Genomic DNA, 52,167 nt, shown 5'->3' on the forward strand with positions numbered 1-52,167 from the left:
GGAAGCCGAGCCACACCTCGCGCTCGACGGCGCTCAGGGGACGCGAGAGGGGATCCCCCTGCGCCGGAACGCGCTCCAGCAACGGCGACACCTCGGGTACTTCAGCGTTTACTTCAGCACTGCCGGGCACGACGACCACCTATCTTGATTCGTTCTGCAACGAAGAATAAACCGTAGGACACCGGTCCCGACGGCCCCGAGGGGGGAGGGAGGCGTGAGCCTCCGCTCCCCCCTCACCAGCGGGTCCGGATATCCCCGGGAAACAGCGGGAATCAGTCGGTCGGGATGATCCGCTTCTCGAACTTGCTCACCAGGCCGTACTCCAGGCGCAGGGCCTCCAGGATGGTGTACGCGTGGTACTTGGTCATCACGTCGGCGGCGGCGAGCCGGTCGCCCCAGTTCTGGCCGTTGTCGGTGACCTTCTCCAGCGTCTTCTTGGTGACGTAGTTCGTCATCTCGTTGAAGTAGTTCTCCCACAGGACCCAGGCGTTGCTGAAGCCGTTGCGCTGGAGGAACTCCAGGTCCTCGGCCTCGTCCAGGGCTTCCTTGGCGAAGTCGATGATGTCGTTGGTGTAGTCGCGGGAGGCCTGGGCGTCCGCGCGGGTACCCCAGCGGTTCACGTGACCGGAGACCACGGCGTTGAAGTCGTACTCCAGGATCCAGTCGTGCGCCTCGGCCCAGCCGCGGATGTTCTCGGAGGCGTCGCAGTTCTTGAACGCGCTCCATCCGGGGCTGATGATGTCGATGGCGGCGAGCACCTTCTGCTCACGGGCGTAGACGAAGATGTTGCCCGGGGTGTGGTTGGTGCCCTTGTAGTCAAGGTCCAGCTTGACGCCGTTGACGTTGAGCGTCTCGTGGGTGGAGAACGTCTCCGTCGGCAGCGGCGCACCGTTGGTCAGGTCCGGCCAGCGCTGCAGCATCTCCCGCGTGTAGTCGTGGGCTATGTACTTCACGTCGGGCCCGAACATGCCGGCCGCGCCGACGTGGTCCGAGTGGAAGTGGCTGTAGATGAAGTGCGTCACGGGCTCGTCGGTCACGTCACGGATCGCGCGGAGCAGGTTGGTGCCCAGCAGCGGCGGCGCGTCGACGACGACGACACCGTTGCCGGTGACGACGAACATGCTGTCGTAGGCGCCGGAGGTGACGTAGTAGACGCCGTCCTTGAGCTCCTCGACGTAGTAGCCCTTGGCGAGGCGCTCCGGCAGGAAGAGCGTGCCGTAGGCGTCGGCCGGGATCGGACGGTAGTCGGAGCCGGTGACGTAGTTCATGCCCGCGGGGCCGAGGTTGTACCTGTCGGTGGGCATACCGAACTGCTGACGGTCGTTCATGGCTGTCTTTCCTCTTCTGTACGTGGAGATGGGCGAGGCGCGGCGTACTCGCGCCGTCAGTGGCCGATGCGCAGCACGGGCTTGACCGTCGCGCCGGTCTTGGTGTCGGTCACGGCCTGGTTGATGTCGTCGAACTCGTAGAACTTCACGAGCCGGTCGAACGGGAACCTTCCGGACCTGTAGAGGTCGATGAGCTGCGGAATGAACAGCTGGGGGATGGAGTCGCCCTGGGCGATGCCCCGGACGGTGCGGCCGCCGAGGAGGGCGTTCATGTTCACGGGCGCTTCCGCCCCGGCGCGCGCTCCGCCGATCAGCGCCGCGGTTCCCAGCGGGGCGAGGGCGTCGACGGCGAGGGTGAGCATGTGGGGCAGGCCGGTGATCTCCAGGACGTAGTCGGCGCCGCCACCGGTGATCTCGGCGATGCGCGCGGCGGTGTCCTCCTCCTTGCCGTTGACCGTGTGGGTGGCGCCCAGTTCAGCCGCCATGGCGAGCCGCTCGGGGACGACGTCGACCGCGATGATGGGGCTGGCTCCGACGACCTTGGCCGCCATGATCGCCGCCAGGCCGACCGTGCCGGTGCCCATGACCACCACGGACGCTCCGGCGGGGATCCGCAGCGAGTTCAGCACCGCTCCGGCGCCGGTCTGCAGACCGCAGCCGAGCGGGCTCAGGAGGTCCAGCGGCAGGTCGTCGGCGACCTTGACCACGTTGCGCTCGGTGGCCAGCGCGTGGGTGGCGAAGGAGGACTGACCGAAGAAGTGGCCGTGGATCTCGCCGTCCTTCTCCTCGGTGCGGCTGTGCAGGGCGTTGGTGCCGTCCATCCGGGAGCCGCCGAAGTTGATCGGGAAGGCCTGCTCGCAGTAGGTGTACTGGCCGCGCCGGCAGGGGCGGCAGTGACCGCACGCCTGGTACGACATGACCACGCTGTCGCCGGGGGCGACCGAGGTGACCGCGCTGCCGGTCCGCTCCACGATGCCGGCGCCCTCGTGCCCGAGGACGGCCGGGAGCGGAACGGGCAGGTTCTGGTCCCGTACGTGGATGTCCGTCTGGCACAGGCCACTGGCGACGACCTTGACGAGCACCTCGTCGGGCCGCAGCCGGGTGTCGAGATCCAGCTCCTCGAAGACGAACGGCTGACCCTTTTCGCGGACCACCGCCGCCCTGACCGGGATGGTCCCGCTGTCGGGGTCCCGGAGTACGGGGGCCGGGCCCTCTTGTGTCGTCATGAACGTTCTCCCAACCGATGTCACGCCGTACGGAGCCGGCGAGATCCGGGCCGCCGCGAGGACGGCTGATCAGTTCAGTCAGCCGCCGCGGCCGGCCGGTGGATGTTCACGAACGCCGGTGGCGCGTGGGCGCCCGCCGTCCTGTCGGCTGTCCGCCTGGCAGATAGTTCGTTGCACAACGAACAATAAACGGGACTTCCCGTGGGGTCAAACATCCGCCGACCGCAGCCCCCTCGCCACCCGTATCGGGGCAGCCCAGACATAGCGAGTGCCCTGTGCCGACCTGGTGGACCAGGTCGGCACAGGGCACTCGCTATGAAACGGGGAATCTTCGGCTCGCCGGGATATCCGGCTCAGGGGGCACTCACAGGGCGGCGCCGCGTCACTCCGGCAGGACCTCCGGAGCCGATGTGCCGTTCCTGACCTCCAGGGCCGCCGTGCCGTTCCTGACCTCCGGAGCCGCCGGGCCGTTCCCGGACCCCAGAGCCGCCGTGCTGTTCCTGACCACCAGCCGGGTGCCGAACTCGATGCGGCTGTTCGCCTGGTCCGAGGAGCGCAGCCGCAGCAGCATCCGCGCCGCCTCCTCCGCCATCCGGGTGAGCGGCTGGTGCACGGTGGTCAGCGCCGGGCTCGACCACCGGGCGGGCGGGATGTCGTCGTATCCCACGACCGAGAGGTCCTCCGGGACCTGGAGCCCGAGCACCCGGGCCGCCTCCAGCACTCCCAGCGCCTGGAGGTCACTGCCCGCGAAAATCGCGGTCGGCCGGTCGGGAGCGCGCAGCAGGTCCATGGCGTGGGCGTGGCCGGATGCCACATGGAAGTCGCCGAACCGCACCAGCGCGGAGTCGGCGTCGAGGCCGGCCATGCCCATGGCCGAACGGAAGCCGTCGAGCCGCGCCAGCGAGCACAGCATGTCCTCGGGGCCGGTGATGACGGCGATCCTGCGGTGGCCGAGGTCGATGAGATGACGGGTGGCGGCGACTCCGCCCGCCCAGTTGGCGGACCCGACGGAGGGCACATCGGGTTCCGGGTCGCCGGCGGGGTCGATGATGACGAACGGGATGGCCCGGGACCAGAGCTTCTTCTTGAGGTCGTCCGGGAGCGTGGAGAAGACCAGGACCACCCCGAGCGGGCGGCGGCGGAGGACGCCTTCGACCCAGTCGGCGCCCGGGGAGTGGCGCGTGCCGGTCACGGTGAGCACCACACTCGCGCCCGCCTCCTCGGCGACGTTCTGCACGCCCTTGATCAGCTCCATGGACCAGGTGCTGTCCAGCTCGTGGAAGACGATCTCGATGAGGGGCGATTCCGGGGGCGTGGGCGCGGAGCGCCGGTAGCCGTGCTCGTCCAGCAGCTCTTCGACCCTGCTGCGGGTCGATGCCGAGACATCGGGGCGTCCGTTGAGGACTTTCGAAACTGTCGAAAGAGACACGCCGGCTTGCGAGGCCACCTGGGCCAGGGTGACTTTCCCCGTACTCCTGTCATCACGCATGCGCTGAAGGATAGAACACCGGCCGAACGCCGGTGATCGGTAACGGTTTGATAGCGCGAGGGCCGCGCTGTTGACCCGTTCGACGCCGAACCCTACGGTCACTCGCCAGAAGACTTTCGGCAAAGGTGCCGATACTTTCGAGAGGTCGAACGATGAAGACACGCGCACGGTTTTCTCGCGCCATAGCCGGCGGTGCGGCGCTCGTCCTGGGCCTGTGCCTGGCGGGCTGCGGCAACGGCGGCTCCTCCGGCAGCGCCGAGGAGTTCCACGTACTCGTCTACGGCGACTCCGCGAACAAGGTGGAGAAGCAGATCGTCGCGACGTTCAACAAGACCTCGAAGGTCAAGGCCGTCCTGGACACCATCCCCGGCGCGGACTACCAGACGAAGCTGCAGACCGTCATCAACACCCCCCAGGCGCCGGACGTCTTCTTCAACTGGGGCGGCGGCAGCATCCAGCCGTTCGTCAAGGCCGACCTCCTGCTGCCGCTCGACGACATGATCAAGAAGGACCCGGCGCTCAAGGCGAACTTCCTGCCGTCGGTCTTCAACTCCGCCGTGGTCGACGGCAAGGCGTACGGCGTCCCCATGCGCGGCACCCAGCCGGTCATGCTGTTCAACAACGGCAAGGTGCTCGCGGACGCCGGTGTACAGCCGCCGAAGACCTGGGACGAGCTGCTGGACGCGGTGAAGAAGCTGAAGTCCAAGGGCATCACGCCGATCGCGCTCGGTGGCGGCGACAAGTGGCCGACACAGATGTGGTTCGAGTACCTGTACGACCGGGTCGCCGGGCCCGAGCTGTTCGAGAAGGCGCTGTCGGGCGACAAGAGCGCCTGGGACAGCCCGGACAGCAAGAAGGCGCTGTCGATGCTCAAAGAGCTGATCGACGCGGGCGCGTTCGGCACCAACTACGACTCCGTGAAGTTCACCGACGGCGGCTCCCCCGCCCTGCTGGCCGGCGGCAAGGCCGGATTCGAGCTGATGGGCTCCTGGGAGTACTCCACCCAGCAGAACGCCGACGCGGACTTCGCCAAGAACGACCTCGGCTACACCAACTTCCCGGCCGTCGAGGGCGGCAAGGGCGACGCCGACGACCTCGTCGGCAACACGAACAACTTCTACTCGGTGCGCAAGACCACCCGGCACGCCGACGACATCGCGAAGTTCCTCAAGCTGATGTACTCGGACGAGTTCGTGAAGGCGCAGCTGGGCCTGGGCAACCTGCCCACCACCACGAACACCGACACGTTCCTGGGCACCGCGGACAACCCGGAGTACCTGAAGTACCAGTTCGACCTGGTGGGCAAGGCCCCCTCGTTCCAGCTGTCGTGGGACCAGGCGTACGCGCCGGAGAACATGACGCCGATCTACGTGGCCGTCCAGGGCTTCTTCAACGGGCAGCTCGACGCGGCCGGCTTCATCAAGGCCATGCAGGCCCTGACCACCGCCTGAGGATGACGTCCGACATGGCTTCGCCGACCTCCCCCGCGTCCGGTGCTCCCGCGTCCGGTGCCCCCGCACCCAGCACCCCGGCATCCGGTCCTCCCGCGTCCGGTGCCCCGGCGGACACCGTCCCGGCGCACCGTCCGTCGCGGGGGCCCGGCCGGAAAGGCCGGGGCGTCGCACGCCCCGGCCTCGGCTGGGCGCTGCCCGCCACCTTGTTCTTCGGCCTGTTCGCGATCATCCCGCTGGCGCTGGTCGCCGTCCTCTCCTTCACCAGCTGGAGCGGTCTCGGCGCACCGGTGTTCGCGGGTCTCGACAACTGGACGAAACTGTTCCACGACCCGGTGATGATCAAGAGCCTCTGGCTGAGCGTGCTGCTCACCGGGCTCGGCGTCGCGGTCCAGACACCGCTGTCCATTCTGCTCGGCGTCTGGGCCGCCGGCCCGCAGCGCAACCGCGCCGTCCTGTCCGCGGTCTTCTTCGTCCCGCTGCTGCTGTCGGCGACGGCGGTGTCCGTCCTGTGGCGCACCCTGCTCGACCCCAACTTCGGGGTGCCCGCGCACGCGCGCTGGCTCTTCGGGGACGGCAATCTGCTGGGCTCCCGGACGGGCGCTCTCGGGGTCCTCGTCCTGGTGTCCACCTGGCAGTTCACCCCGCTGCACGCCCTGATCCACCAGGGGGCGACGCGGGCGATCCCGGTGGTCCTGTACCAGGCCGCCGCGATCGACGGCGCGGGGACCGTACGGCAGTTCTTCCACATCACGCTGCCGCAGCTGCGCAACTCGATCATCACGTCGGTGATCCTCATGGTGGTCGGCGGGCTCACCACCTTCGACACCGTGCTGATCCTCACCCAGGGCGGCCCGGGCACCGACACCACCATCAGCGCCTTCTACATGTACCAGAAGGCCTTCAAGAGCTTCGACTTCGGCGCGGGCGCGGCCATCGCGCTGCTGCTGGTGCTCGTGGCGACGGCCATCTCGCTGGTCGTCGTGCGGGTGTCCGGCTTCGACAAGATGGCCGGCACGAAGGAAGGCCTGTGATGCGGCGTACCCCCAACTACCTCGCCGGACTCGGCGCCGGGCTGTGGCTGTGCCTGGTCGGCCTGCCGATCTACGTGATGCTCGGCGCGACCGTCCAGTCCCGCGAGCAGTACAGCGCGGGCGGCCCGCTGTCCTTCCCCGAGGGATTCAGCCTCTCCAACTACGTCCAGGATTTCTCCAACGGGTTCGGCCGCTACTTCCTCAACACCGTGATCGTCACGACGAGCGTCGTGGTGATCGTGCTGCTTCTCGTGCCGCCACTGGCCTTCTCGATCGTGCGCAACCGGGGCCGGGCCACCTCACGGGTCTTCCGGCTCTTCCTGCTGGGGCTGGCGATCCCCGCCCAGGCGGTGATCGTGCCGATGTTCTACGTGATCAGCCAGGCCGGTCTGTACGACAACCTCATCGGCATCATCCTGCCCACGGCCGCCTTCTGCCTGCCGGTCTGCGCGCTCATCCTCACCGGCACCATGCGCGACATCACGAACGAACTCTTCGAGGCCATGGCCATCGACGGGGCCGACACCAAGCGGGTCTTCTTCCAGCTCGTCGTCCCGCTGTCCCGGAGCGGGCTCTCGACCATCGTGGTCTTCTCCGCCCTCCAGGCGTGGAACGGCTTCCTCTTCCCACTCGTGCTGACCCAGTCCGAGGACGTCAAGGTGCTCACCCTCGGTCTGTACAACTTCCAGACCCAGTTCGGCATCGACATCCCCGGCCTGCTGGCTGCCGTGGTCCTCTCCACGCTGCCCGTCCTGCTCGTATACCTGTTCGCCCGCCGCGCCCTGGTCCAGGGGCTCATGGGCGTCGGGGGAAAGTGACCGTCACCGTGAACACCGAAACACCCGCCACCCCCGAGGACCGCGCCACCACCCGGCTCCGTTCGGCGCGCGTGGAAGAGCTGATCTCCGCCATGACGCTGGAGGAGAAGCTCGGCCAGTTGTACGGCCTGTGGGCCGGGGCCTCCGCCGACGGCGCCGAAGTCGCCCCGCACCAGCACGACATGGACAAGCCGCCGACCCTCGACGAGCTCCTGCCGCACGGCCTCGGCCAGCTGACCAGGCCCTTCGGCACGGTCCCGGTCGACCCCGCGCTGGGCGCCCTCTCCCTGATGCGCACCCAGCAGCGCATCGCGGCGGGCAACCGTTTCGCCATCCCCGCCCTGGCCCACGACGAGTGCCTGGCCGGCTTCGCCGCCTGGGGCGCCACCACGTACCCCGTCCCGCTGTCCTGGGGTGCGGCCTTCGACCCGGACCTGGTACGGGAAGTGGGCGGCGCGATCGGCCGCGACATGCGGTCGGTGGGCGTCCACCAGGGGCTCGCCCCGGTGCTCGACGTCGTACGCGACGCCCGCTGGGGCCGGGTCGAGGAGACCATCGGCGAGGACCCGTACCTCGTCGGCACCACCGCCACCGCCTACATCCAGGGCATCGAGTCCGCCGGAGTCGTGGCCACCCTCAAGCACTTCGTGGGCTACTCGGCCTCGCGCGGCGGGCGCAACCTGGCCCCGGTGAGCATGGGCACCCGGGAACGCGCCGACGTCATGCTCCCGCCGTTCGAGATGGCCGTACGGGAGAGCGGCGTACGGTCCGTCATGCACGCCTACACCGACACCGACGGGGTGCCGTGCGCGGCGGACGAGGAGCTGCTGACCGGCCTGCTCCGCGACACCTGGGGCTTCGAAGGCACCGTCGTGGCGGACTACTTCGGCGTCGCCTTCCTCAAGACCCTGCACGGCGTGGCCGGCGACTGGGGCGGGGCCGCGGCCGCCGCCCTCACGGCGGGCGTCGACGTCGAACTGCCGACCGTGAAGACCTTCGGGGAGCCGCTGCGCGACGCGGTCGCCGCCGGTCAGCTGTCCGAGAAGGTGATCGACCGCGCGCTGCGCCGCGTCCTGACCCAGAAGGCGCAGCTGGGCCTGCTGGACCCGGACTGGTCCCCGCTGCCGCCGGCCCTGGCGGACATCGACCCGGCCGCTCTCGACGACCCGGCGACGCTGCGCGGCACGGTGAGCCTGGACCTGGCCGCGCACCGGGACATCTCGCGCCGCCTCGCGGAGCGGTCCGTGATCCTGCTCAGCAACGACGGGGTACTCCCCCTGGACCGGCCCGCGCGGATCGCGCTCATCGGTCCGCAGGCGCGGACACCCACGGCCGTCCTCGGCTGCTACTCCTTCCCCGTCCATGTCGGCTCCCAGCACCCGGGCACCCCTGACGGCGTCGAACTGCCCACGCTGCGCGAGGCGCTGGCGAAGGAATTCCCCGGCACCGAGATCGTCACCGCGCTCGGCGCGGGCATCGACACCCCCGACACGGACGGCTTCGCCGAGGCCGTACGGGTGGCCCGGGACGCGGACGTCGTGATCGCCGCCCTGGGCGACCGGGCGGGCCTCTTCGGGCGCGGCACCAGCGGGGAGGGCTGCGACGCCGAATCGCTTGATCTGCCCGGCGTCCAGGGGGAGTTGCTCGACGCCCTCCTCGACACCGGCACGCCGGTGGTGGTGACGCTGCTGGCGGGGCGCCCGTACGCGCTGGGCCGGGCCACCGGCGAGGCGGCGGCGATCGTGCAGGCGTTCTTCCCGGGGCAGGAGGGCACCCCGGCCGTCGCCGGCGTCCTCAGCGGCCGGATCAACCCGTCTGGCCGGCTCCCCGTGAGCGTCCCGCGCCTGCCCGGCGCGCAGCCGTCCACGTATCTGGCGGCCTCGCTGGCCCGGGTCAGCGAGGTGTCCAACATCGACCCGACGCCGGCCTTCGGCTTCGGGCACGGCCTGGCGTACACCTCGTTCGCCTGGTCGGATCTCGACGAGCGCGATCTCGTCGACGCCATCCCCACGGACGGCACGGCGCGGCTGTCCTTCACGGTCCGCAACACGGGCGGGCGCTCCGGCGCCGAGGTCGTCCAGGTGTACCTGCACGACCCGGTCGCCTCGGTCGTGCAGCCGGTCCAGCGGCTGATCGGCTACGTCCGGGTCCCGCTGGAGCCGGGCGAGCGGGCCAGGATCGAGGTGACCGTTCCCGCCGACCTCGCGTCCTTCACCGGCCGCGACGGGCGACGTGTGGTCGAGCCGGGCGAGCTGGAACTGCGGCTGTCCGCCTCCAGCACGGACACCCGGCTCACCGCCCGGGCCGTACTGACGGGCCCGGCCCGGTGCGTGGACCACACGCGCGAGCTGCACGCGGGGTTCAGCGTCACCCGGTGACGACCGGGGCGGAAGGCGGCGGTCCCGGGGCGGAAAGACGTCCGGGGACCGCCGCCACACGTGCGTCCGGAAGGGGCGCCCTTTCCGGACGGGGCGCCTAGAACGGGATCGTGCCCGTCCCCCACACCCGCAGCCGACCACTGCCGATGGCGGTCTGCGCGGCCTTGACGGTGCTTTCCCGGCCGTCGGGGAAGCGGATCGTCACCCCGTCGCTCTCCATGGCCGCGTAGAAGGCGTCCCCCGCGTCCTCGGTCGCGTGCCCGGTCTGGACGCTCCCGCCCCACTGCCGCTCCGCACCGGACAGGCTCCCGCTCAGCGTGGCCACGACGTCGATCTCGGAGCCGCCGGCGACGAGAGTCGCGGGACCCTGGTAGTTGCTCATGCGCTCAGTGTGCGCCCCGGCGGGTCCGCCACCCGTCGTGACACCGCGCGGCGGACGAGCAAGCGGCGGCAGCACCCCTTGCACGGTGCCGGAAGCTCCGAGGGGCAGGAAGGGCGCACAGCAACGCGCTGGGAGCTCAGGGGCGCATTCCGCCGGCCACGGCAGAGAGGGAGTCGGGCATGAGGAGTGGCATGGATCAGCGGTTCGTCCCCTCGGAGATCTGCCGGGCCAGTTCGTCGACGACTTGCGGCACCATCGGGCGGGCCCCTTCCTCTTCCAAGGCGAGCGCAAGTGCCTCACGGACGGTCGGGTACGGCCGTCCGGTGTGCGTCGCCCACGTACGGTCCACGCCTCGTTCCATCTTCTTCAGAAATGCCGACACTGTCGGCATTGCCTTCTCGTACTCACTCGGGTCCGCAGTCATGGTCAGAGCCGAGCAAATGGGCAGGCCACCGTCAACCGCCGTCCAGCCCTCGGCGATTGTTCCGTTCTCTCGCCGTCACACCCCCTCACCCGAGGAACCGTGTCGACGGCGGCGCACACTGATCAAGGGGCCAGAGCGGTGGCCACCCGGGACAGGCGATCTGCTGGCAGCGCAAAGTGGTTGGCGGGATTGCGAAGTCGCTCGCTGCTACGACCTGCGGCGCGAGGACGCTGCCGTGTTCGTCCATCTCCTCGCCGTCGAGGAATTCGCGCCCGAGGACCTCGCTCACAGTCCGCAGGCCCGGGCTCTCGTGACGGGACTCCTGCGACGCGTCCGCCCGACATACCGCCGTCAGGTCACCTCACTGGCCGACCGGCTGGGCATCGCCTGAGCCACCCGAACTGACAGTTCACCGGAACTCTCAGTTCGGGTAGCTCCTCCATCACCTCCGTACGGTCGCAGCACTATCAGCGACCGCCACGGAGGCAATGCGCAATGAGTAAAGCTGTTGGCCACGGGATTCTGAGCCCGTCACCTGGGAGGCTCGCTTCCGTCGCCACGGGTTGGGACCTCGTGCGGGTCGCCCGCCACCACGCCCTGCAGACCCTGCAGGCCCTCAAGCGCCTCGCACAGCCCGGCGCCGTTGCCGTTGCCGTTGACCCGACGCCGGCCCCTGCTCTGTTCTTTCTTGTCCCGCCGAGCACCGCGCGGCTGTGGGACGTCCCCGATACAACGGCACTTCAGGAAGCACCCGTCGAACTGCCGCCGGCAGACCGACTCACTCCCCCGGGGCCGTACTGGCTGATCCCGCCGAGCCACGGCCGCGTGCACACCCCTGTCGCGCACCTTCAGCTCGCACGGGAAATGGCCTGCGGGCTGCGTCAGTTCGTGGGGCGGTCGGTCCGGTGAAGTATGCATCTGTCGGCCAAGCAGCCGAAGTGTCCTGGCTGATGGACGGCCAGCGCGCTCCCACCGTTGCGGCCATGGACTGGAACCTCGGCCGCCCAGCGCTCCTCCGGACCGGCGTGGCCTTCGACGCCGTCCGTATCCGGGAGCCCCTGGTGCACGCGGCTGTCGGCAGTCCTCACCCCGAGCGGGTCTCGGATGAGCTGGCCGAGGCGCTCGACGGCCCGGTGATCCACGACCCGGCCGCGTGGTATTACGCGCTGGTCCGGGCCGGGACCGCCGGGACATGGCGGTCTCCGCTCGCCACCGTCAAGGGGCGGGACTCCTGGCTGGCTGTTCCCCGCGTGGATCGGCTCGGCCCGATCGGGGTCCACTGGGCGGTCCCGCCGGCACCTGGGCGACGCCTCTGCCAGATCGAGGCGGTCAGCATGCTGCTGCCGGCCGGTCAGGAGAAGCGCGGAGGGCTCGCGCCCGTAACCGCGTCCATCGAACGGCGCCCGGCCCCGGCGCCGCTCCGCCCGTGCAGCGAGACGCCGATACCGCCGGTGGGCGAGCTGGATTCCGAGCAGTACGCGGGCCGCGCATGCTACGCCTGCGGCACCTCGTTGTGGCGCGGCGCCGAGTACGGAGGCTGGGCGCGCGGCTTCGCCGGCGTCCACAACCTCGACACCGAGGTCTGGGCGTGCCCCAACGGAGAGCTCGCATGACCGCCAGCGCCCCCGCACTGCACACTTGGTGCGACTGGCACGCGGGGCCGTCCGAGACCGCTGTCCTGATCGACGTGATCGAGCAGGGCAGCGGCCCCGGCATCACCCGGTTCGCGTGCGCACCGTGTCGTGAGCAGCGTGGCCTTACCCCGTACGCGGATCGCCGCTGAGCGGCTGCCACTCCTCACGAACCAAGTCGGCAAGTGGCGCGCCAAGTGCGTGCGATCAGCAGCAACGTGTCCAGGCGGCCCGTGTGGTGGCCTTGCTCGATGCGGTTGACGCCTGGGTGAGGTTCGCCCAGAGACGCGCGGCGCGGATGTGGTCTCCGATCTCGCGGCGGTGGATGGGCACCCACTCGGGCGGCGATTCCGAGGACACCTGACCACCCTGCGGCCATCATGATCATTCGCCTGTATCAACATTTATGTGGCGTCTGACACTCGAAAGCCCCCCGATCAATGATGATCGAGGGGCTTCCAACAGGCTTTCACCTGCTAGTTCTCACAGTGGGCGCGGACGGTTTCGAACCGCCGACATCTGCTTTGTAAGACGAGACGGTTTGCTCTGACTCGCTCCGGCTAACTCCGGCTACTCCGGATCGCCTGCTGTTTTCCCGCTCTTCGCTCCGGCTCACTCTGGTGATTCTGGCCCGGTCTGGGACGTCCGCTCACGCACCGCTCACGCAATGCGTCTGTCGCGCCTGAGGTCTGACCAGGGCGTTCCTCATTCTCCTACCCCGCTTCGCGCACGGCAACGACCGACGCGGGGGAGCCCCAGCCGCTGTTGCGGCTGGGGCTCCGTGGCGCCCACCGAGGGCGCCGGGGCTCCGACCGACCCGCCGGGGGGACGTGTGCCGGCCGGAGCGGCAGAGAGGCCGATCAGCGAGATTAGGCCACCAGCTGAAAATACACTGTCGACAGTGCAGACAAGTGGATCATGAGGGCGCGAATTTGGGACTGTGCCCCTGCCCCCACCCAGCGAACGCGTCCTCGCCCGCCGACGGGCCATCGGTGAGCAAATCCGTGAGGCTCGTCGCGCGGCACACCTGACACAGGAGGCCGTGGCATTGCGGGCCGGCATCAGCCTCACGGTGTACGGACGGATCGAGCTGGCCCGCTCCGCCGCCGTGATCGACACACTGATCCGTATCGCCGACGCAATACAGGTCCCACTTTCGGACCTGGTACGGGACGAACGCTGAGGCAGCGTGACTCAGTTCTTCGAGAGGTGGTTCCGGATGTCGGGGTCATCGGCTGCGGTGGGGAGCTCACGGTGGCCTTCGCTCCAGTGGTTTGACCACCCGCACACCCCGCACGCGTACCGGCCGTCGAGCCCCGCGATACGGCACCCACAGGATCGGCATTCGGATTCGGTGATCTGCGGTCCACTATCCGGCTGCATGGGGGTGGACGTCTCGATCTCCGGGGGCCAGCTGCTGCCAGGCGCGCTCATGCACCGAGGCTACCGCCGACGGCGCCGGAGCGTGCCCTGCGGCCACGCCGCTTCTCCAGCCGCAGTTGCCGCACGACCAGGACCCACCAGGGCCCTGAGAGGTGCTCGCACCGCATGTCGGACAGTTCAACGTCATCACCTTCACTTCTGTGAGCGGATGAGGCACCGCCCCGGCCGGGGTCTCACACGGAGTCGTCGGCCGGGGCGGGGATCAGTGGTCTCGCTGGAGCGGGATCGCCGGGGGCGCAGCGGGGCCGAGGGCCTGCCGGCGGGACAGGTAGTCGTGGGCGTGGTCCTCGGGAGTGGCGGGCGGCCCGTGGAACAGCAGGGTCACACCGTGCTCCTCGCAGTACGCGCCGGCCTCGTCTTCGATGGGGAAGTCGTGGTCGCCGCTGACGCATTCCGTCACCCCCGTGCCTCCCGCTCAGCTCGCCGCAGTCGGGCGCCCTCGGCGCAGCCACGGAGGCAGCTCGTGCAGGTGGCGGTGTGGGCCAGCAGCGCGCCGTAGGCCGCCCGGTGCTGTGCCGTCATCTCGGGGTACTCCGGCCTCGGGGCGGCCGTGGGCGCGGTCACGGCGCGATCCCGCCCCGCTGCTCCTGGCCGATCCGGAGCAGGGCGTCGACGGCCTCGACCTCGCACAGTCGACCGATGGCCTCCGGGGGCACAGCCCAGTGGACGCCGGTCGGCTCGGTGCGGTCGACGCGGGGGACGGCGAGCCAGCAGTTGGGGCCCTTGGCGGTGGCGAGGGGCGAGTGCCAGGTCTCCGCTGTCCCGGCGGGGACGAGGGCGTAGTACCAGGCGGCCGGATCGTGGATGACGGGGCCGTCGAGGATTTCGGCGAGGGTCCCGCTGACCTTGTCGGGTTGCGCGGTGCCGACGGCGGCATGGACCAGCTGCTCGCGGACGCGGATGGCGTCGAAGGTGAGGCCGGTCCGAAGGAGCGCGTGCCGACCGACGTCCCAGTCGCGGCGGGCCACGGCGGGCGCTTCCTGAGCTGAGGTCAGCCAGCGCGCGAGCCCTGAATCCGTGCCAAGGGTCTTCATCGGTCCTCGCCTTCGCGGCCGAGTCCGAGCGCGGTCTGCAGGAGATCCGCGTCTACGAGCTGGCCTGTACCGGTGGGCGGGCGCAGCCAGTGTGGTCCCGGCGGTTCCGTGACGGAGGGGAGCGGGACGGTCAGGTAGCACGTATCGCCGAGCAGTTCGGTGGCGGGCGCGGTCCAGGTCGTGTCAACCGGTACGAGGAAGTACACGCTCCGGCCGGCCGGGTCGTAGATGGACGGGCCGGTCACGGTCCGTGCGGCGGTGAGCCCCTCGTGGTCGGCGACCCTGATCGCGGACCAGTGGCGCCCCAGGGGCAGCAGGGTGCGCTTCGCGGTAGCGAGCCATCGGCGAGCGTGGTCCTGGTCCGGGTCGGCGTCACATAACCAGCGGGTGGCCGCGTCGAGGTCCGGCATGAGTGATCCTCCTCACATGTTGAGTGAGGAGGATCATTGCGCGGATATCTGTGGGCTGCCCCCACAAAATGTGGGGATGAAATTCCGCGAAAACGCTTGACTTACAGTCAGATGCCTACCCAGCGCGCATAGGCGGCGATGGAGGGATCCTGGTGACGGTCCAGCCGTACCAGGGTGGCGGTGGTGTGCCGCGTCGTCGGGTGATATCGGGTATGTGCGGGGCTCACCCCCCTGGCGACGGACAGATCGGCGAACGCCCCGTGCCGGTCCCCGGCGGCCAGCCGCGCCGCCGCCACGTCGATGTGATGGTGGGATACCCGCTCCGCCGCGATGCCTGCGGGCAGCTCCCACTCCGTTCGGTCCTGCTCCGCCCCCCACTCCCGAAGCCGCGCCAGAGCCTGATCGATGTCCCCACAGTCGATCAACGCCGCGACCTCGTGGATGCGGACATTCGTCGGACCGAACGACAGCTCGTAGTGCGTCGTATCGCGCCGGCACCAGCCGGCTGCCGTACGGGCCTCCGCCAGCCGCTGCATCGCCCGGTCTGGATGCCCGTCGCGCGCCTCCAGAACCGCGAGCTTCAGCAGTATGGCTCCCTGAATCGCCATCTGAGCCTCGCTCAGCGAGCCCTCCGGAGCGAGTCGCTCCACCTCCTGCTCCAGCCCCTCAAGGACACGGCGAGCGGATCCGAGCGCACCCATGCGGACCATCGCCCCGGCCCGCAGGTAGGCGGCCGTGATCTGCATCAGGGGGTCCCCGGACTGGTCCGCCGCCCAATGGACGCGCTCCACGGCGGTGAGCGAGAGGTCGTGGTAGCCCATCTTGTGCGCGAGGCTGTTCGTGGCTCGGTAGCCGCGTGCCAGCCACCAGAATGCCTGCTCTCGGTCGCGGCCGGGCCGGGCGCGGAGCGCGGTGTGGGTGAGCTCGGCCAGCAGGCCGGGAAGGAGCGGCCCCAGCTGCACGTACTGGCCGTCCTGCCTCATCTGGGCGATGTGATCCATCTCGGCTGCCAGTACGGGCAGGGGCCGGGGCGCCACGGTGAGGTCGTCCGGGTTCTCGTACGTCAGCAGGATGCGGCGGAGGTCAGGGATGACGGCCTGGACCTGGTCGTCAGCCTCGGCCCCGCCGAGGTACGGCTGGCCGGTGAGGCGGTCCGGTCCTACGTGCAGGTGCTGGGCGAGGAGGGCGATTACGCCAGGGGTGGGGGTGCGGTCGCCGCTCTCGTACTTCTCCAGCGCGGATGTGCTGATGCGCGCAGCTGTAGCGAGTTGCCGCACGGTCAGCTGGCGCATTTTGCGAATGGTGCGAAGGTTTTGTCCGATATCAGTCATGACTCCCCCAGTGCGTCAGGCGGGATGCCAGAGTATGAGGTGAGCGCGCGTCGAAGAGCGCTTCTGCGTTAACTCTCCCCGCATCCTTGTCGGATAGTCGCCCCACGAAACGCGAAACGCGCCCCCTGCCAGCCCGAAGGCCGACAGGGGGCGCGGTGTTCACTGCTCAATGAGGTGCCGGTCTTCGTGGACCGGTTCGGGCACCTCGCCACCGAGCGACGCGATCGTGCCCTTCAGGACCCGCACGTATCGGGTCAGTGCTCCCACCCGCGCGGTCGTGCCAGCCTGTTCGGCTTCCAGCTGGTGGATACGCCGACCCTGCTGCACCACCACCGCGGCGATGCCCTCCACCGTAGTAAGGCGGCCGTCGTCCGGCTCGATCGCGGCGGGCACGTCCTGCGGGGTGGGCGGGGCTGGGCGTGAGATCCAGGCCACGACTACGGAGAACGCCCCGCCGATCAGCAGGCTGCCGAGCCCGTACAGGGTGCCGTCACCCATGCGCTTCCTCCTCTCGTACCGTGGCGGCGGCCGCGTGCCGCAGGGTGGCCACCTCCCGCCGGGCCTGGACGAGCCGACGGGTTGCGACGGCTACGACGGCGGCGAGCGCCGGGGCGACCAGCCAGGTCAGACCTGAGGTCAGGCCCTGTGGAAACTGGCCGAGGGCCCGGGCCGAGGTGTACGCGGCGGCCCAGGCGACCGGCATTGCGGTGGCAGTCGCCCATCCCCACCAGTCCCGCCGGGACGGCAGGACTGCCGCCGCGCAGGACGCGAGGCCGGAGCCGATCCAGGCCCAGCCCCAGGCCGCGATCGGGGCGATGGTGGTGAGGGCGGCCGCGCCGCGCACGATGCCGTACCGGGGGTCGGCGAGGAGGCCGATCCCGTAGTTGATCCAGCCGATGCCGCAGATCAGGAGCGCCACCCCGCGCAGGCCCAGGCGGCGGCCGGCGCACCGCACCAGGCCCCGCATCAGACGCCCGGCGCGGTGCTCGCGCTGTTCCGGCTCCCGAAGGCCCTCGCGACCATGCCCTTGACGAGGGAACCGGCGGCGGCGATCCCGGCTGCGCCGACGGTTTGCCAGAAGGACGCGTGGAACATGTCGGCGGGACCGGCCGCGAGGGCGACACCGCCGGAGGCAGTGAGGAACGTCCAGACGACGCGCTCGCCGAGATCCTTGGCGTAGGTGGTGGCGGTCTTGACGACGGTCTCGGTGGTCGTGCCCGGCAGAGAGATGTGCGACATGAGGAATCCGTTCTGTGAGGTCAGGCGAAGATGGTGGTGGGCGGGGTGGCGCTACTTCTTGCGGAGGCCGTTGGCGGTCTCGTAGGCGTACTGCCAGGTCTTCGGGCCGGTGAGGCCGTCGGCCGGGCCGAGCGCGCTGAGGTAGTGACGCTGGAGAGCGGTGACCTTGTCCAGGTCGAGCTGCGTCATGGTGGTGGAGGGGCCCACCTTGTACTTCGGGCCCCACCCCGCCTTGTCGAGCCAGGTCTGAAGCTGCTTCGCGTAGGCGTTCTTCGCGCCGAGCTTGAAGCGGTCGCGGCCCGGGAACGCGGGCATGCTCGGCGGCTTCGCGGGGGTCGACGGCTTCGGCTTCCCGGCGTCGAGCCGGGCCTGCACGTCCGCCCGGAACTTCGCCATATCGATTCCGGCCGGGTCGGGCTTCCAGTCCGACCATTCCCGGTGCGCGATCACCGACTTCGCCGACCATCTGTGCGCCCGGCACAGCGCCGCCGCCCACCGGACCGCCGCCTCGTACTGCGCGGCCGGCCACGGGTCCCGCCCGTCACCGCGGTTCGACATCTCCAGGCCGTAGAAGTGCACGTTGCCGTCGACGGCGGCCGCGCTGCCCTCGTGGGCGTGCGGCGCAGGCGGCCGGTCCCCGTACGACTCGGTGACGACGGCCGCGAGGACCGCCCCGTCACCGCCGCCGGCGTGGTTCGCGCGCCCGGCCGACGTGAGCGTCAGCACCCCGCCCTTCGCGAGGTAGGCGTGCGCGCACGGGCCGGGCAGATCCGCCCGGCCGGACCACACGATCTGTCCGTCGGACGGGGCGGTCCCGGCGGTGTGGTGGATCATCACGCCGTGCACAGGGCCCCACGACCCGTGCCCGGCACGGTCGTGGGTCCGCCACCCGGCCTGCTCGATCGGGGCGAGGCCCTCGGCGGTGAGGGCCGCGAGTATCTGCGTGGCAGTCAGGGGCATGGACATGATCAATCCTCCGGGGTGGCGTCGGTGAGCGCGGCGCGGACCGCCCAGTCCTTCGCCTCCAGCAACCGAACCAACGCATGCGTCAGCTCGGGCCCGGTGAGCGTCGCGGCCAGGCGGTGCGTCAGGTCGTGGAACTGCACGCTCACCGCCTGGAGGTGAGGGGGGAGATGGTCGTAGGCGAAGTGCCGCAGCACCTGCGCGGTGGCGGGATGGATGTTGGACATGGGCTGCCTCCAGGCACACGGAGAGCCCCGGCCGGCGGCACGGGGCTCGAAAGGTCGGCGACGGTGACCGGCTGTCAGCCGCCGTACACGAGGTCGGACTCGTAGCGGAGCGTGCGCCGTCGGTTCTCCAGCACCCAGCCCGCAGCGACTGCGGGCGCGAGCAGCTCTTCGAGGATCTCCTCCGTGGTGGATGTTCCCGGGCTGATCGTGAGGGTGCCCTCCACGATGCGCGTACCGGAACCCTTCGTCAGGCGCACGTCGACGGTCTGCGTGTTGCCGGCGGTGGGTGCGGGGTCGGTCCAATGCCAGGCCATGATCACTCCATGTCGTTGTGCCGCGCAGCGGCGGCGTCGGCTCGGGGCTCAGGGGGTCAGGTGGTGATGAAGGAGATGTGCATCCGCAAGTTACGGCCCGTGACGATGTCGCTGGACGCGGTCCGTAGGGTGCACAGGCCGTCGCCGCCTACGACGAACGCGCCGGACGCGGTGCCGTCGTCGAAGTTGCCGTTGATGGTGCCGTTCGTGGGCCGCCACCCCACCGGGACGGTGCAGCACGCGGTGTCCACGATGTTGCCGGTGGTGGCGGTGAGAGCCGCACCGGTGCGGGCGATGTACATGTCGAGGACGACACTGCGGCCGAGACGCGTACCCCGGAAATCAGTGACGCTGAACCCGGTCGAGGCGACCAGTCCGGTCGTCGTGGTGATGGTGTCCAGGCCGTCCGCGAGGCGCTGTGCGGTGATGGTCATACCTGCGAGCCAGGTCGTCACGGGGTCCTCCTACAGGGCGACGATGGTGGGGGTGGCGAGCTGCACGGCCGTGCCGGAGGGGTGTGCCTTGCTGATGCCGTTGATGCTGCGGGTCACCCCGAAGGTCTGGCTGAGGGCGGTCCCCGTGCAGCTGGTGACCCGCATGACCTCACCCCCGACCCGGATGTCGAAGGGGAACTCGGAGGCGTAGGTAGCCGAGTCGACCCACCGGGGGCCACTCGTGGTGTTGACATTCACCACGGCGGACGAAACTGAGAGGGCGCCGTTCAGGACGGTGCCGTCCGTGTCCGCGCGCGGGACCGGATCGGAGGAGATCACTCCCACAGTCCAGGGTCGGGCCGGCACCGTGTTCATCGTGATGTCCCAGGTGTACATGTCCAGGACCTCGGTGTAGCCGTAGACGAGGAACTCGATCTGCTCGGGAGGCAGCCACGGCGGAGGGTTGCGGATCACACCCTTGTCGCCGATGCGCAGGCGGAGTGTTGAGGAGATGAGGTGGGGAGCGGTGTGCAGCTGGAGGTGGACGGTCGGGTAACGGGCTTCGTCTACGGTCCCCAGTACCGCACGCCAGGCAGCGATCTGGAGGGGCTGGTCGTCGGTAGCGAGGGAGAGGGTGACGGACTCGTCGTACAGCCCGACCCCGCCCTGTTCGGGCGGCAGCACGGACAGAGGCCCGGTCTCGATGACGGCCCGTCCGGATGATCCGCCGTCGCGCTGGATGGTGATGTCGTTGCGCAGGTGCTGGTCGTCCTCGGTGGGTTCCAGGGGCGGCGCGACCTCTCCAGCGGCCGCGTAGTCCAGGGTGAGTACGGGGCGCTGGTTGTAGAGACTGGTCCGGTCGCGGTAGACGAGAGCGAGGGCCTCCCTGTTCTCGTGGAGGATGCCTCCGTCGGATTCCGCACATGCCTGCAGGAGATCGAGCAGGGCGGCAGGTCTCTGGGGGCCCATGAGTTCTGCAGCGCGGGTCCGGTCACCGTCGATCACGCTGAGAGCGAGGTGGGGTTCCTCCTGGGCGAGCCGTACCAGCCGGTCGATCGCTGATTCGCCGGCGAATCCTGAGTCGGCCCCGTCGTAGATCACGCTCCCCGCGTTGTCGTTCGCGTTGGCGGGGATGGCGACGACGCTGAGGTGGCCAAGCACCATGCCGGTCAGGGCGTTTCCCCAGGTGCCGTTGATGGCGCTGACACGGCCCATGGCAGCGACGACGGTCGTCGTCGAGCGCCACCAGCTGTTGTTGACGATGTCCCGCCAGGCTGCGGTAAGCCGGAGCTGCCCGGCCCCGCCGTCGCGGACGTAGATCGCCAGGCGGTTCCATTTCCCGATGAAGTCGGCGAGTGCCGCTGTTCCTGTGTAGAGGAAGAAGGCCAGCACCGAGTCGTCGCTGTCGCGGGCCTCGATCCTGATGCCCGCGGTCGACGCGTACACGACGGCGCTCCGCATCACCGAGCCGGTCACCGTGACCCGCAGGACCTCGGTCTGTACGGCGGGCAGCGCGGGCAGGAAGTAGACCAGCTCGGTCTGCCACCCGGCCGCAGTCGTGGAGGGGACCACGGCGGACAGGCTCGCCGGCGACCGGGTCTTCGGCAGGGGCGACGATCCGCCGAGGGTGTCATCTGCTGCCCAGTCCAGGCCGGACACGGTGAGCGGACGGACGCCGGGGACCGGGCTGTATGCCTGGGTGGAGCCCTGCTGGTCTTCCATCGGCCAGTACGCCACAAGACCGGGGGCGGACGGGATGCGGCGGGCCAGCGTGCTGTCGAGGGCCTTGCGGCCCTGCCCGTACCTGCGCAGGACTCCAGCGGCCTCGATCTGGGTGTAGACGTCCTCGCCTGATACGTCCCAGCGTGGCGGCCAGGCGCTGACTTCACCCTGGAAACGGGGTTCCCGGTTGGTGATCTCGGCCGGGCTGGTCACGGTCCAGGCGCGGCCGGCCGAGTCGGTGAACGTGGGTGTTCCGGGAGCGACCGGGCGGAAGTCCGGGGAGGCGGCCACGGTGCCACCGATGCCGTTCCGGACTTCCGCTGCGTGGATACGACCGGTCAGCGGCAGGGTGCCCGCGAGGTAGGGGGCGAGGGTCAAGGGTGCTGTGCTGGCAAACACGGATGTGGTTCCCGTGATGACCACGGGGTCGCCGAACTGGGTCCATGGGCCGGCCAGCGACTCGGCCGCATAGAACGTGCTCGTGCTCCCCCCCGTACCGTTGTCGACGTCCAGCGTTACGCGGAGCGCGGCCCGTGGGGGAAGGGCGGGCAAAGGCCGGGACGCGTACCAGATGACGGTGCCGTTGGTCGACCAGTCCAGTTCGAGCGTCCCCGCGTTGAGGCTGAGTGCCCACGACCGCTGGGCTGGGTCGGTCCATTTGCCCATGAGTACCTGGTAGGGCTGGAGGTACCAGTCGGCGGTGACCTCCACGCGGAGGTCCAGGTCGCCCGTGATCCCCAGGGCGGGCACTGACGGTGTGCTGGCGCTCTCGGCCTGGAGGCCGCTGGGTGCCAGGTAGGACTCCGTTCCCGGGACCCATACACGTAGCGGGGTGTTGCGGCCGATCCGTCCGTAGTACGGCGACCGTGGGTTGCGCGGGGAGAACGTGCCGTCGCGGTTGTTGAGGGTGAGGGTACAGCGGCCCGGGTCGACACGGGTTCCCTCGTCGGGGCGCCCGTAGGAGATGGTGATGGGATCACGTGTGTAGACGGAGGCACTGATGTTGGTCCACGCCCCGCCCACCTGGAGCTCCGTATGTACGTCCAGTGGGCCATCAGGAAACGCCATGGTCACCTCAGTTCGTTCCGAATGCGGTCTGGACGCTCCCCCCGCCGTCCTTGCGGACGATGGCGCGGAAGAGACGCCGGACCTCGGCGGGCCCGGCCAACTCGATACGGATGGTCTGTGTGCCCCCGCCGCCGGCAGCCATGAGAGGGGCACTCCCGGGAGCCAGTTGGCGGCCCATGCCGTCGGCGGCGGCGACGGTGGGGACCTGGACCAGGCTCGCCATGGCCCGAGTGAGCAGACCCTGTTTGGCCTCAGCCCCCTGGACGATGCCGGGCGGAATCCACTGACCCACCTCATCCGCCATGACGGTGGAGGGCGAATGGATGCCCAGTGCCTCCGCGATCGGCCCCGGGATCATGTTGCGGGCGAAGGACATGACACGGCCTCGCAGCCACCCGCCCATGCTCTTGATTCCGTTCCAGAGGCCCCGGACGACGTTCATCCCCTTGCCGTAGAGGAGCGAGCCCAGGCTGCCGAGAACTCCCGAGATGCGGCCGGGGATGCCCCGCACGTAGCCGAGGACCGCGCCGGTGACGGTGGCGATGCCGGTACGGATCGCCGTCCAGTGCTTGATGACGATCCCGACGATCGTCCAGTTGAGGAAGAACGAGAGGATCATCCGGCCGACGGCCTGGATCTTGGACCAGACCCAGCCCCACACCGCTGCGGTGGCCGCCTGGATCTTGGACCAGTTGGCGATGATGAGAACGACCAGCGCGATCACGGCGGCGATGACCCAGCCGATCGGGCCCATGGCGATCAGCCACTGGGCCGCCATGATGACGGCCCAGGCGACCGCCCGTGCGGCCATCATCAGGAACTGGGCGGCGGCGGTGAGGCCGGCCCGGACCACGGCGGCGATCCACGTGCCGATCGAGACGAGCGCGCTGCCCACCCAGGCGGCCGCAGTGGTGGCTCCCGAGATGACCGCTGCCCCAGCGATCCGGGCGTAGGCCATGAGGCCCACGCCCATCATCCGCGTCCAGTTCCCGATGACTGTCCAGGTCGACGCGGAGACGATGGCGTTCGCGGCCGAGACGACGGCGGAGACCGTGGAGTAGACCATCATCGCGCCGCGCACCACCATCACCACTCCGGCCAGCGCGGTGAACGCGTACAGGGCCGGGGTGAGTGCGGTCTGGTTCTCCATGCCGAAGTTCACGACGACGCCCGCGATGTCGGCGAGCTTGACAATGGCGCCGCGCTTGAACCGCTCCAGCGCCTTGCTCGGGGACGTCGCGAGGGTCGCGGACATCTTGTCCGTGGCCCCCTCGATGCCCTCGATGTGCGTCTTTGTCAGGTCGAGATTCGGGAGGATCGACCTGACGGTGTCCTCCCACTGAGTGCCCATCAGGGCGGTCCCCAGCTGGTTCTGCTGGACCGGGTCCTTCACCTTCTGGAGGGCGGTGAAGACCTGGTTCATCGCGTCCACACCTGCCGGTCCGCCGGCCGCGATGGCGGCCCGGGTCTGGTCGGCGTTCAGACCGAGGCCCTTGTACGCGTCGGTGACCGCGGCGGCCGTGTCGATAGACCGGAGCCCGAACTCCTTGACCGCGTCGGCCGCCGCATCGGAGTCGCGGACACCGGCCTGCATCATCGCGTTGAGGAGCCCGAGCGCGGCCGGCCCGTCCATGCCGATCTTGGCGAATTGCGGGCTGTACTCGTTGAGGGTGTCGAGGAAGTCGCCGGAAGCGTCCATGCCGTTCTGGAAGCCCCAAGTAATCAGGTCCATCGCCTCATCGGCGTCCTTGGCCAGACCGGTCTTCATGAGCTGCCCAGCGGCTTTGGTGGCACCGCCCAGGTCCACGTCGAACGCCTCGGATAGGGCCAGGACGTCCTCGGAAACACCCTGGAGGGCTGCCCGGCTCTGCCCGGTGTCGCCCATGTTCTGGTAGACGCCCCGGATCGCCTCGTTGACCTGCTCGGTCGACTCGCCCCACGCGCCCTTGTACACGTCCGCCGAGATTTTCGACATCTCGGCGGCCTGCTCCGGCCCGAGGTTGAGTTGCGCCGCCAGCTTCGCGGAGGCGGCCGACATGTCGAGGCTGGCCGCCACGCCCACGCCCAGCGCGGCCCCCATGCCCGCGGCGATGCCCGTGGCGGCCATGTCGAACTTCTCGCGGACCCGGCCCAGGGTCGCGGATGCCCGGTCCCGGGCGATCAGGTTGAAGACCAGCGACGTGTCCGACACGAGCCACCTCTGTTCAGTTGTTCAGGGCCTCATCGGTGGCCTTCTGATACGCATCGAGCCAGGTGAGGGCTGCGTCGGTCTGCTCGACGGTCATGTGCTCCCACTCCCAGGGGCGGATCCCGAGCAGGTGGGCGGCGTTGCCGAGCTGACTCAGTCGGCGATCGGCAGACTCGCTTTTCCCGACTCCTCGGTGTCATCGAACGCGGTCTCCATCTCGCGGTCGATCGTCGCCAGCGACGCGGCCAACTGGTCGCCGTGCTGGCTCTCCAGGACGCCCGCGCGCATCTGCGCCCACTCCTGGCGGGAGTACTCCAGCGTCAGCTCGTCCCACGCGAAGTCCACGTCCTCGAACCGCGTCTTGGGGTGGTCGCGGCGCAGGAACGTGAACAGCAGAGCGCGGCGGCACAGGCTGTTGCCCTGCAGAACGTCGGTGGTGAACGTGCTGAAGTTCCGCCCTGTGCGCCGCTCGATGTCCTCCCGCTCCACCGACATGAGCTTCTTGGGGTTGTAGCGCCAGCGGGTCGGCTCGGCCTGTCCCTCGGGCGTATGAACCAGGTACATGGGGTCTCCTATCGGGCCCGGGACGCGATGCGGCGGGCCATGTCTTCCATGGCGGTGTGGACGGCCTGGCGGTACTGGTCGGCGTCGTTCTCGAAGGCGTCGTCGAACCACTGCCGTTTGCCGGTCTGAGTACGCCACGGCTCGTGTCCGTAGGTGAGAGTGCGCCAGCCGCCGTTGCGGCGGTTCGTGCGCTTCGGAGCGTTGGTGAAGCCGCGGATGCCGGGCGTCTTGAACGCCTTCACGCGGGCGCCCGTCCAGCGGCCGCCGAGCTTGACCTCGGGCCGGATCTTCTTCGCGATCGCGGACCGGAGGGACGGGCCGGTGCTGAAGCCGGCGGATGACATCGCCATAATCCCCGACTTGGCGCGGACCGCCCCCGGCTTCAGCGCCTCGCGCATGGTCTTCGCGAGATCCTTCCGCAGGGCCTTGCCGTCTTCTTCCTGACGGATCGCCCATACCAGCGCGTCCAGGCCCTCGTGCGTGACCGTGAGATCGAACGGTGGACCGCCGGTGGCCATCAGGTCGTCGCGCGGGCCACGGCGCCGGACGTCGGATAGCTGACAGAGACCGATGCCTCGTCGCCCACCGACCCCTCGATGGGATTCCAGCCCTTGATCAGGACGTTCCCCGAGTACTGCGGGTTCGAGGTGGAGGCGGGTGCGTTGTCCAGCCGGGCCACGAACGGGACGACCGTCCCCAGCAGCGGCCACATGAGCGCGTCGATCTTCCCGGCGGCGGTGTCCTGCAAGAACTCCAGCCCCAGCTCGCCGCTCTTCAGGCCGCCGCGGACTTCCTTCCAGCCGAGCGAGGCGTAGGTCGTGACGTCCTTGTCCTCCACCTCCACGCTGAGGTCGGCCTTGCGGGCGTAGTCGGACAGGTCGGTGCCGGCGAGGCTGACGAACGCGGCCAGCAGAACCATTTTGGCCATGAGGATCACCTGATTCCCAGAGAGGCGGCGAGCATGAAGGACGGCGTCGTCCCGGAGATCGTCCAGGCGAGCCGGTAGTGCGTATCGGTGAGGGCCGCCCCGTCGCCGCGCAGGATCTGCCCGCCGGGCGCGGTGGCCGCGGCGAACGTGAGGCGCGTCGTCGGGGTCGCGAAGGCCGCGTCACCGGACTCGATCCGGGCCGTGATGGACGGCGTCGTCCCGGACGCTGACACGATGTGCAGGGCGGCGTAGAGGCGGCGGCCAGCCAGGATCGCACCGAGGTTCAGGGCCGTCCCGGTCCCAGTGACGGTGCGGGCCTGGCCGAGCGGGTGAGCGATCTGCCCGCGTACCAGCGGCCAGCTCGATTTGATCGTCCCGGACCATGGGGCGACCTCGCCGACGGCGTCGCCGAGCTTGTAGTCGCAGCGCAGGCCCTGGGTGAAGTACGCGAGGCCGCCGACCGTGGCCTCGGCCGGGCAGACCGTGTACGGGCCCCGGCCGCCGAGGTCGGCCCAGGACGCGTTGTCGACCAGGGCGGGGTCGCCGGCCTCCCACTGGCCCTCGCCGGAGATCTCCGCCGAGCCGAGGCCGCCGAGGACTTCCTTCCAGCCGCCGGAGCGGTAGTTGGTGGCGTCCTTGTCCTCGATCTCCGCCGAGATCTCGATCTTGTTGGAGGCGCCCGACAGATCCGCGCCGGGCGCGAACAGACGCGCGTCGAGCAGGGTGAACTTGCTCATGAGGAGTTCCCCTCTCCGATGATTTTCACGGCCAGTTGGGCGCCCAGATAGCTGGTGCCCTGGTGCTCATACCAGCGGTATCCCTGCACGCGCATGACGTGAAGGTCGTGTGCCAGACCGCCGAGCGCGTACTCGCCCGGGGCGCCTCGCGCGGACTCGATCGCCTGCTTCAGGGACGCCGGGCCGCTGCCCGCGAGCAGAGCGTCGAGGATCCGCTGGGCAGCCCGGTCGTCGGCAATGCCCACCAGGACCTGGCAGGTCAGCTCCACCTCGTCCAGCGCACGGCGCATCGCCTTGTCGAAGTCGACCGTGTAATCGGCGGTGAAGAAGCACGGCGCGGTGACGGCGCCCGGCACGTAGCCGTAGCAGGTCAGCTTGGCGACCCCCTCGGGCAGTGCGACTGTTCGCGCCGCGTCCGCGATGGCGTCCCGAACTGCGGACATCAGCATGTTCTCTCTCCTATCCGAAGCCGGGCAGGCAGAAGTGTTCGATCAGGGCCCACACGTCGGGGTCGCGGCGTGACAGCCGCACCACGCCCCACTCCGCCGACCCGGTGACGCCCTCCGGGCTGTCCTTGCGCCGGTACAGGCGGGCTGCCTGGATCAGGGCCGCCTCCCGGATTTCATCCGGCACCTGTGGCCATCCCCACCGGGCGGTCACCCGAATACGGCCGGCGCCCCACCAGGCACCGGACAGGGCCGTGATGGGTCGTCCGCGCAGCAGTGCGTTGTCCGGGCTGCTCTCGTAGTCCGTCAGGGCAGTCCAGGCGCCAGTAGATCCGGACTCCACCAGGAGCGGCTCGTCGCCGATGTCGTCCAGCAGAACCCGGTCACCGCGCTCGTCCCGGACGGTCCGGCCCGCCAGGGCGAAGGTGCGGGCCACGGGGTCGGGGTCGATCCAGAAGCGGCGGCCGGTGGCGGTGTCGATGCCACGCGATGCCGCGGCGAGGGCGTTGCCCAGCAGCTCGTCGCGGGTGGTGTCGTCCACCTCGATGTCGAGCCGGGCCTTCAGTGCGTCGAGCTGGGCGTACTCGTTGGCCACCGTCACTCCTTGGCGTCGGTGCCTTCGCCTTTGCGGAGGCGTCCCGGGGCGCGCTTGCCCAGGGGCGCTGTCGCGGTCTCCGGCTCCGGTGCGGTCGCGGTCTCCGGCTGCTCTGGGACGGCTGCGGCGATACCGGCGGCGACCAGGTGCTGCGCCTCCCCGGTGGGAAGGTCCGCAGTCTGCCCCTGGGTGGGCCAATCCTCGCCGTTTCGGGTTCCTGACATCTGGACGATCATGCGGATACGCATCGTGCTCTCCCTTCAGCTCGCGCCGCCGGCGAAGTACTTCACGGCGCCCGTCTGGTCGGCGAGGAGACCGTCCGCGCGCAGCAGCGTCCGGAAGGAGACCATGTCGTGGTCGAAGTCGAAGTCGTCAGACCGCTCGAAGCGCACCCCGCCCGCCATGCGGACGTAGTACTGCGAGATGTCACCGAAGATCACCGACTTCGCGCCCAGGCCGACGGCCGCCACGTTCGGGTCGGTGTACAGAGGCTTGCCGAGCAGCGTCTCGGGCGTGCCTACGACCAGCGACGGCTGCCACAGGTACTGGCCGTTCTGGTCCTTCAGCTTGCGGATCGCCGCGACGGAGGAATCCCGCAGCAGCCACCCCGCCGAAGAGGAGTTCCGGTACGGGGCGATCACGCTGTACAGCAGATCGATCAGGTTGTCCGCCGTCGGTGCGCCGGCCGCCCCGGTGCCGCCGGTGACTCCGGCGGTCGCCGACGTGACCAGGCCGCCGGGCTGGTTGGTGCCGGTGCCGGTGATGGCCGCCGCCCCGAACGCGTTGCCCAGCGCCCGCCCGGCCTGACGGGCGAGGAAGCCTTCCAGGTCGACGGCGGTGTCCGTCGTCAGCTCGGTGGAAACCTTCATCATCGCGCCGTACTTGTACGCGCCCAGGGCCCGCTTGCCGAACGCGGGCTCGCTGGTGGGGATCTGCCCGCCCTCGGCGACCAGGGCGCCGCTGCTGTACGAGGTAACGATCGGGATCTCGATCGGCTCGCCGGAGGCAGTGTTCAGGACGGTCGGGCCGGCGGCCATCAGCCCGGACGACTCGATCAGGAACTCCATCAGCCGGTTGTAGAACGTGGTGGGGACGGTGTTCCCGCCGGCCGTCGCGGTGCCCTTGGTCAGCGCACGGAAGTCGACGCGGCCCTCGGGCCGGATCTCGTAAGACCGCACCTCGCCGGTCAGGAACCGTCGCAGTTCCTCGTTGTCCTGGCCCGGCGCCGTGCGTGTGGCGGGCTTGCCGAGCAGCTCGGCGAACGCGGCGTCCGCGTCCCGGGTGCGCTGCTCGGCGTCGGCCAGCTCCTTGGCCCGGGCGTCGTAGCGGTCCAGGTCGGCGTTCAGGGCCTGGTACTGACCTTCTTCCTCGGCGGTCAGCTCCCGCTTCGCCGCCGCGGCGGTGTCGAGCAGCGCCTTGGCCTGCTCCCAGATGTTCGCCCGGCGCTCCTGAAGCGTCTTGATGTAGCTCACGTGCCCTCCCTGGGCATGACGACGGCGCCCAGCGGCCAGCAGACCGGGGCGTCGACTCGGATGGGGTGGAGAGGTGGGGGTCGCCCTGCCTCAGAAGGTGCGGCGCCGGTACAGCTCGGCGCGCCGCTGCCGCAGTGCCAACAGCGGGTGGGTATCGCCCTGCCCGCTCGGCGCCAGATCGATGACGGTGGGCGGGGCGCCGAGAAATCGCTTCAGGTCGCCCTCGCCGGCCGCGGTCCGCACCTCGGCGAGGTCGGCACCCGACCGTTCGGCCAGCGACCGCAGGCCGGTCGACGTGTCGAGATAGGCCGGGGAGTTGACCGGGGCCACATCGACCAACTGCCCGGACAACAGGGTACGCACGGGGAAGTCCTGGCCGGTCATACCCCAGTCGTCCTCGAACGTGTAGAACGCGAACGAGCTGCGCTGGACGTCGCCGCGCTGCACCAGCTCGTACACGTCCGCGCGAGCCTGTGGCACGTCCACGCTGTAATCCAGGCCGGTCCCGTCGACGGCCAGGCGCAGCGTGCCGGCACCGGAGGTACCCAGCAGCATGTTGTCGTCGTGGTTGTACCGGGCCATCGCCTCGGGCCAGCCGTCCCCCTCGGACTTGGCGAAGAACCCGGGGTCGATGCGCTCCACGAACCCGCCCAGGTTGCGGGAGAGCTTATTGAACTTGGCGGCGTACCCACCGATCGTCCTCTGACCGCCGTCCTCCCGGACTTCGACCAGGCCGCGCGTGAACCGCCGCTCGGCGTCACTCATCCGTACTCATCCGTGCCTCCCGGCTTGGTAGTTGAGGCTCTGACAGGGCGCGCGTGGTACGCCTGCCCTTCGCCGTTCGGCAGCGGCGGCAGGTCCTCCAGCGCGCGGATGCCGTCCCGGTTCTGCCAGCCCTGGTCCAGGGCCATCCCATGGGCCCGATACCGGTCCAGCAGCGAGGTACGCAGCATCGCGTCCACGTTGAACTTCACGAACTCGCGCCCCGGCATGAGCTGCGAGAACTTCGTCTCCAGCCGGACCAGCCACGGCCGCAGTGTGAACGTGGCGAGGTCGATGCCTTCCATCTCCACCGTCGAGTAGGTCATCGACCCGCCCGTCTCGCCACCCGCCTTGCTCGGAGGCACACCGTAGATCGTGGCGATCTGCGTGGCGTTCAGCCGCATCGTCTCGATGAACTGCGACTCCTCCGGCGAGACCTTCAGCGCGGTGAAGTCCCAGTCCGAGCCGAACACCAACGGCCTACGGGCACGCACCCGCGCGGCCAGGCGGTCGCTGATCTCTTCGGCCTCATCCGGGTTGATCGCCTTACCGATGTTCTTCATCGTGGCCGGCGGCGTGCCGCCGTTCTCGAACCAGGACCGCCCGTACTCCACGGTGTCCAGACCCTGCCCGATCGACTCGGCGAACGCCGCGATCGGAGACAGCCCCACCACCCGGCCGGGCAGCACCACCCACGGAATGTGGACGATGTCCCCAGCGGGCACGACGCGGCCCTGCCAGTAGAAGACCGGCCGGGTCGGATGCAACTCGTCCACCCACACGTCGTCCGGGTTCAACCACTCGATCATCGTGGGGAATGCGAGGTCGTCCCGCTGAGTGATCAGCCCGTAAGCATTCCCGCGCATCGCCATCGACACCACGCACTTGTGGAGCCACATGAACAAGTCGTCCACGGCGGCCGGCGCGAACAGCAGTTGCGGCACGTAGGAAACCAGTTCCCGGGTCGCCCCGTTGCGGCGGTAGAGCTGGACAGGCAGCGAGGCCACCGAGTCCGCGAGGATCCGCACACACGCGAACAGCGGGATCAGCGACAGCGCGCGCTCCGGCGACACCGAACCCGCGCGCCGCGACCCTCCGGAGCCCCACGGCAGCGCCGTGATCGCCCGCTTACCGGCCGCTCCCGCCCAGCGGAAGGGCGACCACAGGGCAGTCAGCACACGTCCCACGCCAACACCTCCCTCATAGAACCGAGTCCAGCGCGTCGTAGTCGTCCAGCACTGCCGGGCCCCGAGTCAGGAGCGCCCAGCGGGCGATCGTGACCGCGACCAGGGGCGCGGCGTCGACCAGGCTGTTCGTCCTGTCGATCGTCCAGGCGTCACCGACCCTGCGGGTCCGGGCACCGTTCACCGCGGCGGTCAGCGGCACCTGGTCCAGGTGTCTGGCCCTGCCCTGGTTCCAGGCGTCGGCCAGCTGCCCGCACGCCTCCACCAGGTCGTAGGTCCGCAGCACCACCAAATGCCCGCGGTGCGGCTGGTCCTTCTTCTCGGGCACCGTGATCCCGGCCTCCACCAACGCGTCGACCAACGACCCGGCGGGCGACCCGCCGCCAGCCACCGCGACCACCAGCGGATTCCACAAGCGCTTCAACTTCAGGAGCGCCGGGACCACCCAGTCCGTACCGGGCCGCCGGTCCACGACCTCCAGGTGCACCCGCCCGTCGGTCCGCACCGAGGCGACACCGATGGACGACGACCCCCGGTCCTGCGAGACGTCGATCGCGATCGCCACCTCTGGCCCAGCCTGCGACCCGGCATCAACCAGGCCCGGCCACCGCGCCTTCGGAATGTTCGGGTCGGACGGCGGAGTCGCCTTCCGCGTCCGGTTCAGGTACGCCCGGTCGAACTCCGCCGGATCCAGTTTCTCCAGCTCAGCCCGAATGATGGCCTCGGTCACCGTGTGCCCGAGGGCGGGCAACGTCGCACGCCACGTCGCCGGATCATCACGCGGCATATCGTCCGGAGCGAACCACTCGAAGTAGGCCACCGCCGGCCGCTGCCCCGTCTTCCACAGCCGCTCGACGTGCGCTCTGCCGGCCTTGCGCTTCTTGTTCAGCCACACCGACTTCTCCGTCCCACCGGCGGACGCCCACCACAGCTGGGCCATTGCCCGGGTCAGCATCGCCGGGCTGAACGCCTGCTCCAGCCGGTCGTCCTCGTGCGCGAATGCCTCATCGATGATGCCGAGATCAAGCGGCGGGCCGTGGCCGGCCTTCTCCGTGTTCGCCGTGATGCCCATCCGCGACCGCGTCGCCGACCAGATGATCGCCTCGTTGCCATTCGACTTCCGCACCCGGATCCGCTTCGCCAACGGCGAGCCGAGGATCGTCTCCGCGAACTCGTCCTCCCACCGCTGCCGAGCCATCCCCCGCGTCTGCGCCGCGTACACCACGTTCTGCCGCTGCCACGCCGCGATCCGGTGAACCTGCACCCCGAGGATCTGTTGGGTCTTGCCCTGCTGCCTCGGCACCGACAGCCCCACCTCGCGGTGAGCGAAGTGGCCGGTCGCCGGATCAATCTCCAGCGCCACGTCCATCACGTACCTTTGCCACGGCATCGGCGGGAACCCGAGCCGCTCCATCGCCCGCCACGCTTTCGGTCCCAGCGACGGAAACTCGGGACGGCGCGGTGTACCCCAACGCGGCGGGCACGTCAGCCCGTACAGGTCCAGGCACTGGGCCGCGAACTCCGGCGGCGGCGAGAACACCTCGGACTCAGACGTCGCCGAGGTCTCCGAACCCGTCATCGTCGTCGTCATCCGGCGCCCGCCCCTCCAGCAGCGCGGCCACCGTCGCGCGCAGTTCCTTCGCCAGCTGCGGCAGGATCCGCGGATCAGCGGGGATGTGGACCATCGAGCCGCAGTCGTCGCACGGCACCGGCCGCACCCCGTCCATCTGCCGGGCCAGCCGGTACGCGATCTCCGCCAACGTCGGCTCCACCCCAGTCAGATCACCGAGCGCCTCCACGTCCTCGGCAAGCGCGGCCAGCACCGGACCCGCGTCCTGCGGCGCGTCGTCCCGGCGCCCGGGGGTGATGACGAACAGCTCTGCCCCCGTCGCCGCGTCCCGCTTCTCCTGCGGCGGGAGCAGCGCGCCCACCGACACCTCCAGCGCGACGGCCAGGACCACCAGGTCGTCCACGTCGATCCGACGTGCGCCGGCCTCTGCCTTGGACAGCATCGACTTGGAGATGGCGCTCCCGGCCTCGGCGAGCCGGGCGGCCAGGTCGCTCTGGCTCCAGCCGCGCGCCTCCCGGAGTCGCGCCACGGCCTGGGCCGCGTGCTGTCCCGCCGGGCCGATCTCCAGCGCCCTCGTCGCCATGACCGCCTCCCTCCGGGATCGTCGCCATCATGGCGTCGTTGCTGGTCAGGGCCGGGGGGAGAAAAATAAAAGCTGGGCGCGGGGCTGGGAAGATGATCTCCCTAAAAATCCGGCGCGTCTTCGCAGGTCAGACCCGGTAAGGCTCGCCGCCGTTGAGCCGTTGCTCGCGTCGGATGATGTCGCGGATCCACTCGGGGTTGACGCGTGCCTCGGTGCGCAGCGCCACCGCGACGGCCTCGCGGTTGACTGGGTCGCGCAGGGCCCGGCCCCACCCCTGGGCAGTGAGCGCGGCGTGCTGCTCGCCGTCGGCCAGCGTCTCGTGTGTAGGCATCTGGTCGCGAGCGATCCAGCCGGTGTTGAGTCCGCAGTTACAGACGGCGAGCATCTGGCCGGTGGCCTCGGTCTCGCGCCAGCACGCGTCCCTGCTGTCGGCCGGGCTGTCGAGGGTGCGCACCTGCTGGAACATCGTGAGTTCGTGGCGGCTGATCCACGGATCGGGTTCGGTGGTCATGGCCGCCACTCCTTGCGGTAGTCGGGATGGTCGGCATACGCGGCGGCGTGCAGGCGCACTGTGAGGCACGGCCCCTTCGGTACGTCGTCGCGACGTTGATAGTGCGAGTGCTTGGGGGCACAGAGGCCGCAGACCGGGGTCTCGCTGCGCTCCTCGTCGCCGTTCTCCAGCCACCCGATCTCGCGATAGACGATGCCGTGCAGGTCTACGATCCGCCGCTTGGCGTCGACCTCCCGCAGCACTCGGGCGGGGTCGTGGCGGGCGATGTGGGCTGCCGTCGCCCTGAGTTGCCGGTTGCTGAGCGCGAAGCCTTCGGCCACCGTGATGTCGTCCACGGCGAGCACCTCGTCACCCTCGGCGTTGAGGTGCCACGGGCCAGGGCTCGCTGCGCTCGCCCCCTGCTCGTCCTCGTCCAGGCGGGCGCGCACGAAGGTCACCATGTCGTTGTTCATGCGAGGCATCGTCTCGCGCCTCATGGTCCGGCGTACCAGTCGCGTGAGGTGACGAGCTGGGTGACAGCGCTCAGCGGCTTGTCGCCTTTCTCGTTGTTGCACTTGCGGAGGCAGGTGGGGCAGCCGGTGACGCCGTGGATGGGGGCGAGGTTGTCGGGGTCGGCGATCGCGCCGCCCTTGCTGACGGGCTGGATGTGGTCAACGGCGTCGGCGGCCTGGTGGCCGCAGACGATGCAGACGTCGGATGCGGCGAGGCAGCGGGCGCGGGCTTGGCGGTACTCGTAGCTCGTCAGGTCGGTGCGGCCGGCCATTGTCGTCTCCTTCAAGCTGAGCGGCGCCCCGTTGCCTAGGACGGGGCGCCGGCACGGTCCTCACGGATACCGCATCCAGGGGTGTGAGCCGGGGTGCACCACGTTGCAGGAGAGCCGGAATTCCTACCTGGACATCTGGGGGTATGCGAAGGCCCGGCCGCAATGGTTGCTGGGCGGGCCGGTTGAGCTGTGGTCAGGAGCGGCGTCTGAAAAGGCAGATCAGCGCGACGCGTTCACCTGTAAGGGCCTTGCCCTCAGCCGCGGCCATGTTGGACAGCATCCATCCGTTGGACTCGACCGCCTGGATCTGGTCGGCGATGCCGGTCATGGGCGCGGTGGCTTTGCTGCTGGTGTTGGCCTCGATGAACTTGTAGACGAGTACGTAGTCGCCGTTGGTGTACGCCTCGCGTGCGCGCTTACCGGCTTCTTGTGCCTTGGCGTCGTTGATGAAGCCCATGGTGGTCCCCCCACGGTTGATGATGAGGGGATCACGGTGTCAGGGAACGAGCACCGGGTGAAGGCGTATGACAGTCCTGTGACATGACGAAGGCCCCGGTCGTGGGCGGGGCCTGGGGGCGTTGGCGGTCTGTGGGCACGCCGAACGCCCCCTGAGTGTTACACCTGCTGATCGGGCTGGTCAAGCGGCGTTCGCGGTGTCCTGTGGCTGGAGTTCGGTGAGGTCGACACGGGCGCGTCCGGCACGGTCGTAGCCGTGGTGGGTGAGCCGGCCTCGGCGAAGCCACTGGCGGAGGGTGCCCGGCTTGATGCCGGTGGCGGCTTGGGCTGCGTATATGTCTACGAGGATCGGCGTGGCCATGGCTCCATGATCTCTCGCAGGGCGGCCCCGCTGCGATAGTTCGCAGCGGGGCCTCGGGTCCAGCAGCGCAGCAGCCATGAAGCGCGGATGGGATGTGCTCAGGCTACGGCGAGGGTCTGACAGCCGTCATGTCTTGCACGGACCGATCAACCCTTCTTTGGTGCGCCCGCGATGGGCTTCTTCAGCGGCGGGTAGTGCCCGCCGCGCGATGCCTGATAGGTCGTCTCGTGGCCGCGCAGGCGCGGGTCGTCGGACGCGGGTTGGGGCTGTCGGAGTGCCATGATGGCGGTCCTGTCTCTCAGGGGACGGGGCCCGGGGGCGGCCGGTGCTGGCAGGCGGAGGCCGCCCCGGGGGTACTACTGGGGGCTGGTACGGCGGGCGGCGTTGATCTCGCCCGGGTAAATCCCAGCCCGCCGCGCCTCGGTGAGGTTCACGCGAAGGATCGTGACGTCGACGGGGTCGGGCGTCTGGTCGGCTTCGATCTGGTCAATGACAACATCGGTGGCCTCGGCGGCCTGGCAGATCAGGTGCTCGCGGTGGTCCATCAGCGCTCCTCACCGTCAGCGAGTCCGTCCCACGGCTGGCCGTCGTCGGCCACGTCTGCCGCGATCTCGGCGGCGTTGCGCGCGTCGTCCTCCGAGTCGAGCCGGTACTCATCACCCCGGTCCATCCCGTACAGCTCGTTGGAGCTGATGACGTCCGTGATGTCCATGTCGTCGTAGTCCATGTCTGTGCCTCTTTCGTCGTCCGGGGCCTTCGTCAGGCGTGCTTCGGGTGCCAGCGGCCGGCGTCGAGGTCGGCCAGCTCGTCGAGGCATTCGTCGGTGCCCTGCCGCATCCGCTCGGCGACGCCGTGCTGTCCGGCGGCCTGGAGGTCACGCTGGGCGGGCCTGGTCGACGGGCTGGTCCTTGCGGAAGTGGCGTGCGCTGGACATGGGCTCTCCTTGTTGTGGTCAGCGTCCGAGGACGCGGGAAATCACGGTCGCGAGGGCGAACAGGCCGATGCCGATGAGGACGGCGCGGCTGGACAGGTACCGGGCGTCCGGGTCACGCGCGGCGTCCCCGGTCACGCGGTCGATGCGGTCACCGTCGGGGACCAGGCCGCCGTGGACGGTGGCCCGGTGGTAGTCCCGGTGGGCCTCGGATTCGGCTCGTGTGGGGGTGGGCGGGCTGCTGGCTCGGCACTGTCCGCAGCAGTAGCGGTAGGGGCTCACAGGGGCCTCCCGGGGGTGGTAGGCGGGTAGGTAGGCGGGAGGTAGGAATATGGGCTGACCTGCGGTTCCTACCTCCCTACCGGGTCCCCTGAGAGGGGTCCGGAAGCGGGCGAGGGGAGGGGTCGAGGGGGGCCTCGGACGGGGCGTCGACAGGCGCGTCGAGGGCGGCCCTGGCGGGGTCCTGCTCGGGGGTGTCGGGGAGGTTACGAAGGCGCACCCCGTCGCGGACCCGCTGACGGGCGCCGAACTTGAGCTTGATCTCGCTCACGGGGATGCCCCAGTCGCGGGTGAGCGCGGCCTTGAGGTCGGGCTGCTCCCAGCCGTCCAGGGCGCCGGTGGCGATGACGTCGGCGAGGTGCGCGGCGTGGCGGTCTCCGGCGACCTTCCGGATCAGCGCGAAGACGAACTCGCGGTCGGGCTCGGCGCCATCCTCCGGCTCGCGCTCGGCGGCGTCCTGGCCCGCGTGCTCCTGGGGAGTGGTGCGGCCGGGGGGCGGGGCGATGGTCCAGGCGGCGATGCACCAGACGATCGCCCCGCCGGGCAGAAGGAAGGGGCCGACGGTGCCGAGGTCGGCGTGCGCGAGACCGTAGACCGTGACGTAGCCGCCGAGGGCGACGTAGCCGAGCCGCTGCCAGACCGGGGCGTCCGGGGCGATCAGGCGCCAGCCCTTGCTCGCGAGGATCACAGATCCGGTGCGCAGGGCGTACGCGGCCTCCCCGGTGAGGACGGACCGCAGACCGTCGGCAGCGCGGCGGGCCAGGCCGGGGGAGCAGGACACTGCCGACTCCCCCGGCGCGGTGATCATGTCGTCGGCCATCAGGCAATCCCGAGGGCGCCGGCGCCGGTGAGGATAAGGGCCTGGGGGATGCCCCAGATCCCGCCGGCCGTCGCCCAGACCCCGGCGGCAATGATCCCGGTGAACGCGGACTTCCCGGGGGTCATCTCGCGGAAGTACATGATCAGGGCAAGGAGCCCGGCGACCGCGCCGGTCCCCGCGTCGCCGAACCCGCCGCTGGTGAACAGGGAGCTGAAAGCGTCGGAGAGCTGCCCGCCGACGGTCCAGATCGATCCGGCGGTCATGTAGAAGGTGCCTGCGGCGACCCCGGTCCACTGGGCCTGGTCGCTGGTCATCTTCTTGCGGATCTTGCCCTTCTTACCGCCGGAGGGCGCTCCCCCGGCCGCCGCGGCGGCGCCCTTGGGCTCGCGAATCCCGGCGATCATCGCCCCGGTCAGGGCGATCGCGATGCCTCCGGCGCCGACGGTTCCGAGGACCCGTCCCGCATCGATGCTGATCGGCGCGGCGGTGACGATGAACTCGATGTGCTGCTGCATGACGTCCTCTGGTCAGAGCTGGGCGCCGGGCGCGTAGAGGCCCAGGGCGGTGATGGCGGTGGTAAGCGGGATGCGGGCGGCCCAGGCGAGGCCGATCCACCAGTGCCGGGTGCGGCGGTCCCAGACGTGAGCGATGAGCAGGCAGGCCCCGGTGCCGAGGACGAGGGCGGCGCCGGCTCCGGCGTCCGCGTCGCACGCGGCGATGGTCCGGCGGAATAGGCCCAGGAGCCCGAGGCCCCATCCGGCCCCGGCCGCGCTCGCGTTGTAGATGAGCAGCCGGGTCTTGGGGCTGAGCGCGGCGGGCGCCGCCAGGACCGGCAGGGTGGTGGGGATCGCCGGGTAGTAGCCGGGGTGCGGCTGGAGCCAACCGGCCGGGGCCAGCACCTCCTCCGTCTCCAGCTCCACCTTCGCCTCGTGCTCAGGCTGCTCCTGGTCGACGTTCTCCTCGGGCGGGGGCGGCGTGGAGGCCGGGCGGGTACGGGCGAGGATCTCGTCCACCCAGTCCCCGCTGCTCCCCTCAGGCGCGGGGATGTCGGGCGGGTAGGAGGGCGGCGGGGGTGCCGAGGCCGGTCCGACCCCGGAGACGCGGAGCAGGTGGGCGATGCGGCGCTCGTCGGCGCCCTGGTCGAGGCTCACGCGTAGCCGCCTTCCATGTGGTCCTGGCCGGTCTCGGTGTCCTTCTTCGCGCGGGACAGAACGGCGCGGACGTAGCCGGGCTTCACGGTGATGCGGTTGATGCGCTGGACGCGGTCGGCGATCTCGGAGGCGGTGAAATCAGGCCCAAGGACAGCAGCGGCGGTAAGAATTGCCTGCGCCTTGGTCGGGGCCGTACCGGCTGTGACCTGCGGCGCATCATGCGCATCAGCGGGCGCATCACGGGGCGCATCATCCGCATCGTCACGGTCGACGGTGGTCTTGGCGGGACGTCCGTGAAGGGCGAGAAGAACAAGGGCGACCTGTACGGCGTCGACATTCACGCCGTAGGTGCGCAGCAGCGCCGCGAGTTGAGAGGGAGAGAGCTCGGGCTGGGAGTCGTGGGAGATCCGGATCACGTCCGCCGGGTCCATGTCGGCGAAGTGCCGGCTGAGTTTGGCTGTGGCCGTGCGCTGCAGGGATGAGGGCTTCGTACTGGTCGTCTGCTGGGGGGCCATGGTGAGCATCCTGGCCAGCGCGTCGTCGGCCCCCTGGCCGAGCCGGTCACGCTGAACGTCGACCAGGTGCGAGCCGAGGTGGGCGTCACCGACACCGACCTCGGCGGCGAGCTCCCATGCCCTCAGGTCCGCCCGCTGCCGCTCGTCCTCGTCGGGGTGGTTGGCGGCGACCGCACGGGCGACGGCCAGCTGCTGCATGGTTGCGGCGTTGCGGCGTTGCGCTTCCATGTCGACGCCGGTCTGGAAAACGACGACTCGGCGGGCGAGAAGGCCGAGTCCTTCGGCGGCAGCGGACATGGCCATGGGGGTGATGCCGTAGACGACGCCCTCGGTGCCGTCGTCTGCGATGACGATGCCCGTGATGGCGGCAGCGACCGGTGCGAGCCACAGTCCGAAGCGGACCGGCTCCGGGGATGCCTGGCCGAGCATGGTGAGGCCGACCATGACCAGGGCGAGGATCAGGGTGACGCCCTCGCCGGCGGCGACGACACCAAGGGCGGTCGCGGCACGGTCGAACTCGGCGGCCACGTTCGTGTAGGTGCCCCATCCTCCGGCCGCTCCGGCGGCGATCATGGGAATGGTGGCGGCGCCGAGGACGATGCGCTGGGCGCGGCTGAGCTTCTTGCGGTTCATGGTGTTCTCCCGGTGGGGGCCGGGCGTGCGGGACAGGTCACCGTGCGCCCGGCCGGTCAAGAGGGGTCAGCCGAGGCCGGGGACGCGGCGGTTCTGCTCGCGGCGGCGGGCCTCGGCGGCCTGGTAGTCGCGGTGGTCCTGCTCGCGGGCGGCGCGCTGCTCGGGGGTCTCAGCCACGGTCGCCACCGCCCGTCTGGGCGTCGTCGGCCGGGGTGGCCAGCGGCTTCGGCTTGTCGCGGTAGGGGGTGTAGGTGACGGGCAGTTCCGCGACGAACTCGCGGATGCCCTCGGCCTGCCAATCGGCTACCTGGCCGATCCGGACGATCCCGCCCAGGTAGCCGCGGAGACACGCGGCCCGGGAGGCGCGAAGCATCAGTTCCTTGTCGCGGTCGTCCCATTTGGCGGCCATGGGGACGTCCAAGACCTCGGTGATGGCGGCGAGCAGGTCACGAACGGCCGGGGTGAGGGGCTGGCCCTCGGCGGGCGCGAGGCTGGCGCGCAGCTGGTTGCGGACCTCGGCGGCCGCACGGCCGTGGCGCGGCTCGGTGATGTCGCTCATCGAGCCACCGCCAGCGGCATGGTGGTGCACGTGGTGCTGCCGGTCCAGGGGGTGCAGCGGCACTGCCAGTACTCGCGGACCGGGCACACGTCGCCTTGGCCCTCGGGGCGGGACACGGGGGCGAGGCCGGTGCAGGTGCAGTCCTCGAACAGCAGCTCACAGACGGGGCACCGGCTGCTGACGGTACCGGTGGCACCGGTGGCCGTGCGCATCGTGGTGATCGTGCGGCGGCGCGTCTTGCCGATGATCCCGGTGGCGATCAGCCGGCGCTCGGGCCTCGGGGCGGCGGTCGCGGTGGCCCAGGCCGCCTTGCGCAGGCGGAGGGCGTACTCGCCACGGGTGATGCTGCCAGTGGGGAACGGCAGGATCCGCAGCAGCGGGCGGGCGGCGACGGCGCTTCCGGCGATGCCGAGGGTGACCGTGAGGCGGGCGGCCTCGGTCATCGTGGCGTCGGGCCGGTGGGCCGCGAGGTGGTCAGCGACGGCGCGCAGCAGCGCACTCGTACGGACGGGACTTGCGGCGCGCAGGGTGCGCGGGAAATGATCGGTCATGCCGACTCCTGGTGATGTCAGGTTGTTCGGTGTGGGAGTCAGGCGGCGCCTGGGCCCTCTGGCGTTCCAGCGCCGGAGGAGCTGCCGTCTGGCTCCCGTTTCGTTATCCGGTTGTGGACCCCTTCGGGCCGTTCCGCTTGATCGCGTTGTCCACGGCAGTCCAGGACTTGCTGATGTCCTGGGCTACCGCGTAGACGCTGCCTAGCTCAGCGACGCCCTCAAGAAGGGCGGCCGCCCTGCGTTTGGCGGAATCGGACACGAGGCTTTGCAGCTGTTCCAGCAGCTGGTCTTCCTCGCGAACCCGGGCCCGCCAGGACTTCGGTTCCATCACGAAGAAGCTATCACACAGAGGGTGTGATAGTCCATCATCTTCCAGCGTCCGCAAGTTCTTTCACGTCCGCGTCCATCAGCACCTTCAGCCCCGACCACGTGGCTGGCGGATACGTGCATCCGCACCACTCGCACGTGACGACCCGGGCGCCGGTCATCAGCCGCAGCACCGCTCCGCACACCGTGCCGTCGTCGTGCTCGGCCGGACAGTTCCCGATCCGCGTACCGCGGTCGACCGGCACGCGCGGCATGATCACTGTGCGGGCGGCGTCGGTGAGGTCCCGGATGTCCTGGGCGAAGACGGCGGCGTCCGGCCAGGACACCACCGCCCAGGGCATCTGGTCGAGCAAGTCGGCGACAGCGTCGTCCAGTCGTGCGGTCAGCGTCCCGTGCGGCTGGCGCTCAGGCCGCCCGCGATCGCGGCGCATGATCCCGCTCCAGTTCTCCACCACCCCGACGATGCCGCCGGGGCCGCGAAGGTCGAGCACGTCCTCGGACACGGGCATCGGCGCGTGGACCGGGCGGGACCCACGACCCTGTCCGCCGCGTGCCGCCGGGGCGAGGAAGAGAACCAGGCCGGCGTACAGGTCCGGCAGGCACTCCAACCGGACGCGGGTGTCTTTGGTGCAGCTGAGGCACAGGTAGCCGTCCTCCAGGGGGCGTTCGCAGAGCTGGCAGGTGGTGGTCACGGCTGCTCTCCCTGCGGTCCGGCGGCCGAGCCCGCTGCGACGCGCTGCAGCGTCGTGATGCGGGCGTACAGCTCGCCCAGGGCGTCATCGGTGATCGTGTCGGCCGTGTACCGCCCTTCCTTGGCCGCCGGGCCGGAAGCGGGACGGACCGTGTCCGGGACGGCGGCGTGCACCTCGGCGGCCCTGCGGCGCAGCTCGTTCGCTGCGGCGTCCAGTGCCCGGACCACCTCGGCCTCGGTGCCGTAGTCGGAGCTGGAGAGTGCGTCGATGCTGCTGGCCCGCTGGGTGAGCAGCACGGCGGCCTCCTCCAGCACGGCGGCCCGGCCGGCGGCCTGCTCCTCCAGGGCGGTGATGCGCGGGTCGTCGGGGACCGGGGTGTCGTGCCTGATGGTCTGAAGCGCAGCCCGGATGCGGGCGACGGCGTCACGGCGACCCGCCATAGCAAACGGGTTCAGGCCCTTGGTCTCAGAGTTGAGGGCGCGGCACTCGGCCGTGACCGCGTCGGTGCGGGTCCGGTACCGGTTGGCGCGGTCGCGGTGCTGCTCGCCCCACGCCTGCGCCTGCTCAGCCAGAGCCTTGAAGTAGCGGGCGGTCTCTCTGGCGCCCTCCATGTCTTCGTCGGCGCGGTCCATGACCTCCTTGGTGATGGCCGCGTCCTGCTCCAACTCGGCACGCAGACGGGCGTTGTCGGCCAGTGCGGTGTTCAGCCTGTTCCCGTTGCCGACTGCCCAGCCCTGGAAATAGTCCGCGTCCTTCCGGAGGCCCTCCAGTTCGGCGCGCAGTTCCCGCTGCTCCTCGTCCGCCACGGTGGGCTGCTGCGCCTCGTCGGCCCACCGGCGCAGCTCGTCGGCGTCGGCGTGCATCACCGTGTGCGCGGTCCTTCCTGGCGCCCACAGGTGGTCGGCCTGCCGCGCGAGGTGATCGGCGGCCTCCCGCAGGACGGCAGTCCGGTCGGCGGTCGCGGGCGTGGGGTTGTCAGGCATGGTCGGTCTCCCTGGTGCAGTCGGAGTGATGGCGGTACAGGTGACTGGGCTCCCACCAGCCGGGGCAGCACGCGTATTCCACGGCCGCGCGCAGCAGCGCCAGTTCGTCCAGCAGGGCCGCGTACGGATTGACGGGCGAGGCCGGCCTCGCGGCCCGCTCGGCAGCAGCGGCCTCAGCACGGCGGGCGCGGCGCCCCTCCTGGAGGAGGAGCACCGCGAGCACGACAGCCGCGACCAGGAGCAGCACGGGGACCCCGCCGCCGACGATGCGCGCGGTCACGAGCGGGACGCGGGGCAGCAGCCCACGTGGACAGTGGTGCCGGTCAGCCCATGCCCGTACTCGCCGGTCCCAGGGCAGGCGTCGTTCTCGGCCTTGTGGGTGGGGCAGTAGTCGCCGGAGCGTTCGCACCGCCAGCCCTTGCCCCGCATGTGAGCGCGCGCCACTTCCAGCCGCTCGGCGCTGGTCTGCTCCTCGGACACCATGTACTCGCCGCTGAACTCGGTGCCGCAGTCGTCGCAGAAGACAGTGATCCGGGACGGGTACAGCGGGCTGGTCGGGTCACGCAGGATCGCGGAGACGATCTCCGGGCTGAGCGGCGCCGCGTAGCCCGCGGTCGTCTCGGCGACGGTCGCGTGCCCCAGCTGCTTGGTGAGCGGGGTGTGCTGGTTCTCCATGGGTTCCTCCGTGGTGTGATGGATGGAGGTCCGGGCCTGGTAACGACAGGCCCGGACCGTCAAGCGGCAGTGGCGAGCAGGGAGCCGAGAACACTGCCCACACGGGCCTGGTCGATGAGGTCGGCGACGTCACCGGCCGTGCTGCCGCGCGGCACCGCGAGCCCTAGCCGCCGGCACAGGCCGAGCTGCTTCGGGGACGGCTGGCCCAAGCGCCACCGAGCCTGACGGCTCACGAACGCGCCCGGCGCGAGCACCTGGGCCTGCTGCTCCAACCACGCCAGCGCCTCCGGTAGAGGCCGCGCCACGTCCTCGCGAGGCGAGTGCACCCCGTGCGCCTCCGTCCAGCGGCGCATCCGGTACAGCCGGGTCCCGGGGTCACGGGCGAGGAACAGAAACATGGCGCCCGTCAGCCGGATGAACCACGTGCCCTCGGGCGTACGCAACCAGCGAATCGCAGACGTGCCGAACAGGTTGATCTCCTCAGCCGAGATCTGGGCCGCGAGCGCGCGCCGCTGCTCCGTCGCCGCGTGCTCCTCAGCGACCTCCCGGAGCGATCGGCCTTCCTCAGCCTCGCCGATCTCCCGCGCCGTCAGGTCGACCATGCTCGCGAGCCGGTGGCGGGACGCGGCGCCCATCACGTCCAGGAGCAGCGCGTCAGACTTCCCGGGCGCCGGCCGAAGCCCACGGCCGACCATCTGCACGTACAAGCCGGGCGATTTGGTCGGACGGGCGACCACGACGCAGCTGGTGTGCGGCGCGTCGAAACCTTCGGTCAAGACCATGCAGTTGGTGAGCACCTGGACTTCACCGGCCTCGTACCGCGCGAGCGTCGCGCGCCGCTGATCGCGGCCCATGTCGCCCCACACGGGCGCGGCCTCGATGCCGACCGCCCGCAGCGCGGCGGCGGCGCCCTGGGCGGTCGCCACGGTCGGCGTGAAGACGACGCCCGGCCGGTCGCTCGCGTGCTGGGTGTACGCCTTGGCGATCGCGTCCAGGGCGCCGCTGTCCTCCAGCGCCTTGCCGAGCTGCCCGTCGACCAGGTCGCCGCCCCTGGTCTTCACCTTGTTCAAGTCGAGGGTGTCGACGGTGATCGCCTTGCCCCGGACGTCGCACAGGTACCCGTCGCTGATCATGTCGAGGATGTCCATGCGGAAGACGACGTCCTGCCAGACCTCGGCCAGGCCGCCGTCCGTGCGCGTCATGGTCGCCGTGAATCCTGCCGTCGGTACGCCGTCCCATGCTCCGAAGTGCCGCAGCACCTCCATGTACGTCGGGGCCGCCGCGTGGTGGCACTCGTCCACGATGATCAGTCCGATGTCGCGGATCGCCTCGCGGCGGCGGGGCACGGCCAGGGTCTGAACGCTGGCCACGATCACTTCGGCGTCGTGGTGGTCGTCGCGAGCGGCCTTGACGATACCGACGCGAAGCATCGGGTCGACGGCGAGGAGCTTGGAAGCGGCCTGCTCGATCAGCTCCTCCCGGTGGGCGATGACGAGGGCTCGCCGACCACCGAGGTTGTCGAGCATCTGGTGGGCCAGGTGGGAGAAAACCACGGTCTTACCGGCGCCGGTCGGCAGGACGATCGCCAACCGGTTCTTCTCCGTGGTCCAGCCGTCGCGCAGGGCCTTGATCGCGTCGATCTGATACGGGCGGGGTGTGAAGGGCATGGGTCACCTCGGTTCGGTGGAGGGATGAGAGGGGGCGGTACGCACTGCGTACCGGCTGCGTACCGGCTGCGTACCGGGCTGAAAGGGCTTCTGACCTGGTCTTATGTCTCTCTCTAGAGAGAGTGGTACGCAGGTACGCAGAAACAGACAGGGGTCGATGTGTGCGCACGCTCGCGCACAGGCGCGCACACGCGCCCACGCCGGAGGGGTGCCATTTCCAGGCCAGTGCGTACCGCCCCACTGACGGCACTTGCAACGCCTCTGACCTGCGGGAATTGGCGGCGGCGGGTGGTACGCATCTCGTGCGTACCACCCCGGCGGCGGCACTCATGCCGCCTCGTCCTGGCCGCCGAACGTGATGCCCTCGGGCGTGAAAGCCAGGCACTTCGCGCGGGCTCCGTCGAACCGGCGCGGCACCAGATGCGTGGGCCGCTGGCTTTTCAGCGTCTCCAGATACCCGGCGTCGACCCAGCTCCCGACAACCGCGTCCAGCGAGTAGCCAGCATCGGCGAGGATCTTGCGGACGCGTTCGGGGAGCAGCGCGACCTTCATGACGCCCTTGTCGCTCGACAGGGTCCCGAGCCAGCCGGAGTACGGCGGTCGCTCCCCCATCACCGACCGGCTCGCGCTGTACAGCTCGTGGGCGTGTCCGGCGACGTACTCCCGCAGGACGTCCAGGGCCATGTCCGGCCGGTTGTCCGTGGGGTTGTGAGCGGTGAACAGGCCACGCCAGACGTCGTAGCCGAGCGGTTCGTACGGCAGCAGGCCGCGACGGCACGCCAGCGTCTCGGCGAGCACGAGAGCGGCGACCATGGGCGCACGCCGGTTGGTCATATCGCCACCGCCGCGGAACTCATCGACCAGCGCGCGGTGTCGGGCTTTCAGCGCCTCGCGGCCGTTGGGCTGCGCGAGGCCGCTGAGGATGTACTGGATGAACTCGGGCCCGGCCTGCCCGTGGTTGGCGAGCACGCCCTCACGGGCCGCAGCAGCTGCTTCCCCGCCCCCGTCGCCGAAGGGGGCGATCGTCGTGCCGAGGATGCGGGCCGCCGCGCCCTGGCTGGTCGTGAAGGAGAGGGCCGGCCGTTCGCCGGAGGACAGGAGGATGGTCTCCCAGGGCAGCATGTTGCCGAACGCCCCGCCGGAACGGGCCTTCCCGTGGTTCATCGGGAGCTGATACAGCACCTCGTCAATGAGGGTGTCGTCCGTGACGGCCATGGTCTCGTCAAAGACCGTGACGATCCCGCGAACGAGGTTGAGCCGCTTCTCGATCGCGTACAGCGTCGTGCGCCAGTTGGACATGGCCGAGGCGTGCTCGGAGGGGTCCGCCCACACGCTGAGCGCGACCTGAAGGGCCGTGGTCTTGCCCTTGGTCGACCGGCTGGAGATGTCCAGGGTGAAGCTGTTGATGCCCAGCGGCTTGAGCAGCGGCGCGGCGAGCGCGGCAGCGACGGCAACGCGCGGAACGGGGAACGGCTCCAGGTGCGCGACGGTGTCTTTCCAACCCTCCAGCGTGCCCTTCCGGGTGTGCGCGCGGGCCGGGCCGCGCTGCTCCTCGAACGGGACGTCCACCTTGATGCCGTCCTCGGGCGAAGAGACGAACGTGCCGTCGTCCTGCCAGCCCAGCCAGCGGGCCAGCTGCTCGCTGGGAATGCGGCCGACGTTGGCCGCCTCGAACTCGGCCAGCCACTTCTCGACTGCCCGCGCGTCGCCCTCGACCGCGGGGAGGCCGGCCGCACCCAAGGTCTCGATGAGCTTGCGTCCGCGCTTCGCGGTCTCGCGGCTGACGATGCGCGAGATGGTGCGGGGCCGCCCCAGGCTGCGGTCGATCCACGACAGCTCTACGTACTGGTCGCCCTCCGGGTCTTCGAATGTGGCGGTGACGGCTAGCGGCGCGAAGGTGACGCGTAGCCAGTTCTCGCCGCTGGTGCTGAGCACTTCCACGCCCCGGCCGGTCACCCGGTAGTCGTAGGGGGTGCGCACGGTGGCAGGCAGGCCGAAAGTCGCGGCGTAGTCGAACCCCTTGGGGTCGGTCTCGTCCTCGGCCGGCGCCGAGGACGTTTCGGCCGGTCGCTCGTCTGCGGCGGGCTGGTTCTCGGGCGCCGGGGGCGGGGTAGAGGGGCGGGCGCCGACGGCGGCCAGGTGGCGCGTGCCGTAGTCCTGGCGTGCCAGCTCCCGAGCGGCGGCCTTGTGATCCCCGCCGTGGTTGAGCAGCGCGTAGGCCCCGAACTTGCTGTAGGGCACCTCGGACTGGAATTCACAGCCCGTGGCGAAGACCCACAAGCGGTCGTGCTCGTCTCGCCCAGTGGTGGCTTTGACGCCGCCGACGCCGTCGGCCCATCCCCACTGCGTCTCGCTGCCGCGCGTGGTGAGCGGCCGGAAGACGCCGCGCAGGATGTCCGCCCACGACGCTCGGGCCTCGAAGTCGTCCCCAGGCCGGAGACTTCCATCGCGCCGGGGCGGCGCCGGGCGGGGTGCCGTCTTCGGCGCCTCGGGCATGGGCATCGCGTCAAAGGCCCGGCAGAGCGCGTAAATCGCGTCCAGCTCGTCCGCTCCAACGGTCGGCATGGTGGAGGGGCCGCCAGCGAGACGGGTGTAGGGCTCGCCGCTGGGGTGTGTGGTTCCGTGTGACGGGGCGACGACGACGAAGCCGCCTTCGCCGCGTGTCTCGATGAGGACCCGCGCGATCTTCGTGCCGGGCTTCTCGGATACGCGCTGCCGCTCCTCCGGCGTGTACTCGTCTTCCCGAGCCAGACGCCGTGCGAGCTTGGTATTCGGGTCGGCGGGCCTGCCCGTGACGACGACCTTGTAGTGGACGCCTCCAGAGGGAGAGCGTTCAGCCCAGCCCCCCGTGACGGCTTCCCAGAGGTCACCGAGCTGGCTGTTGCGGGCTAGTTCGGCGACCTGGTCCAGGACACCCTCCTTGACGGCCAGGCCCTCGAACTCGATGAGCACGACGCCGCCGGAGACAGTGCCGGTCACGGCACCGATGCCGGTACGTTGCCCGTCACCGAACCAGGCATCGTGCTCGTCCGGTGTCGACCGGGTGACCTTGTACTGGGTCCAGCTGCGGACGTCGGGGGCCTTGCTTCCGTCGGGTTTGACGGGCAGGACGCACAGGCCGGCGTCGTGCAGCTCGCGAGCTGCGGCCTGAAGGTTGGGGATCTCGTCGGTCACGTGCGGTGCTCCTGGGCGGTGCAGCGGTCGCGGTGGGCGGACCGGATCTCGGCGACGAAGCGGATGACGGCGTCGGGGCCAGTGACCGGGCCCTCGCGGGTGCCGCAGCGGTGGCAGTCGTAGCGGGCCCGCGGCGGACGCGTGTAGGTGAAGGAGCCGCGTCCGCTGGCGCGGCCCTCGCCGCAGTCGACAACCAACTGGGCGTTCAACACCTGGCGGGCGGTCATGCGGCATCGCTGGTGTCGGGGGTGGGCAGGCGCAGGAAGGCCAGCAAATCGACGTGCCTCACCGACCTGCGACGTCCGAGGCGAATGACCTCGAACGGCAGACGGCCCTCTGCCGCGAGCTGGTAGGTGGTCGATTCGGCGAGTCCCAGCGCTTTTCCGACGGTGGGCCAGAGCGGGACCAGAGCGGGCTGGTCGAGGATCTCGGCGATCGAGAGCGCGGGCTTCATGCCGTTGCCCCCTGACGGCGGCTGCGGACGGCACGCCCGTCCCGCTCCCAGAGGAGCAACAGGTCCACGCCGATGCGCTCGGCAATGGCCTTTGCCACGTCGCTGGACACGGTGGCCTGTTCTCCGGTCAGGAGATTCCCGATGGTGCTGTGGTGCACACCGGCCGCCTTGGCCAGGGCCCGGATGCTGACGGCGCGGCCGTCGCCCGTACGGCGCATCAGGAGTCGCAGCACTTCGGGGTTTGCCATCACGTACTTGTCACTCAAGGCGTGTCCACCTCGCACATCAGACTGTTCATTTCGATGGACAACACTGTCACACGAGACCGACAGTTTGTCTATCTCAATCAACAGTGGGTCGTCCGTATTCAGCCGCGCACGGTGAGCGTCCGGCCATCCGGAAGCATCCGTGTAGCCAGATGGATCCAGCTGCATGGACAATCTGTCGATGGACATAGATGGAGGGCGCCTCTGACCTCAGTGGGGGCACCTCGTGAACCACTGGTCAGATAGACATCTAGCGGCAGCGGAGTGGCAGGATGAATCTCATGGCGGAGCCGAAGACGCGGACGGACCTGTCCGATCTCGTGCGCCAGCGGCGCGAAGAGCTTGGGCTGAGCCTCCGAAAGCTGGCAGACAGGTGCATCGACCCGGAGGACGCCCAGGGTGGTCCGCTGTGGAAATACGGCGTGATTGACCGCCTGGAGAAGGTCCTCCCCGTCATTCCGCCCCTGCTGCCCGAGCTGCGCGCGCTGGCAGCCGGACTGCAACTGCCACTTGAACTGGTAAAGGAGGCGGCGGGCGCCCAGTTCTTCGGCATCGACACTGTGTGGTCGGACGACCACCGCGTGCGAAGCCTGGTTCATGACTTTCAGTCAATGAGCCCCGACGACCAGGACCGAGTCCAAGCGCTGATGAAGGCGTGGCGGAGAACACCTTTGGCCAGCGATAACGACAGCGAGTAACACCCCCGTAACCTCTGGTGCAGCCGTCAACGATTGGGCATGATGGTCATCCGCCGGGGGGCGGAATGGACAGCTCCGCCGCTGTCATCGAACAAACGTGCGCCTAGGTGTGCACGGGGGGATCGACATGCGCAAGATCAACGAGGTACAGGTCCAGTTCCACCTGGGAGCAGCGGAGCGCCGCATCCCGGCGGGGCGGGCCTGCCACCTTCAGGAAACGGACGGCGCAATCGCCGTGCTGGTCCGGCACGGCGAAGCCACGCAGAGCTTCATCACCCGTATGAACGAACTTCACCGAGTGATCCTTGGCGCCGAAGGCCACTGGGCGCAGCACTGGAACGCCGGGACGGACCGCGTCGACGCTGCGCCGAAGGGCCTGGGGATAGCAACCGTCGAGTGGGCAATCGTCCCTTCCTCGCGCATGCCCCGAGGCGTGGAGTGCCTCCCCTTGGAGGAGCCAGGCCGATTCGTCTGGGCGATCCGCGCCGGCAGCGCCACCCCACAGCTCTGCGCCGAGATGAACACCTACCTCGCCCGGATCACGGGCGACGGCCTCTGGGTCCAGCACTGGGATGCCGCGTAACAGATCCGCGCCCAGGCGGCGAGGAGACTGGCGGGGACACGTCCGCACTCGGCGGACCACTCACGGAGGCACGATGAAGGGCTCGACATACCGCCGTTGTTACTGCCGCGACGGCGACGGAAGAACGCTGGGGAAGAGCTGCCCGCAGCTCACCTCACGACGGCATGGGGTGTACGCGGTACGGCAGGAACTACCCGCGCGCGGCGATGGCACCCGGCGCTCGTTCTCCCGCTCCGGGTACGAGACCGCGAAGGCGGCTCAGGAGGAACTGGACAAGATTCGGGCGCTGTTGGCGATCCCCGACGGGGATGACACCGAGGGCCATGTGCGCGTCGGCGATCTGCTGGAAAGTGTCAGCACGGACAAGAAGGCGCCGCTGCCGGAGCTGGAGGACGTACGCCGCCGATACACGACGGGCCAGTCCCTCACGTCTCGTACAACGGTCGGCGAGTGGCTCGACGAGTGGATGGCGGGAAAGCGCGGCCGGCCGACGGCAATCAGCCGGGACGAGATCAACGTCCGCGTCCACCTCAAGCCGCGCATCGCCCACCACCGGCTGGACCGGCTCCGCGTCAGCCACCTGAGCGAGATGTTCACGGCCATCGCAGACGCCAACGGCGAGATTCTGGAGCAGAATGCCCAGCGCCGAGCCGCGATCGAGGAGCTGGCGACCATCCCGTGGAAGGGAGTGGAGAACCGCGCGCGCCGGAAGGCGATGAAGGAGTCGATCGCGCAGATGCCGCCGTTCCGCGACACGGTCGGCCCGACGACCCGGGAACGCATCCGAGCGACTTTGCGCGCGGCGCTGAACGATGCAATCGCGCAGCAGCGCTTCGGCATCACCTTCAACCCGGCAGCCCACGTCGAGCTGGACGTGGGCCGGCGGCCGAAGGGAGTCCTCTGGACCAGCGAGCACGTTGCCCGCTGGGAGGAGACGGGAGAGAAGCCATCCCCCGTGATGGTCTGGACTCCCACGCAGATCGGCCAGTTCCTCGAACACGCGGCGACGGACCGGTTGTACAGCCTCTACCACCTGGTCGCCTTCCGGGGCCTGCGCCGCGGGGAAGCGTGCGGGGTGCGCTGGACTGACATCGACCTGGACGCGGGGCTGTTGACGGTGGCGAAGGCGCTTGTACAGAACGGGTGGGACGTCTACGAGGACGACCCCAAGACGGACGCTGGTGCCCGTACCATCTCTCTGGACTCGGTGACCGTAGAGGTGTTGCGCGAGAACCGGGCCCGTCAGGACGCTGACCGCGAGGAGCTCGGCACAGGGTGGGTGAGCACCGGCCGCGCGTTCACCCAGCGGGATGGGAGCTGGCTCCGGCCGAGCCACGTCACGGACCGCTTCACGGAGCTGGCCGATGAGATCGCCCTGCCGCCGGTCCGGCTGCACGACCTACGCCACGCTGCGGCGACGCTGATGCACGCGGGCGGCGGCGACCTCCACTACATCAAGTCGACGCTCGGCCACTCAGGGATTCAGATCACTTCGGACACGTACCTGAATCTTCTGCCGCAAGTCGACAAAGAGGTGGCGGAGGCGGCGGCGAAGCTGGTCCCGCTTCAACGCTCCAACAAGATCGTTAGCACGTCCGCTCACGCATCGCTCACGCGGGAAGCCTCGGATGATGAGTCCGAGGCTTCTGATGAACCCCCAGGAGAGGATCCTGGCCCAGGTCAGGGACCTGGACGTTCTGTGGGCGCGGACGGTTTCGAACCGCCGACATCTGCTTTGTAAGA

68 protein-coding genes (1 of these 68 running past the window's edge) are annotated in these 52,167 nt (G+C 69.8%); 11 read left to right on the top strand and 57 right to left on the bottom strand.

From position 1 onward, the window contains the following. The 4 genes from ACIBAE_RS10220 to ACIBAE_RS10235 all read right to left on the bottom strand — a co-directional run. A protein-coding gene (locus ACIBAE_RS10220) for a MarR family winged helix-turn-helix transcriptional regulator (RefSeq protein WP_399283662.1) crosses the window boundary here: on the bottom strand, positions 1 to 130 show its 5' end (the start). The gene continues 407 nt to the left of window position 1, outside the view; 130 of the gene's 537 nt are visible here — the first part of the coding sequence; it begins with the start codon at positions 128 to 130; its stop codon lies beyond the left edge, outside the window. A 142-nt stretch (positions 131 to 272) separates the two neighbouring features. Further along, positions 273 to 1,328, bottom strand: coding sequence for an MBL fold metallo-hydrolase (locus ACIBAE_RS10225; protein ID WP_399283664.1), 1,056 nt, complete (start codon positions 1,326 to 1,328; stop codon positions 273 to 275). 56 nt (positions 1,329 to 1,384) lie between these two features. Continuing rightward, entirely contained in the window at positions 1,385 to 2,554 is a 1,170-nt protein-coding gene (locus ACIBAE_RS10230) for an NAD(P)-dependent alcohol dehydrogenase (protein WP_399283666.1), read from the bottom strand. A 382-nt stretch (positions 2,555 to 2,936) separates the two neighbouring features. Then, positions 2,937 to 4,043: a LacI family DNA-binding transcriptional regulator gene (locus ACIBAE_RS10235; RefSeq protein WP_399283668.1), complete on the bottom strand. Its 1,107-nt coding sequence runs from the start codon at positions 4,041 to 4,043 to the stop codon at positions 2,937 to 2,939. 152 nt (positions 4,044 to 4,195) lie between these two features. Here ACIBAE_RS10235 and ACIBAE_RS10240 point away from each other — a divergent pair, with 152 nt between their 5' ends. Genes ACIBAE_RS10240 through ACIBAE_RS10255 form a run of 4 tightly spaced genes read left to right on the top strand, consistent with a single transcriptional unit; the run spans position 4,196 to position 9,724 of the window. Next, on the top strand, positions 4,196 to 5,494 hold the full coding sequence (locus ACIBAE_RS10240) for an ABC transporter substrate-binding protein (RefSeq protein WP_399283670.1): 1,299 nt from the start codon (positions 4,196 to 4,198) through the stop codon (positions 5,492 to 5,494). Positions 5,495 to 5,508: 14 nt separating this feature from the next. Beyond that, complete coding sequence (locus ACIBAE_RS10245; RefSeq protein ID WP_399283672.1) at positions 5,509 to 6,528, top strand: ABC transporter permease subunit; 1,020 nt, start codon at positions 5,509 to 5,511, stop codon at positions 6,526 to 6,528. Continuing rightward, positions 6,528 to 7,346 (top strand): carbohydrate ABC transporter permease, encoded by an 819-nt coding sequence (locus ACIBAE_RS10250; protein ID WP_399283674.1) that lies wholly within the window; start codon positions 6,528 to 6,530, stop codon positions 7,344 to 7,346. The genes ACIBAE_RS10245 and ACIBAE_RS10250 overlap by 1 nt, the downstream gene beginning before the upstream one ends. After that, positions 7,343 to 9,724: a glycoside hydrolase family 3 N-terminal domain-containing protein gene (locus tag ACIBAE_RS10255; RefSeq protein WP_399283676.1), complete on the top strand. Its 2,382-nt coding sequence runs from the start codon at positions 7,343 to 7,345 to the stop codon at positions 9,722 to 9,724. The genes ACIBAE_RS10250 and ACIBAE_RS10255 overlap by 4 nt, the downstream gene beginning before the upstream one ends. Before the next feature lie 97 nt (positions 9,725 to 9,821). On the opposite strand, the gene ACIBAE_RS10260 is transcribed toward ACIBAE_RS10255, so the two are convergent. Further along, a complete protein-coding gene (locus tag ACIBAE_RS10260; protein WP_399283678.1) occupies positions 9,822 to 10,106 on the bottom strand; it encodes a DUF4873 domain-containing protein in 285 nt (94 codons plus the stop codon). A gap of 196 nt (positions 10,107 to 10,302) precedes the next feature. Next, positions 10,303 to 10,530 carry a hypothetical protein gene (locus tag ACIBAE_RS10265; protein WP_399283679.1) on the bottom strand — a complete coding sequence of 76 codons (228 nt, stop codon included), beginning with the start codon at positions 10,528 to 10,530 and terminating at the stop codon, positions 10,303 to 10,305. Positions 10,531 to 10,765: 235 nt separating this feature from the next. Here ACIBAE_RS10265 and ACIBAE_RS10270 point away from each other — a divergent pair, with 235 nt between their 5' ends. The 4 genes from ACIBAE_RS10270 (at position 10,766) to ACIBAE_RS10285 (ending at position 13,344) form a co-directional block, all read left to right on the top strand. After that, the gene (locus ACIBAE_RS10270; protein WP_399283681.1) at positions 10,766 to 10,921 is read left to right on the top strand and encodes a hypothetical protein; all 156 of its coding nucleotides are present in this window, start codon (positions 10,766 to 10,768) and stop codon (positions 10,919 to 10,921) included. Between the two features lie 592 nt (positions 10,922 to 11,513). Further along, complete coding sequence (locus tag ACIBAE_RS10275) at positions 11,514 to 12,143, top strand: hypothetical protein (RefSeq protein WP_399283682.1); 630 nt, start codon at positions 11,514 to 11,516, stop codon at positions 12,141 to 12,143. Next, the gene (locus tag ACIBAE_RS10280; protein WP_399283683.1) at positions 12,140 to 12,313 is read left to right on the top strand and encodes a hypothetical protein; all 174 of its coding nucleotides are present in this window, start codon (positions 12,140 to 12,142) and stop codon (positions 12,311 to 12,313) included. Before ACIBAE_RS10275 ends, ACIBAE_RS10280 begins: the two co-directional genes overlap by 4 nt. A gap of 788 nt (positions 12,314 to 13,101) precedes the next feature. Next, positions 13,102 to 13,344: a helix-turn-helix domain-containing protein gene (locus ACIBAE_RS10285; protein ID WP_399283685.1), complete on the top strand. Its 243-nt coding sequence runs from the start codon at positions 13,102 to 13,104 to the stop codon at positions 13,342 to 13,344. A gap of 462 nt (positions 13,345 to 13,806) precedes the next feature. Here ACIBAE_RS10285 and ACIBAE_RS10290 read toward each other — a convergent pair whose 3' ends face one another. The 51 genes from ACIBAE_RS10290 to ACIBAE_RS10540 all read right to left on the bottom strand — a co-directional run bounded on the left by ACIBAE_RS10290 (position 13,807) and on the right by ACIBAE_RS10540 (position 49,332). Beyond that, positions 13,807 to 14,004, bottom strand: a complete 198-nt coding sequence (locus ACIBAE_RS10290) for a hypothetical protein (protein WP_399283687.1) — start codon at positions 14,002 to 14,004, stop codon at positions 13,807 to 13,809. Beyond that, positions 14,001 to 14,168, bottom strand: a complete 168-nt coding sequence (locus ACIBAE_RS10295) for a hypothetical protein (protein ID WP_399283689.1) — start codon at positions 14,166 to 14,168, stop codon at positions 14,001 to 14,003. The genes ACIBAE_RS10290 and ACIBAE_RS10295 overlap by 4 nt, the downstream gene beginning before the upstream one ends. Beyond that, entirely contained in the window at positions 14,165 to 14,638 is a 474-nt protein-coding gene (locus tag ACIBAE_RS10300; RefSeq protein ID WP_399283690.1) for a hypothetical protein, read from the bottom strand. The genes ACIBAE_RS10295 and ACIBAE_RS10300 overlap by 4 nt, the downstream gene beginning before the upstream one ends. Further along, positions 14,635 to 15,048 carry a hypothetical protein gene (locus ACIBAE_RS10305; RefSeq protein WP_399283692.1) on the bottom strand — a complete coding sequence of 138 codons (414 nt, stop codon included), beginning with the start codon at positions 15,046 to 15,048 and terminating at the stop codon, positions 14,635 to 14,637. Before ACIBAE_RS10305 ends, ACIBAE_RS10300 begins: the two co-directional genes overlap by 4 nt. A 107-nt stretch (positions 15,049 to 15,155) precedes the next feature. After that, on the bottom strand, positions 15,156 to 16,379 hold the full coding sequence (locus ACIBAE_RS10310; protein ID WP_399283693.1) for a helix-turn-helix domain-containing protein: 1,224 nt from the start codon (positions 16,377 to 16,379) through the stop codon (positions 15,156 to 15,158). Between the two features lie 159 nt (positions 16,380 to 16,538). Next, on the bottom strand, positions 16,539 to 16,877 hold the full coding sequence (locus tag ACIBAE_RS10315) for a hypothetical protein (protein ID WP_399283694.1): 339 nt from the start codon (positions 16,875 to 16,877) through the stop codon (positions 16,539 to 16,541). Continuing rightward, the gene (locus ACIBAE_RS10320; RefSeq protein ID WP_399283695.1) at positions 16,870 to 17,346 is read right to left on the bottom strand and encodes a hypothetical protein; all 477 of its coding nucleotides are present in this window, start codon (positions 17,344 to 17,346) and stop codon (positions 16,870 to 16,872) included. The genes ACIBAE_RS10315 and ACIBAE_RS10320 overlap by 8 nt, the downstream gene beginning before the upstream one ends. Then, positions 17,346 to 17,618: a hypothetical protein gene (locus ACIBAE_RS10325; RefSeq protein WP_399283696.1), complete on the bottom strand. Its 273-nt coding sequence runs from the start codon at positions 17,616 to 17,618 to the stop codon at positions 17,346 to 17,348. The genes ACIBAE_RS10320 and ACIBAE_RS10325 overlap by 1 nt, the downstream gene beginning before the upstream one ends. A 51-nt stretch (positions 17,619 to 17,669) precedes the next feature. Further along, complete coding sequence (locus ACIBAE_RS10330; protein ID WP_399283697.1) at positions 17,670 to 18,584, bottom strand: N-acetylmuramoyl-L-alanine amidase; 915 nt, start codon at positions 18,582 to 18,584, stop codon at positions 17,670 to 17,672. A gap of 2 nt (positions 18,585 to 18,586) precedes the next feature. Next, positions 18,587 to 18,808, bottom strand: coding sequence for a hypothetical protein (locus ACIBAE_RS10335; protein ID WP_399283699.1), 222 nt, complete (start codon positions 18,806 to 18,808; stop codon positions 18,587 to 18,589). Between the two features lie 74 nt (positions 18,809 to 18,882). Continuing rightward, the gene (locus ACIBAE_RS10340; protein WP_399283701.1) at positions 18,883 to 19,122 is read right to left on the bottom strand and encodes a hypothetical protein; all 240 of its coding nucleotides are present in this window, start codon (positions 19,120 to 19,122) and stop codon (positions 18,883 to 18,885) included. Between the two features lie 56 nt (positions 19,123 to 19,178). Continuing rightward, positions 19,179 to 19,577: a hypothetical protein gene (locus ACIBAE_RS10345; protein ID WP_399283703.1), complete on the bottom strand. Its 399-nt coding sequence runs from the start codon at positions 19,575 to 19,577 to the stop codon at positions 19,179 to 19,181. Between the two features lie 9 nt (positions 19,578 to 19,586). Beyond that, positions 19,587 to 22,346 (bottom strand): hypothetical protein, encoded by a 2,760-nt coding sequence (locus ACIBAE_RS10350; RefSeq protein WP_399283704.1) that lies wholly within the window; start codon positions 22,344 to 22,346, stop codon positions 19,587 to 19,589. A 7-nt stretch (positions 22,347 to 22,353) separates the two neighbouring features. After that, a complete protein-coding gene (locus tag ACIBAE_RS10355; protein ID WP_399283706.1) occupies positions 22,354 to 24,537 on the bottom strand; it encodes a phage tail tape measure protein in 2,184 nt (727 codons plus the stop codon). 150 nt (positions 24,538 to 24,687) lie between these two features. Further along, complete coding sequence (locus tag ACIBAE_RS10360) at positions 24,688 to 25,098, bottom strand: hypothetical protein (RefSeq protein ID WP_399283707.1); 411 nt, start codon at positions 25,096 to 25,098, stop codon at positions 24,688 to 24,690. 8 nt (positions 25,099 to 25,106) lie between these two features. Continuing rightward, positions 25,107 to 25,616: a hypothetical protein gene (locus ACIBAE_RS10365; RefSeq protein WP_399283709.1), complete on the bottom strand. Its 510-nt coding sequence runs from the start codon at positions 25,614 to 25,616 to the stop codon at positions 25,107 to 25,109. Then, on the bottom strand, positions 25,616 to 26,026 hold the full coding sequence (locus tag ACIBAE_RS10370; protein ID WP_399283711.1) for a hypothetical protein: 411 nt from the start codon (positions 26,024 to 26,026) through the stop codon (positions 25,616 to 25,618). Before ACIBAE_RS10370 ends, ACIBAE_RS10365 begins: the two co-directional genes overlap by 1 nt. Before the next feature lie 5 nt (positions 26,027 to 26,031). Then, positions 26,032 to 26,763, bottom strand: coding sequence for a hypothetical protein (locus ACIBAE_RS10375; protein ID WP_399283713.1), 732 nt, complete (start codon positions 26,761 to 26,763; stop codon positions 26,032 to 26,034). Further along, positions 26,760 to 27,212: a hypothetical protein gene (locus tag ACIBAE_RS10380; RefSeq protein ID WP_399283714.1), complete on the bottom strand. Its 453-nt coding sequence runs from the start codon at positions 27,210 to 27,212 to the stop codon at positions 26,760 to 26,762. The genes ACIBAE_RS10375 and ACIBAE_RS10380 overlap by 4 nt, the downstream gene beginning before the upstream one ends. Positions 27,213 to 27,222: 10 nt before the next feature. After that, positions 27,223 to 27,804: a phage gp6-like head-tail connector protein gene (locus tag ACIBAE_RS10385; protein WP_399283715.1), complete on the bottom strand. Its 582-nt coding sequence runs from the start codon at positions 27,802 to 27,804 to the stop codon at positions 27,223 to 27,225. 2 nt (positions 27,805 to 27,806) lie between these two features. After that, entirely contained in the window at positions 27,807 to 28,028 is a 222-nt protein-coding gene (locus tag ACIBAE_RS10390) for a hypothetical protein (protein ID WP_399283717.1), read from the bottom strand. A gap of 36 nt (positions 28,029 to 28,064) precedes the next feature. After that, positions 28,065 to 29,276: a phage major capsid protein gene (locus tag ACIBAE_RS10395; protein ID WP_399283719.1), complete on the bottom strand. Its 1,212-nt coding sequence runs from the start codon at positions 29,274 to 29,276 to the stop codon at positions 28,065 to 28,067. A gap of 90 nt (positions 29,277 to 29,366) precedes the next feature. Continuing rightward, positions 29,367 to 30,041: an HK97 family phage prohead protease gene (locus tag ACIBAE_RS10400; protein WP_399283721.1), complete on the bottom strand. Its 675-nt coding sequence runs from the start codon at positions 30,039 to 30,041 to the stop codon at positions 29,367 to 29,369. Beyond that, positions 30,038 to 31,225, bottom strand: coding sequence for a phage portal protein (locus ACIBAE_RS10405; protein ID WP_399283722.1), 1,188 nt, complete (start codon positions 31,223 to 31,225; stop codon positions 30,038 to 30,040). The genes ACIBAE_RS10400 and ACIBAE_RS10405 overlap by 4 nt, the downstream gene beginning before the upstream one ends. Before the next feature lie 13 nt (positions 31,226 to 31,238). Then, complete coding sequence (locus ACIBAE_RS10410) at positions 31,239 to 32,591, bottom strand: terminase large subunit domain-containing protein (RefSeq protein ID WP_399283724.1); 1,353 nt, start codon at positions 32,589 to 32,591, stop codon at positions 31,239 to 31,241. Between the two features lie 178 nt (positions 32,592 to 32,769). Next, positions 32,770 to 33,375, bottom strand: coding sequence for a helix-turn-helix domain-containing protein (locus ACIBAE_RS10415; RefSeq protein ID WP_399283725.1), 606 nt, complete (start codon positions 33,373 to 33,375; stop codon positions 32,770 to 32,772). Between the two features lie 127 nt (positions 33,376 to 33,502). Beyond that, positions 33,503 to 33,886, bottom strand: a complete 384-nt coding sequence (locus ACIBAE_RS10420; RefSeq protein WP_399283727.1) for a hypothetical protein — start codon at positions 33,884 to 33,886, stop codon at positions 33,503 to 33,505. Further along, positions 33,883 to 34,338 (bottom strand): DUF6221 family protein, encoded by a 456-nt coding sequence (locus ACIBAE_RS10425; protein ID WP_399283728.1) that lies wholly within the window; start codon positions 34,336 to 34,338, stop codon positions 33,883 to 33,885. The genes ACIBAE_RS10420 and ACIBAE_RS10425 overlap by 4 nt, the downstream gene beginning before the upstream one ends. A gap of 20 nt (positions 34,339 to 34,358) precedes the next feature. Beyond that, on the bottom strand, positions 34,359 to 34,649 hold the full coding sequence (locus tag ACIBAE_RS10430; protein WP_399283729.1) for an HNH endonuclease: 291 nt from the start codon (positions 34,647 to 34,649) through the stop codon (positions 34,359 to 34,361). Between the two features lie 193 nt (positions 34,650 to 34,842). Further along, complete coding sequence (locus ACIBAE_RS10435; RefSeq protein WP_399283731.1) at positions 34,843 to 35,106, bottom strand: hypothetical protein; 264 nt, start codon at positions 35,104 to 35,106, stop codon at positions 34,843 to 34,845. Between the two features lie 180 nt (positions 35,107 to 35,286). After that, positions 35,287 to 35,466 (bottom strand): hypothetical protein, encoded by a 180-nt coding sequence (locus ACIBAE_RS10440; RefSeq protein ID WP_399283733.1) that lies wholly within the window; start codon positions 35,464 to 35,466, stop codon positions 35,287 to 35,289. A gap of 146 nt (positions 35,467 to 35,612) precedes the next feature. After that, positions 35,613 to 35,747 (bottom strand): hypothetical protein, encoded by a 135-nt coding sequence (locus ACIBAE_RS10445; protein ID WP_399283734.1) that lies wholly within the window; start codon positions 35,745 to 35,747, stop codon positions 35,613 to 35,615. A 75-nt stretch (positions 35,748 to 35,822) separates the two neighbouring features. After that, positions 35,823 to 36,011, bottom strand: a complete 189-nt coding sequence (locus ACIBAE_RS10450) for a hypothetical protein (RefSeq protein ID WP_399283736.1) — start codon at positions 36,009 to 36,011, stop codon at positions 35,823 to 35,825. Beyond that, positions 36,011 to 36,193 carry a hypothetical protein gene (locus ACIBAE_RS10455; protein WP_399283738.1) on the bottom strand — a complete coding sequence of 61 codons (183 nt, stop codon included), beginning with the start codon at positions 36,191 to 36,193 and terminating at the stop codon, positions 36,011 to 36,013. Before ACIBAE_RS10455 ends, ACIBAE_RS10450 begins: the two co-directional genes overlap by 1 nt. Positions 36,194 to 36,418: 225 nt before the next feature. Beyond that, positions 36,419 to 36,679, bottom strand: coding sequence for a hypothetical protein (locus tag ACIBAE_RS10460; protein WP_399283740.1), 261 nt, complete (start codon positions 36,677 to 36,679; stop codon positions 36,419 to 36,421). Positions 36,680 to 36,755: 76 nt separating this feature from the next. After that, positions 36,756 to 37,496 (bottom strand): hypothetical protein, encoded by a 741-nt coding sequence (locus ACIBAE_RS10465; RefSeq protein WP_399283741.1) that lies wholly within the window; start codon positions 37,494 to 37,496, stop codon positions 36,756 to 36,758. Next, a complete protein-coding gene (locus ACIBAE_RS10470; RefSeq protein ID WP_399283743.1) occupies positions 37,496 to 38,011 on the bottom strand; it encodes a hypothetical protein in 516 nt (171 codons plus the stop codon). The genes ACIBAE_RS10465 and ACIBAE_RS10470 overlap by 1 nt, the downstream gene beginning before the upstream one ends. Positions 38,012 to 38,023: 12 nt before the next feature. Next, positions 38,024 to 38,647: a hypothetical protein gene (locus ACIBAE_RS10475; RefSeq protein WP_399283745.1), complete on the bottom strand. Its 624-nt coding sequence runs from the start codon at positions 38,645 to 38,647 to the stop codon at positions 38,024 to 38,026. Further along, positions 38,644 to 39,795, bottom strand: a complete 1,152-nt coding sequence (locus ACIBAE_RS10480) for a conjugal transfer protein (RefSeq protein ID WP_399283746.1) — start codon at positions 39,793 to 39,795, stop codon at positions 38,644 to 38,646. The genes ACIBAE_RS10475 and ACIBAE_RS10480 overlap by 4 nt, the downstream gene beginning before the upstream one ends. Positions 39,796 to 39,964: 169 nt before the next feature. Beyond that, positions 39,965 to 40,354 carry a hypothetical protein gene (locus ACIBAE_RS10485; protein ID WP_399283747.1) on the bottom strand — a complete coding sequence of 130 codons (390 nt, stop codon included), beginning with the start codon at positions 40,352 to 40,354 and terminating at the stop codon, positions 39,965 to 39,967. Beyond that, positions 40,351 to 40,905 carry a hypothetical protein gene (locus ACIBAE_RS10490; protein ID WP_399283749.1) on the bottom strand — a complete coding sequence of 185 codons (555 nt, stop codon included), beginning with the start codon at positions 40,903 to 40,905 and terminating at the stop codon, positions 40,351 to 40,353. Before ACIBAE_RS10490 ends, ACIBAE_RS10485 begins: the two co-directional genes overlap by 4 nt. A 103-nt stretch (positions 40,906 to 41,008) precedes the next feature. Beyond that, on the bottom strand, positions 41,009 to 41,233 hold the full coding sequence (locus ACIBAE_RS10495) for a hypothetical protein (protein ID WP_399283750.1): 225 nt from the start codon (positions 41,231 to 41,233) through the stop codon (positions 41,009 to 41,011). A 37-nt stretch (positions 41,234 to 41,270) separates the two neighbouring features. Beyond that, entirely contained in the window at positions 41,271 to 41,924 is a 654-nt protein-coding gene (locus ACIBAE_RS10500) for a hypothetical protein (RefSeq protein WP_399283751.1), read from the bottom strand. After that, positions 41,921 to 42,907: a hypothetical protein gene (locus tag ACIBAE_RS10505; protein WP_399283753.1), complete on the bottom strand. Its 987-nt coding sequence runs from the start codon at positions 42,905 to 42,907 to the stop codon at positions 41,921 to 41,923. The genes ACIBAE_RS10500 and ACIBAE_RS10505 overlap by 4 nt, the downstream gene beginning before the upstream one ends. After that, positions 42,900 to 43,187 (bottom strand): hypothetical protein, encoded by a 288-nt coding sequence (locus ACIBAE_RS10510; protein WP_399283755.1) that lies wholly within the window; start codon positions 43,185 to 43,187, stop codon positions 42,900 to 42,902. The genes ACIBAE_RS10505 and ACIBAE_RS10510 overlap by 8 nt, the downstream gene beginning before the upstream one ends. After that, positions 43,184 to 43,582: a hypothetical protein gene (locus ACIBAE_RS10515; RefSeq protein WP_399283757.1), complete on the bottom strand. Its 399-nt coding sequence runs from the start codon at positions 43,580 to 43,582 to the stop codon at positions 43,184 to 43,186. Before ACIBAE_RS10515 ends, ACIBAE_RS10510 begins: the two co-directional genes overlap by 4 nt. A 59-nt stretch (positions 43,583 to 43,641) precedes the next feature. Then, the gene (locus tag ACIBAE_RS10520; RefSeq protein ID WP_399283759.1) at positions 43,642 to 45,249 is read right to left on the bottom strand and encodes a DEAD/DEAH box helicase; all 1,608 of its coding nucleotides are present in this window, start codon (positions 45,247 to 45,249) and stop codon (positions 43,642 to 43,644) included. 327 nt (positions 45,250 to 45,576) lie between these two features. Then, entirely contained in the window at positions 45,577 to 48,423 is a 2,847-nt protein-coding gene (locus ACIBAE_RS10525; RefSeq protein WP_399283760.1) for a DUF927 domain-containing protein, read from the bottom strand. Continuing rightward, positions 48,420 to 48,650 carry a hypothetical protein gene (locus ACIBAE_RS10530; protein ID WP_399283761.1) on the bottom strand — a complete coding sequence of 77 codons (231 nt, stop codon included), beginning with the start codon at positions 48,648 to 48,650 and terminating at the stop codon, positions 48,420 to 48,422. Before ACIBAE_RS10530 ends, ACIBAE_RS10525 begins: the two co-directional genes overlap by 4 nt. Beyond that, a complete protein-coding gene (locus ACIBAE_RS10535; RefSeq protein WP_399283763.1) occupies positions 48,647 to 48,877 on the bottom strand; it encodes a DNA-binding protein in 231 nt (76 codons plus the stop codon). The genes ACIBAE_RS10530 and ACIBAE_RS10535 overlap by 4 nt, the downstream gene beginning before the upstream one ends. Further along, positions 48,874 to 49,332: a helix-turn-helix domain-containing protein gene (locus ACIBAE_RS10540; RefSeq protein ID WP_399283765.1), complete on the bottom strand. Its 459-nt coding sequence runs from the start codon at positions 49,330 to 49,332 to the stop codon at positions 48,874 to 48,876. The genes ACIBAE_RS10535 and ACIBAE_RS10540 overlap by 4 nt, the downstream gene beginning before the upstream one ends. Positions 49,333 to 49,424: 92 nt before the next feature. On the opposite strand from ACIBAE_RS10540, the gene ACIBAE_RS10545 reads away from it, so the two are divergent. The 3 genes from ACIBAE_RS10545 (at position 49,425) to ACIBAE_RS10555 (ending at position 52,165) form a co-directional block, all read left to right on the top strand. Then, on the top strand, positions 49,425 to 49,841 hold the full coding sequence (locus ACIBAE_RS10545; protein WP_399283767.1) for an XRE family transcriptional regulator: 417 nt from the start codon (positions 49,425 to 49,427) through the stop codon (positions 49,839 to 49,841). A 127-nt stretch (positions 49,842 to 49,968) separates the two neighbouring features. Next, entirely contained in the window at positions 49,969 to 50,424 is a 456-nt protein-coding gene (locus ACIBAE_RS10550) for a hypothetical protein (RefSeq protein WP_399283769.1), read from the top strand. Between the two features lie 73 nt (positions 50,425 to 50,497). Next, positions 50,498 to 52,165, top strand: a complete 1,668-nt coding sequence (locus tag ACIBAE_RS10555; protein WP_399283770.1) for a tyrosine-type recombinase/integrase — start codon at positions 50,498 to 50,500, stop codon at positions 52,163 to 52,165. Positions 52,166 to 52,167: the final 2 nt, after the last annotated feature.

This window comes from Streptomyces sp. NPDC051569 (assembly GCF_044454085.1).
Taxonomy (GTDB): Bacteria; Actinomycetota; Actinomycetes; order Streptomycetales; family Streptomycetaceae; genus Streptomyces.

Coding starts and splice junctions, on each gene's coding strand:
- ACIBAE_RS10225 (WP_399283664.1), bottom strand. CDS start 1,328: ATGAACGACCGTCAGCAGTTCGGTATGCCCACCGACAGGTACAACCTC.
- ACIBAE_RS10230 (WP_399283666.1), bottom strand. CDS start 2,554: ATGACGACACAAGAGGGCCCGGCCCCCGTACTCCGGGACCCCGACAGC.
- ACIBAE_RS10235 (WP_399283668.1), bottom strand. CDS start 4,043: ATGCGTGATGACAGGAGTACGGGGAAAGTCACCCTGGCCCAGGTGGCC.
- ACIBAE_RS10240 (WP_399283670.1), top strand. CDS start 4,196: ATGAAGACACGCGCACGGTTTTCTCGCGCCATAGCCGGCGGTGCGGCG.
- ACIBAE_RS10245 (WP_399283672.1), top strand. CDS start 5,509: ATGGCTTCGCCGACCTCCCCCGCGTCCGGTGCTCCCGCGTCCGGTGCC.
- ACIBAE_RS10250 (WP_399283674.1), top strand. CDS start 6,528: ATGCGGCGTACCCCCAACTACCTCGCCGGACTCGGCGCCGGGCTGTGG.
- ACIBAE_RS10260 (WP_399283678.1), bottom strand. CDS start 10,106: ATGAGCAACTACCAGGGTCCCGCGACTCTCGTCGCCGGCGGCTCCGAG.
- ACIBAE_RS10265 (WP_399283679.1), bottom strand. CDS start 10,530: ATGACTGCGGACCCGAGTGAGTACGAGAAGGCAATGCCGACAGTGTCG.
- ACIBAE_RS10275 (WP_399283682.1), top strand. CDS start 11,514: ATGGACTGGAACCTCGGCCGCCCAGCGCTCCTCCGGACCGGCGTGGCC.
- ACIBAE_RS10280 (WP_399283683.1), top strand. CDS start 12,140: ATGACCGCCAGCGCCCCCGCACTGCACACTTGGTGCGACTGGCACGCG.
- ACIBAE_RS10300 (WP_399283690.1), bottom strand. CDS start 14,638: ATGAAGACCCTTGGCACGGATTCAGGGCTCGCGCGCTGGCTGACCTCA.
- ACIBAE_RS10305 (WP_399283692.1), bottom strand. CDS start 15,048: ATGCCGGACCTCGACGCGGCCACCCGCTGGTTATGTGACGCCGACCCG.
- ACIBAE_RS10310 (WP_399283693.1), bottom strand. CDS start 16,379: ATGACTGATATCGGACAAAACCTTCGCACCATTCGCAAAATGCGCCAG.
- ACIBAE_RS10315 (WP_399283694.1), bottom strand. CDS start 16,877: ATGGGTGACGGCACCCTGTACGGGCTCGGCAGCCTGCTGATCGGCGGG.
- ACIBAE_RS10320 (WP_399283695.1), bottom strand. CDS start 17,346: ATGCGGGGCCTGGTGCGGTGCGCCGGCCGCCGCCTGGGCCTGCGCGGG.
- ACIBAE_RS10325 (WP_399283696.1), bottom strand. CDS start 17,618: ATGTCGCACATCTCTCTGCCGGGCACGACCACCGAGACCGTCGTCAAG.
- ACIBAE_RS10330 (WP_399283697.1), bottom strand. CDS start 18,584: ATGTCCATGCCCCTGACTGCCACGCAGATACTCGCGGCCCTCACCGCC.
- ACIBAE_RS10335 (WP_399283699.1), bottom strand. CDS start 18,808: ATGTCCAACATCCATCCCGCCACCGCGCAGGTGCTGCGGCACTTCGCC.
- ACIBAE_RS10340 (WP_399283701.1), bottom strand. CDS start 19,122: ATGGCCTGGCATTGGACCGACCCCGCACCCACCGCCGGCAACACGCAG.
- ACIBAE_RS10350 (WP_399283704.1), bottom strand. CDS start 22,346: ATGGCGTTTCCTGATGGCCCACTGGACGTACATACGGAGCTCCAGGTG.
- ACIBAE_RS10360 (WP_399283707.1), bottom strand. CDS start 25,098: ATGTACCTGGTTCATACGCCCGAGGGACAGGCCGAGCCGACCCGCTGG.
- ACIBAE_RS10365 (WP_399283709.1), bottom strand. CDS start 25,616: ATGGCCACCGGCGGTCCACCGTTCGATCTCACGGTCACGCACGAGGGC.
- ACIBAE_RS10370 (WP_399283711.1), bottom strand. CDS start 26,026: ATGGCCAAAATGGTTCTGCTGGCCGCGTTCGTCAGCCTCGCCGGCACC.
- ACIBAE_RS10375 (WP_399283713.1), bottom strand. CDS start 26,763: ATGAGCAAGTTCACCCTGCTCGACGCGCGTCTGTTCGCGCCCGGCGCG.
- ACIBAE_RS10380 (WP_399283714.1), bottom strand. CDS start 27,212: ATGCTGATGTCCGCAGTTCGGGACGCCATCGCGGACGCGGCGCGAACA.
- ACIBAE_RS10390 (WP_399283717.1), bottom strand. CDS start 28,028: ATGTCAGGAACCCGAAACGGCGAGGATTGGCCCACCCAGGGGCAGACT.
- ACIBAE_RS10400 (WP_399283721.1), bottom strand. CDS start 30,041: ATGAGTGACGCCGAGCGGCGGTTCACGCGCGGCCTGGTCGAAGTCCGG.
- ACIBAE_RS10410 (WP_399283724.1), bottom strand. CDS start 32,591: ATGGACGTGGCGCTGGAGATTGATCCGGCGACCGGCCACTTCGCTCAC.
- ACIBAE_RS10415 (WP_399283725.1), bottom strand. CDS start 33,375: ATGGCGACGAGGGCGCTGGAGATCGGCCCGGCGGGACAGCACGCGGCC.
- ACIBAE_RS10420 (WP_399283727.1), bottom strand. CDS start 33,886: ATGACCACCGAACCCGATCCGTGGATCAGCCGCCACGAACTCACGATG.
- ACIBAE_RS10425 (WP_399283728.1), bottom strand. CDS start 34,338: ATGAACAACGACATGGTGACCTTCGTGCGCGCCCGCCTGGACGAGGAC.
- ACIBAE_RS10430 (WP_399283729.1), bottom strand. CDS start 34,649: ATGGCCGGCCGCACCGACCTGACGAGCTACGAGTACCGCCAAGCCCGC.
- ACIBAE_RS10435 (WP_399283731.1), bottom strand. CDS start 35,106: ATGGGCTTCATCAACGACGCCAAGGCACAAGAAGCCGGTAAGCGCGCA.
- ACIBAE_RS10440 (WP_399283733.1), bottom strand. CDS start 35,466: ATGGCCACGCCGATCCTCGTAGACATATACGCAGCCCAAGCCGCCACC.
- ACIBAE_RS10445 (WP_399283734.1), bottom strand. CDS start 35,747: ATGGCACTCCGACAGCCCCAACCCGCGTCCGACGACCCGCGCCTGCGC.
- ACIBAE_RS10450 (WP_399283736.1), bottom strand. CDS start 36,011: ATGGACCACCGCGAGCACCTGATCTGCCAGGCCGCCGAGGCCACCGAT.
- ACIBAE_RS10455 (WP_399283738.1), bottom strand. CDS start 36,193: ATGGACTACGACGACATGGACATCACGGACGTCATCAGCTCCAACGAG.
- ACIBAE_RS10465 (WP_399283741.1), bottom strand. CDS start 37,496: ATGGCCGACGACATGATCACCGCGCCGGGGGAGTCGGCAGTGTCCTGC.
- ACIBAE_RS10470 (WP_399283743.1), bottom strand. CDS start 38,011: ATGCAGCAGCACATCGAGTTCATCGTCACCGCCGCGCCGATCAGCATC.
- ACIBAE_RS10480 (WP_399283746.1), bottom strand. CDS start 39,795: ATGAACCGCAAGAAGCTCAGCCGCGCCCAGCGCATCGTCCTCGGCGCC.
- ACIBAE_RS10485 (WP_399283747.1), bottom strand. CDS start 40,354: ATGAGCGACATCACCGAGCCGCGCCACGGCCGTGCGGCCGCCGAGGTC.
- ACIBAE_RS10490 (WP_399283749.1), bottom strand. CDS start 40,905: ATGACCGATCATTTCCCGCGCACCCTGCGCGCCGCAAGTCCCGTCCGT.
- ACIBAE_RS10495 (WP_399283750.1), bottom strand. CDS start 41,233: ATGGAACCGAAGTCCTGGCGGGCCCGGGTTCGCGAGGAAGACCAGCTG.
- ACIBAE_RS10505 (WP_399283753.1), bottom strand. CDS start 42,907: ATGCCTGACAACCCCACGCCCGCGACCGCCGACCGGACTGCCGTCCTG.
- ACIBAE_RS10515 (WP_399283757.1), bottom strand. CDS start 43,582: ATGGAGAACCAGCACACCCCGCTCACCAAGCAGCTGGGGCACGCGACC.
- ACIBAE_RS10520 (WP_399283759.1), bottom strand. CDS start 45,249: ATGCCCTTCACACCCCGCCCGTATCAGATCGACGCGATCAAGGCCCTG.
- ACIBAE_RS10530 (WP_399283761.1), bottom strand. CDS start 48,650: ATGACCGCCCGCCAGGTGTTGAACGCCCAGTTGGTTGTCGACTGCGGC.
- ACIBAE_RS10535 (WP_399283763.1), bottom strand. CDS start 48,877: ATGAAGCCCGCGCTCTCGATCGCCGAGATCCTCGACCAGCCCGCTCTG.
- ACIBAE_RS10540 (WP_399283765.1), bottom strand. CDS start 49,332: ATGTCCATCGACAGATTGTCCATGCAGCTGGATCCATCTGGCTACACG.
- ACIBAE_RS10545 (WP_399283767.1), top strand. CDS start 49,425: ATGGCGGAGCCGAAGACGCGGACGGACCTGTCCGATCTCGTGCGCCAG.
- ACIBAE_RS10550 (WP_399283769.1), top strand. CDS start 49,969: ATGCGCAAGATCAACGAGGTACAGGTCCAGTTCCACCTGGGAGCAGCG.
- ACIBAE_RS10555 (WP_399283770.1), top strand. CDS start 50,498: ATGAAGGGCTCGACATACCGCCGTTGTTACTGCCGCGACGGCGACGGA.